The sequence below is a fragment of the Cronobacter sp. HA18003 genome (assembly GCF_011605905.1).
GTDB classification, from domain to species: Bacteria; Pseudomonadota; Gammaproteobacteria; order Enterobacterales; family Enterobacteriaceae; genus Cronobacter; species Cronobacter sakazakii.
This window is the reverse complement of sequence record NZ_JAANQO010000027.1, coordinates 1-55827: the sequence shown is the minus strand read 5'-3', so window position 1 is coordinate 55827 and position 55827 is coordinate 1. Positions and strand designations below refer to the sequence as shown.

General features: G+C 57.4%; 58 protein-coding genes (1 of these 58 only partly in view). 34 read left to right on the top strand and 24 right to left on the bottom strand.

Annotated elements, in window-relative coordinates; genetic code table 11:
* The 3 genes from hslR to G6041_RS19765 form a co-directional block, all read right to left on the bottom strand.
* A protein-coding gene (gene hslR / locus G6041_RS19775; protein ID WP_004385531.1) for a ribosome-associated heat shock protein Hsp15 crosses the window boundary here: on the bottom strand, positions 1-204 show its 5' portion. Its footprint begins 198 nt before the window's first position; 204 of the gene's 402 nt are visible here — the first part of the coding sequence; the start codon lies at positions 202-204; its stop codon lies off the left edge, out of view.
* Positions 204-884, bottom strand: coding sequence for a GMP/IMP nucleotidase (gene yrfG / locus G6041_RS19770; protein ID WP_004385532.1), 681 nt, complete (start codon positions 882-884; stop codon positions 204-206). The genes hslR and yrfG overlap by 1 nt, the downstream gene beginning before the upstream one ends.
* Positions 885-946: 62 nt before the next feature.
* On the bottom strand, positions 947-3085 hold the full coding sequence (locus G6041_RS19765) for an intracellular growth attenuator family protein (protein WP_007871608.1): 2139 nt from the start codon (positions 3083-3085) through the stop codon (positions 947-949).
* Between the two features lie 336 nt (positions 3086-3421).
* Between G6041_RS19765 and nudE the strand changes: the two genes are divergently transcribed.
* Positions 3422-3982: an ADP compounds hydrolase NudE gene (gene nudE / locus G6041_RS19760; RefSeq protein ID WP_029039083.1), complete on the top strand. Its 561-nt coding sequence runs from the start codon at positions 3422-3424 to the stop codon at positions 3980-3982.
* Positions 3983-4069: 87 nt separating this feature from the next.
* On the opposite strand, the gene mrcA is transcribed toward nudE, so the two are convergent.
* Complete coding sequence (gene mrcA, locus G6041_RS19755) at positions 4070-6622, bottom strand: peptidoglycan glycosyltransferase/peptidoglycan DD-transpeptidase MrcA (protein WP_012126389.1); 2553 nt, start codon at positions 6620-6622, stop codon at positions 4070-4072.
* A 119-nt stretch (positions 6623-6741) separates the two neighbouring features.
* On the opposite strand from mrcA, the gene G6041_RS19750 reads away from it, so the two are divergent.
* From G6041_RS19750 to trpS, 12 genes are all read left to right on the top strand, one after another.
* On the top strand, positions 6742-7524 hold the full coding sequence (locus G6041_RS19750) for a hypothetical protein (protein ID WP_012126390.1): 783 nt from the start codon (positions 6742-6744) through the stop codon (positions 7522-7524).
* Positions 7521-8075, top strand: a complete 555-nt coding sequence (locus G6041_RS19745) for a PilN domain-containing protein (protein ID WP_029464284.1) — start codon at positions 7521-7523, stop codon at positions 8073-8075. Before G6041_RS19750 ends, G6041_RS19745 begins: the two co-directional genes overlap by 4 nt.
* Entirely contained in the window at positions 8059-8535 is a 477-nt protein-coding gene (locus G6041_RS19740; protein ID WP_012126392.1) for a HofO family protein, read from the top strand. The genes G6041_RS19745 and G6041_RS19740 overlap by 17 nt, the downstream gene beginning before the upstream one ends.
* Positions 8536-8554: 19 nt before the next feature.
* A complete protein-coding gene (locus G6041_RS19735; protein WP_041460672.1) occupies positions 8555-8935 on the top strand; it encodes a HofP DNA utilization family protein in 381 nt (126 codons plus the stop codon).
* Positions 8847-10097, top strand: a complete 1251-nt coding sequence (gene hofQ, locus G6041_RS19730; RefSeq protein WP_369834945.1) for a DNA uptake porin HofQ — start codon at positions 8847-8849, stop codon at positions 10095-10097. The genes G6041_RS19735 and hofQ overlap by 89 nt, the downstream gene beginning before the upstream one ends.
* Positions 10098-10391: 294 nt before the next feature.
* The gene (aroK, locus tag G6041_RS19725) at positions 10392-10913 is read left to right on the top strand and encodes a shikimate kinase AroK (RefSeq protein ID WP_004386573.1); all 522 of its coding nucleotides are present in this window, start codon (positions 10392-10394) and stop codon (positions 10911-10913) included.
* A 54-nt stretch (positions 10914-10967) separates the two neighbouring features.
* On the top strand, positions 10968-12056 hold the full coding sequence (gene aroB, locus G6041_RS19720; RefSeq protein ID WP_012126396.1) for a 3-dehydroquinate synthase: 1089 nt from the start codon (positions 10968-10970) through the stop codon (positions 12054-12056).
* A 90-nt stretch (positions 12057-12146) separates the two neighbouring features.
* Positions 12147-13460 (top strand): cell division protein DamX, encoded by a 1314-nt coding sequence (gene damX, locus G6041_RS19715; RefSeq protein ID WP_004386575.1) that lies wholly within the window; start codon positions 12147-12149, stop codon positions 13458-13460.
* A gap of 68 nt (positions 13461-13528) precedes the next feature.
* Positions 13529-14347, top strand: coding sequence for an adenine-specific DNA-methyltransferase (gene dam / locus G6041_RS19710; RefSeq protein WP_004386576.1), 819 nt, complete (start codon positions 13529-13531; stop codon positions 14345-14347).
* 44 nt (positions 14348-14391) lie between these two features.
* Entirely contained in the window at positions 14392-15069 is a 678-nt protein-coding gene (gene rpe / locus G6041_RS19705) for a ribulose-phosphate 3-epimerase (RefSeq protein WP_007753071.1), read from the top strand.
* Positions 15062-15820, top strand: coding sequence for a phosphoglycolate phosphatase (gene gph, locus G6041_RS19700; protein WP_012126400.1), 759 nt, complete (start codon positions 15062-15064; stop codon positions 15818-15820). The genes rpe and gph overlap by 8 nt, the downstream gene beginning before the upstream one ends.
* Positions 15813-16817, top strand: coding sequence for a tryptophan--tRNA ligase (gene trpS / locus G6041_RS19695; RefSeq protein WP_004386579.1), 1005 nt, complete (start codon positions 15813-15815; stop codon positions 16815-16817). Before gph ends, trpS begins: the two co-directional genes overlap by 8 nt.
* 84 nt (positions 16818-16901) lie before the next feature.
* On the opposite strand, the gene G6041_RS19690 is transcribed toward trpS, so the two are convergent.
* From G6041_RS19690 to tsgA, 10 genes are all read right to left on the bottom strand, one after another.
* Positions 16902-17072: a YhfL family protein gene (locus G6041_RS19690; protein WP_007775025.1), complete on the bottom strand. Its 171-nt coding sequence runs from the start codon at positions 17070-17072 to the stop codon at positions 16902-16904.
* A 152-nt stretch (positions 17073-17224) separates the two neighbouring features.
* Entirely contained in the window at positions 17225-17956 is a 732-nt protein-coding gene (locus G6041_RS19685) for a GntR family transcriptional regulator (protein WP_012126402.1), read from the bottom strand.
* Between the two features lie 101 nt (positions 17957-18057).
* On the bottom strand, positions 18058-18843 hold the full coding sequence (gene frlD / locus G6041_RS19680) for a fructoselysine 6-kinase (protein ID WP_012126403.1): 786 nt from the start codon (positions 18841-18843) through the stop codon (positions 18058-18060).
* On the bottom strand, positions 18840-19670 hold the full coding sequence (gene frlC, locus G6041_RS19675; protein WP_012126404.1) for a fructoselysine 3-epimerase: 831 nt from the start codon (positions 19668-19670) through the stop codon (positions 18840-18842). Before frlC ends, frlD begins: the two co-directional genes overlap by 4 nt.
* Positions 19671-19720: 50 nt before the next feature.
* Complete coding sequence (gene frlB, locus G6041_RS19670) at positions 19721-20743, bottom strand: fructoselysine 6-phosphate deglycase (protein WP_004386584.1); 1023 nt, start codon at positions 20741-20743, stop codon at positions 19721-19723.
* A 21-nt stretch (positions 20744-20764) separates the two neighbouring features.
* Positions 20765-22105: a fructoselysine/psicoselysine transporter FrlA gene (gene frlA / locus G6041_RS19665; protein WP_012126405.1), complete on the bottom strand. Its 1341-nt coding sequence runs from the start codon at positions 22103-22105 to the stop codon at positions 20765-20767.
* 284 nt (positions 22106-22389) lie between these two features.
* A complete protein-coding gene (gene cysG / locus G6041_RS19660) occupies positions 22390-23763 on the bottom strand; it encodes a siroheme synthase CysG (protein ID WP_012126406.1) in 1374 nt (457 codons plus the stop codon).
* 360 nt (positions 23764-24123) lie between these two features.
* Positions 24124-24450 (bottom strand): nitrite reductase small subunit NirD, encoded by a 327-nt coding sequence (gene nirD, locus G6041_RS19655; RefSeq protein ID WP_007775045.1) that lies wholly within the window; start codon positions 24448-24450, stop codon positions 24124-24126.
* Positions 24447-26993, bottom strand: coding sequence for a nitrite reductase large subunit NirB (nirB, locus tag G6041_RS19650; protein WP_166491680.1), 2547 nt, complete (start codon positions 26991-26993; stop codon positions 24447-24449). The genes nirD and nirB overlap by 4 nt, the downstream gene beginning before the upstream one ends.
* Before the next feature lie 314 nt (positions 26994-27307).
* The gene (gene tsgA, locus G6041_RS19645; protein ID WP_007871557.1) at positions 27308-28495 is read right to left on the bottom strand and encodes an MFS transporter TsgA; all 1188 of its coding nucleotides are present in this window, start codon (positions 28493-28495) and stop codon (positions 27308-27310) included.
* 275 nt (positions 28496-28770) lie between these two features.
* Here tsgA and ppiA point away from each other — a divergent pair, with 275 nt between their 5' ends.
* The 5 genes from ppiA (at position 28771) to argD (ending at position 32111) form a co-directional block, all read left to right on the top strand.
* Entirely contained in the window at positions 28771-29343 is a 573-nt protein-coding gene (ppiA, locus tag G6041_RS19640) for a peptidylprolyl isomerase A (RefSeq protein WP_004386589.1), read from the top strand.
* 104 nt (positions 29344-29447) lie between these two features.
* Positions 29448-29618, top strand: coding sequence for a YhfG family protein (locus tag G6041_RS19635; RefSeq protein WP_004386590.1), 171 nt, complete (start codon positions 29448-29450; stop codon positions 29616-29618).
* Positions 29608-30210: a putative adenosine monophosphate-protein transferase Fic gene (locus G6041_RS19630; RefSeq protein WP_004386591.1), complete on the top strand. Its 603-nt coding sequence runs from the start codon at positions 29608-29610 to the stop codon at positions 30208-30210. The genes G6041_RS19635 and G6041_RS19630 overlap by 11 nt, the downstream gene beginning before the upstream one ends.
* A gap of 30 nt (positions 30211-30240) precedes the next feature.
* Complete coding sequence (locus G6041_RS19625; RefSeq protein ID WP_012126407.1) at positions 30241-30804, top strand: aminodeoxychorismate synthase component II; 564 nt, start codon at positions 30241-30243, stop codon at positions 30802-30804.
* 86 nt (positions 30805-30890) lie between these two features.
* On the top strand, positions 30891-32111 hold the full coding sequence (gene argD, locus G6041_RS19620) for a bifunctional acetylornithine/succinyldiaminopimelate transaminase (RefSeq protein WP_041460757.1): 1221 nt from the start codon (positions 30891-30893) through the stop codon (positions 32109-32111).
* On the opposite strand, the gene G6041_RS19615 is transcribed toward argD, so the two are convergent.
* Both G6041_RS19615 and crp read right to left on the bottom strand, forming a co-directional pair.
* Positions 32112-34196, bottom strand: a complete 2085-nt coding sequence (locus G6041_RS19615; RefSeq protein ID WP_012126409.1) for a YccS/YhfK family putative transporter — start codon at positions 34194-34196, stop codon at positions 32112-32114.
* A 62-nt stretch (positions 34197-34258) separates the two neighbouring features.
* Positions 34259-34891: a cAMP-activated global transcriptional regulator CRP gene (gene crp, locus G6041_RS19610; RefSeq protein ID WP_000242758.1), complete on the bottom strand. Its 633-nt coding sequence runs from the start codon at positions 34889-34891 to the stop codon at positions 34259-34261.
* Between the two features lie 310 nt (positions 34892-35201).
* Between crp and G6041_RS19605 the strand changes: the two genes are divergently transcribed.
* Complete coding sequence (locus tag G6041_RS19605) at positions 35202-35609, top strand: OsmC family protein (protein ID WP_004386596.1); 408 nt, start codon at positions 35202-35204, stop codon at positions 35607-35609.
* 44 nt (positions 35610-35653) lie between these two features.
* Here the strand turns inward: G6041_RS19605 and G6041_RS19600 are convergent, their stop codons facing one another.
* From G6041_RS19600 to G6041_RS19585, 4 genes are all read right to left on the bottom strand, one after another.
* Positions 35654-36523: a phosphoribulokinase gene (locus G6041_RS19600; RefSeq protein ID WP_004386597.1), complete on the bottom strand. Its 870-nt coding sequence runs from the start codon at positions 36521-36523 to the stop codon at positions 35654-35656.
* A 48-nt stretch (positions 36524-36571) separates the two neighbouring features.
* Positions 36572-36790 carry a YheU family protein gene (locus G6041_RS19595; protein WP_004386598.1) on the bottom strand — a complete coding sequence of 73 codons (219 nt, stop codon included), beginning with the start codon at positions 36788-36790 and terminating at the stop codon, positions 36572-36574.
* Positions 36791-37807 carry a hydrolase gene (locus G6041_RS19590; protein ID WP_004386599.1) on the bottom strand — a complete coding sequence of 339 codons (1017 nt, stop codon included), beginning with the start codon at positions 37805-37807 and terminating at the stop codon, positions 36791-36793.
* A gap of 72 nt (positions 37808-37879) precedes the next feature.
* Positions 37880-38599 (bottom strand): NUDIX hydrolase, encoded by a 720-nt coding sequence (locus G6041_RS19585; protein WP_004386600.1) that lies wholly within the window; start codon positions 38597-38599, stop codon positions 37880-37882.
* Positions 38600-38795: 196 nt separating this feature from the next.
* Between G6041_RS19585 and prs the strand changes: the two genes are divergently transcribed.
* Entirely contained in the window at positions 38796-39653 is an 858-nt protein-coding gene (prs, locus tag G6041_RS19580) for a ribose-phosphate diphosphokinase (RefSeq protein WP_007702556.1), read from the top strand.
* An 11-nt stretch (positions 39654-39664) separates the two neighbouring features.
* A complete protein-coding gene (locus tag G6041_RS19575; RefSeq protein ID WP_004386602.1) occupies positions 39665-41155 on the top strand; it encodes a nicotinate phosphoribosyltransferase in 1491 nt (496 codons plus the stop codon).
* Between the two features lie 77 nt (positions 41156-41232).
* On the opposite strand, the gene G6041_RS19570 is transcribed toward G6041_RS19575, so the two are convergent.
* From G6041_RS19570 to G6041_RS19560, 3 genes are all read right to left on the bottom strand, one after another.
* Positions 41233-42207, bottom strand: coding sequence for a 5-bromo-4-chloroindolyl phosphate hydrolysis family protein (locus tag G6041_RS19570; RefSeq protein ID WP_041460673.1), 975 nt, complete (start codon positions 42205-42207; stop codon positions 41233-41235).
* A 54-nt stretch (positions 42208-42261) separates the two neighbouring features.
* Complete coding sequence (locus G6041_RS19565) at positions 42262-43383, bottom strand: toxic anion resistance protein (RefSeq protein WP_012126414.1); 1122 nt, start codon at positions 43381-43383, stop codon at positions 42262-42264.
* Positions 43384-43738: 355 nt separating this feature from the next.
* Entirely contained in the window at positions 43739-45649 is a 1911-nt protein-coding gene (locus G6041_RS19560) for an ABC transporter ATP-binding protein (RefSeq protein ID WP_012126415.1), read from the bottom strand.
* Between the two features lie 126 nt (positions 45650-45775).
* Between G6041_RS19560 and kefG the strand changes: the two genes are divergently transcribed.
* The 4 genes from kefG (at position 45776) to slyD (ending at position 49023) form a co-directional block, all read left to right on the top strand.
* Positions 45776-46327, top strand: a complete 552-nt coding sequence (kefG, locus tag G6041_RS19555; protein WP_004386606.1) for a glutathione-regulated potassium-efflux system ancillary protein KefG — start codon at positions 45776-45778, stop codon at positions 46325-46327.
* Entirely contained in the window at positions 46327-48132 is a 1806-nt protein-coding gene (gene kefB / locus G6041_RS19550; protein ID WP_007899710.1) for a glutathione-regulated potassium-efflux system protein KefB, read from the top strand. Before kefG ends, kefB begins: the two co-directional genes overlap by 1 nt.
* Before the next feature lie 11 nt (positions 48133-48143).
* Positions 48144-48344: a YheV family putative zinc ribbon protein gene (locus G6041_RS19545; protein ID WP_004386608.1), complete on the top strand. Its 201-nt coding sequence runs from the start codon at positions 48144-48146 to the stop codon at positions 48342-48344.
* Positions 48345-48438: 94 nt separating this feature from the next.
* Positions 48439-49023, top strand: coding sequence for a peptidylprolyl isomerase (gene slyD, locus G6041_RS19540; protein WP_004386609.1), 585 nt, complete (start codon positions 48439-48441; stop codon positions 49021-49023).
* 55 nt (positions 49024-49078) lie between these two features.
* On the opposite strand, the gene G6041_RS19535 is transcribed toward slyD, so the two are convergent.
* A complete protein-coding gene (locus G6041_RS19535; protein WP_007778724.1) occupies positions 49079-49297 on the bottom strand; it encodes a SlyX family protein in 219 nt (72 codons plus the stop codon).
* A gap of 212 nt (positions 49298-49509) precedes the next feature.
* On the opposite strand from G6041_RS19535, the gene fkpA reads away from it, so the two are divergent.
* From fkpA to G6041_RS19490, 9 genes are all read left to right on the top strand, one after another.
* Positions 49510-50337 carry an FKBP-type peptidyl-prolyl cis-trans isomerase gene (fkpA, locus tag G6041_RS19530; protein ID WP_004386611.1) on the top strand — a complete coding sequence of 276 codons (828 nt, stop codon included), beginning with the start codon at positions 49510-49512 and terminating at the stop codon, positions 50335-50337.
* A 174-nt stretch (positions 50338-50511) separates the two neighbouring features.
* Complete coding sequence (locus G6041_RS19525) at positions 50512-51234, top strand: helix-turn-helix transcriptional regulator (RefSeq protein WP_004386612.1); 723 nt, start codon at positions 50512-50514, stop codon at positions 51232-51234.
* Positions 51234-51620, top strand: a complete 387-nt coding sequence (tusD, locus tag G6041_RS19520) for a sulfurtransferase complex subunit TusD (RefSeq protein ID WP_007899709.1) — start codon at positions 51234-51236, stop codon at positions 51618-51620. Before G6041_RS19525 ends, tusD begins: the two co-directional genes overlap by 1 nt.
* A complete protein-coding gene (gene tusC, locus G6041_RS19515; RefSeq protein ID WP_012126417.1) occupies positions 51620-51979 on the top strand; it encodes a sulfurtransferase complex subunit TusC in 360 nt (119 codons plus the stop codon). The genes tusD and tusC overlap by 1 nt, the downstream gene beginning before the upstream one ends.
* An 8-nt stretch (positions 51980-51987) precedes the next feature.
* A complete protein-coding gene (gene tusB, locus G6041_RS19510) occupies positions 51988-52275 on the top strand; it encodes a sulfurtransferase complex subunit TusB (RefSeq protein WP_012126418.1) in 288 nt (95 codons plus the stop codon).
* A gap of 126 nt (positions 52276-52401) precedes the next feature.
* Positions 52402-52776 carry a 30S ribosomal protein S12 gene (rpsL, locus tag G6041_RS19505; RefSeq protein WP_000246815.1) on the top strand — a complete coding sequence of 125 codons (375 nt, stop codon included), beginning with the start codon at positions 52402-52404 and terminating at the stop codon, positions 52774-52776.
* Positions 52777-52872: 96 nt separating this feature from the next.
* Entirely contained in the window at positions 52873-53343 is a 471-nt protein-coding gene (gene rpsG / locus G6041_RS19500) for a 30S ribosomal protein S7 (RefSeq protein WP_001138042.1), read from the top strand.
* A 94-nt stretch (positions 53344-53437) separates the two neighbouring features.
* The gene (gene fusA, locus G6041_RS19495) at positions 53438-55552 is read left to right on the top strand and encodes an elongation factor G (protein ID WP_004386616.1); all 2115 of its coding nucleotides are present in this window, start codon (positions 53438-53440) and stop codon (positions 55550-55552) included.
* 67 nt (positions 55553-55619) lie between these two features.
* Positions 55620-55827: GTP-binding protein (locus tag G6041_RS19490; protein ID WP_021242225.1), on the top strand; the 208-nt coding region annotated here is incomplete at its 3' end.

Below are 55827 nucleotides of genomic sequence, written 5' to 3'. Positions count from 1 at the left end.
TACCACCAGCGTGCGTTCATCGTTTCCCTGGCGCAGCGTTAATACCGCGTTCGGTTCGATAATTTTACTCGGTCTGGTCCGTTGCCCGTTGTAGTGCACCTTGCCGCCTTCGATCATCTCGCGGGCCAGCGTGCGGGTTTTATAGAAGCGCGCCGCCCAGAGCCATTTGTCCAGGCGAACCCCTTCGGTGGATTTCTCTTTCATCACGACTCCTCGGTTTGCAGCGAGGGGATCAGACGCCGGTAATCGCCAAGCGCCGGGTGGCGCTGATAGCTTTTATCCGCAACGCCTGAATCGGGATTGGTGACGCCAAGGCAGTAGCGAATACCAAACCGCGCGGCGGCATCGAGAATCGGCTCGCTGTCGTCGATAAACAGCGTGCGCGACTTATCAAGGCCGGTGTGCCGGGCAACGGCCTGCCATAACCGCTGATCCTCTTTTGGATAACCAAATGTGTGGGTGGAAAGTAATAAATCAAGGTGCTGAGCAAGCCCGGTATGCTCAAGCTTGACCGCCAGATTATGCGGATGCGCGTTGGTCAGCAAAATACGTCGCTTGCCGCAGGCTTTCAGCGCGTCGAGAAACGGCACGGTATCTTCACGTATCAACGCGCGCGGCCCTTGCTCGGTCGTCATGGCGCAGATATCGAGCCCCAGGCGCTCGCTCCAGTAATCCAGACAGTACCAGTTTAGCGTATGCTGCACGGCGTGATATTCGGCGCGGATATGATTGTGGGCGTCATCCAGCGAGATGCCGCGCTGCTGGCTTAGCGTTTCGGGCACCAGCTTCTGCCAGAAGAAGGTGTCGAACGCCAGATCCAGCAGCGTGCCATCCATATCCAGCAGAACGGTATCAACGTCCTGCCAGGCGATATCAATAGTCATGGGAACTCCCGCCTGAGGAAAAAGGGGCGACAGGTTACCATAAACCTGTCGCCGCCGGATTATCAGAACAGGGGGCGAATATCCGCGGAAGGGACCAGTTGCGGGTTGAAGCAGTTTTCGTAGTAGCGCTGAATTTCTTCGATACGGGTGCGGCTGCGCTGCCAGCGGCGCAGCGCGACGACGCCGTTATACAGCGCACAGATGAGCATCACCAGCATCAGGAGTGTGGTGCCGAAATAGCGCCACAGCCCGGCGCTGTCAGGGATACTGCTGAGCGTCACATGCTGGGTGCCGTTGGCGTCGGTGCGCAGGCTGGTAACGACGCCTTCCGCATGGAATGGCGTCTGCATCAGCATACCCGCCAGCCGCTGGAACTCTTTCCACTGCTCCTGCGGCGGCAAATCATACAGCGACGTCGGCGGCAGTGGCTGGTTCACCATATCTTTGCCTTCATCGCTGATAATCATAAAGCCGCCCGGTGGCGGGCTGTTGAGCGACTGCGCGGCGCGGCTGGTTTCACGTACGAAGAACGGCGCGGTGGAAGCAATCACCAGATTATCGAGCGATTCAGCGCTGACCGGGCGCAGCAGGACGTTAATGCCGTCGAGCTTGCCTTCGCTGGCGCGTTTCACGAGCGACGGCCAGTCTTTGGTGTTGCCAAGGTTCACCAGCGCGTTTTTCAGCCTGACGCACTCTTCTTCGCCGGTACACAGCGCTTCGGTTTTCAGCACGATCTCCGCGAAATCATCGAGCAGCACCATGCCCGATTTCTGAATCGCCGACGCCAGCTGCGGGTTGATTTTGGTGTCGCCTTCCTGCGGATGCAGCTGGCGGTTTACTGCTTCTGCCAGCGCCGTAGCTTTGGTCACCGTGTCGGATTCCGGCAGAGGCAACGGGCTTGCGTTATTCCAGAGAATTTGCGAGCAGTCGAACGGCATAAACGGGTAATTCTGGCGGGTGGTATAGCGCCCCGGCAGATGAATATTACACATGCCTGTGCCGTTAATCCGCAGCGTATCACCAACGCGCAGGCCAGCTTCTTCAAGCTTCGCCACGCTGGTCGCTTCGACCGTTTGTGCGCCTTTAAGCCAGGAGATAGTCAGCTTAAACGGCATATCGAGCGGCACCCAGATAGTCAGCAGCAGCAATACCAGCAGCGCGCCTGCGCCGATCACTGCGCTGCGCAGCCAGTGCTGAAGCGGGAAATGTTTTACTTCGTCATGCAGCGACAGAAAACGGCCCTGGCGCACCACATGCCTGTCCATATAGATATCGATATCCGTTTTCTGGCCTAAATCATGCGCGATAAACGGCTGCCAGTGCGGCGGATAGATCAGGTCGATAATGCCGAGCGAAATATTATTAAGCTGTTCCTGGTTGGTTTCGCCAAACAGCCCCCAGCGTTTAGGCGTGCCGCGCAAACAATGGATTTCGCGCAGCGCTGTTTTCGCCGGCGGCGCATACAGCCCCCACAGGCCCGCGCCCAGCAGCAAAATGGCGCCGCCAGCCAGCCAGGGCAGCATCATCGGCGGCGTGACGAGGCAGAAGAAAAAGAGCACAAACGCGGCGCAGATCAGCAGCGCCTCGCGCAGTCCATCCGGACGCCCGAGCGCATGCTCCTCCTGCGTCTCCTGTCGGATATTCAGCAGCTCAATCTGTTCGCTCTCTTCGCCGCGAATGGACGCCAGGCCAGATGCCGGGCCTTCCAGCACGTAGCCGCGCGCTTCATGCACATGTTCCTGAATAGAATGGCCATTCAGAGAGATAACCAGCGGCAGCGTCGCGGTGCGGATAAGCTCGACGCTATTATCATCAGTGATGTATTGCTCGCAGAAGGGCGGCAGATGCACTTCTACCGAGTCCAGATAGTAACGCCATTTGTTCGGATCGTCAGACGAGAGGCCGTAGCGGGTAATAGCCCGACGGATGCAATAGACGGTGCTGCTTTGCGGCGTCAGCGTTAACCGGACTGGCGGCTTAATGGCGCCGGTCGGCGTCGGCGAATCCTGAAAACGCGAGAGCGTTTCCAGATAGCTTTCGATGGCGCTACGCTCTTCACTGCTGAGTTTACGGGTAGTGGCACCAGCAAAAACCTGGGCGGGTAAACGAGGATGACGGGGGCGAATTTTGCGCTTTATCCACCAGCCTGCAATGACGATGCAGGCCAGCATAGCAGCGACTAAAATCAACAAGGTGCTCATGCTTTCCCCATCAAATCACGGTACTCGATGCAAATGTAAACAAGTATTGCCTATGCAACATTAAGGCAGAACAATGAACAAAAATCGACAGGTATGGAGTCAATTTGAGTGAAATTATTTGAAGCATACCAGCGGTAAATCAATGTTAGCAAAGCGGGAAGCGTGGAAATATCAGCAAATTCTTATTTTAAATTCAACCTCTTGACATAAATGGGTATTTAGGTTTTACGTGCGCGTGAAGTTGCAGGAATGTAAATAAAAAACGATTCACATTGCCCGAACCGTGCGGTGTGTCGCACAATGAGCAAAGATATGGTTACCCGGTGGCCGGTTAATATGAATAAACCTCTGCAAAAACCCACTATTTTAAATATTGAAACGGTCGCCCGTTCGCGTCTTTTCAGCGTTGAGCAGGTAAGCCTCGCCTTCAGCAATGGCGAGCAGCGCGTTTATGAGCGTATGCGTCCTTCGGAGCGCGAGGCGGTGATGATCGTGCCCATTATTGACGATCATCTGATCTTAATCCGTGAATATGCTGTCGGCACCGAATCCTACGAGCTGGGCTTTTCCAAAGGGCTTATCGATCCGGGTGAAAATATTTACGAAGCGGCCAACCGCGAATTAAAAGAGGAAGTCGGCTTTGGTGCGAACCAACTGACATTCCTGAAAAAACTCACTATGGCGCCGTCTTATTTCTCCAGCAAAATGAATATTCTGGTGGCGGAAGATCTCTATCCGGAAACGCTGCAGGGCGACGAGCCGGAGCCGCTGATTCAGGAGCGCTGGCCGCTCGCGCATATGATGGATCTGCTGGAAGATCCGGATTTCAGCGAGGCCCGCAACGTCAGCGCGCTGTTCCTGGTGCGCGAATGGCTGAAGATGCACGGCAGGCTGTAATCGCCTTACAAAAAACGCCCGGCAAAGGGCGTTTTCATCTGCGTGATACCTAAAAAAACGCCCCATGACGGGGCGTTTGTTGTTTTATCAGAACAGCTCGTGGGTTTCCCCGTTATCGATAATCGTCGTGCCGACTTCATGCACCGCCTGCTGGGTCGGCTGCGTGCCTTCGATAAAGTACTCTTCACGGCTGTTGCCGCCATTCGCCAGCTGACCGGTACTGCGGTCGATATTGACCGTCACGATGCCCGGCGGCGGCGTTAACGGCTCTTCCGGCACGCCTTCCAGCGCGGCCTTCATATACGCATCCCACGCAGGCTGCGCGCTTTTCGCACCGCCCTCATAGCCGGAGATCTGGTCTTTAATCGCACCCGAGGCCGTGGTGCGGCCGAGATCGCGGCGGTGATCGTCAAAGCCTATCCACACAGACGTCACCACGCCCGGACCATAACCGGAGAACCAGGCGTCTTTCGAGCTGTTGGTCGTACCGGTTTTACCGCCGATATCGCGACGTTTGAGATCGCGTCCGGCGCGCCAGCCTGTTCCCTGCCAGCCCGGCTCGCCGAAGATATTGCTGTTCAGCGCGCTTTTAATCAAAAACGACAGCGGCGTGCTGATGACGTGCGGCGCATACTGCGGTGCCGGGCTCTGCGCCACCAGATCGCGGTTCGCCTGCTCAAGCTGCGGCATTGGCACCGGCGCGTTCTGCTGTTCTGCGGAGGTGGCGACGTTTTCCACGTCTTTGTTTTCCAGCACGTTTGATTTCGGCGTTTCGCCGTAAATCACCGGGATATCGCAATCCGGGCAGGCGATTTTCGGCTTCGCTTCAAACAGCGTTTCGCCCTGAACATTGGTGATTTTGCTGATAAACCACGGGTCTACCAGGAAGCCGCCGTTCGCCATTACCGCATAGCCGCGCGCGACCTGTAACGGCGTGAAGGACGCGGAGCCGAGCGCCAGCGATTCGGTATGCACGATATTCTGCGCCGGGAAGCCGAAACGCTGGAGATATTCCGCCGCGTAATCGACGCCCATCGCGCGCATGGCGCGAACCATCACCACGTTTTTCGACTGACCAAGCCCCTGGCGCAAACGAATCGGCCCGGCATATTCCGGCGGAGAGTTCTTCGGACGCCAGTCAGAGCCCGCACCGGCATCCCAGCGCGAAATCGGCACGTCGTTCAGAATGCTCGCGAGCGTCAGGCCCTTGTCCATCGCCGCCGTATACAGGAACGGCTTAATGTTCGAGCCGACCTGGCGCAGCGCCTGGGTCGCACGGTTGAACTTGCTCTGGTTGAAATCAAAGCCGCCCACCAGCGCCAGTATCGAACCATCTTTCGGGTTGATGGAAACCAGCGCCGAGTTGACGTCCGGCACCTGCGCGAGCCACCAGCTGTCATCGACCTTACGCACCCAAATCTGCTGGCCTGCCTGCAACACGTCGGTGACGCGGCGCGGCGTCGGGCCTTGTGCGGTATCGGAGCGGTAAGGGCGCGCCCAGCGCACACCGTCCATCTTTAGCGACACCGAGGAGTTATCGGCAAGCAACGCCGTCGCTTCGTCAGGATTTGCCGAGGTGACCACCGCAGGCAGCAGCGGCCCGTAGGTCGGCAGGTTTTTCAGCGAGTCGGTGATTTTCTTGCTGTCCCACGCCATCTCGCCCACGCGCCACAGCACATTAGACGGGCCGCGATAACCGTGGCGCATGTCGTAATCCATCACGTTGTCGCGCACCGCTTTCTGCGCGGCCTGCTGAATGCGGCGGGTAATGGTGGTGTAAACCTTATAACCATCCTCGTAGGCGTTTTCGCCGTAACGGCTGATCATCTCCTGACGCACCATTTCTGTCAGGTACGGCGCGGAAAACGCGATTTCCGGCGCGTGATAATTGGCGTTAATGGTTTCGCTGCGCGCCTCGTCATACTGCGACTGGCTGATATAGCCCTCGCTCAGCATACGTGAGAGCACGACGTTACGGCGCGCCGTGGCGCGCTCAAGCGAGTAGAGCGGGTTGAACGTTGACGGCGCTTTCGGCAGGCCGGCTATCACGGCGATTTCGCTTAAGGAGAGTTGATCCACCGTTTTGCCGAAATAGACCTGAGCAGCCGCGCCCACGCCGTAAGCGCGATAACCGAGATAAATCTTGTTCAGGTAAAGCTCAAGGATCTCATCTTTCGTCAGCAGTTGCTCAATACGCACCGCGAGAAAAGCCTCCTTGATTTTACGCATCAGGGTGCGTTCCGGGCTTAGAAAGAAGTTACGCGCCAGCTGCTGCGTAATGGTACTCGCGCCCTGTGAAGCGTGACCGGAGAAGAGCGCCACGCTCGCGGCACGGAAAATACCGATCGGATCGACGCCGTGGTGATCGTAGAAGCGGCTGTCTTCTGTGGCGATAAACGCTTTCACCATTTCCGGCGGGATCTGATTAAGCGTCAGCGGGATACGGCGCTTTTCGCCGTACTGCGCGATCAGCTCGCCGTCAGCGCTATAGATCTGCATAGGAATTTGCAGCCGCACATCTTTCAGCGTGGCGACGTCAGGTAACTGGGGCTCAATAAATTTATACAGGCCGTATATCGAGCCGGCTCCCAGCAGAATGCAAAAGACTGCAAGGAAGAATAAATACTTTACGAACTTCACCGAGGATTTCCCATTTAGTTTCTGTTGGGCAGTTTATAAACAACCGCGCGGTAGTATAAAGGCAAGCCTGAAGCATTGATATGGCATTTTCATTTTGCGCGACAGGGAGAACGTCAAAAATGATCGTCGGGAAATGGCAGATAGGCTTGCATATTCAATTAGATAGCATCGTTGCCGTGGCGCTGGTGCGAAAGCGAGGCGGCTGGCGACAGCAGCGCTGGTGGAGATTCCCGCTGGCCCCTCATCACGACGGCGAACCACGCCGCCAGGCGTTAATCGAGGCGCTGACGCCGTGGCGCGCGCAACTGCCGCGCTACTCTTCCATCCGGCTTGGGTTTCCGGCGCAGCGCACGTTACAGCGCGAACTTCCCAGGCCTGCGACCACGCTGTGTGAGCCAGAGTGCGAGGCCTGGCTTGGTGCCGTGGCCGCCCGTCAGCTCTCTTTGCCGCCCGACGCGCTGGCGTTTGATTATGCCGAACGCCAGGACGGCTATGCCGTAACTGCCGCGCGCGCTGCGGAAGTGGCAGAGCTGATGGCGTGCGCCCGCGCGCTGCGTTTTACGCCTGCCGCGCTGACGCCGGATGCGAGCGCGCTGGCCTGCCTCTTGCCCTATACCGCTGATGCCTGTCAGGCCATCGTGACGCAGACGGGCACGCAGTGGCTGTGGGCGATGCGCGATCGCTGGGGCGTCTGTGCAACGCCAGGCGTGGAAGGGCTGAGATCGCTCGGCGCGCAGCTTGGCATACAAGCACAGGAAATCGCGCTGTGCGGTGCATCCTGGCAAGAGGGTGACTGGCAGGCGTTTGATCCGTGGCAGGTTATCACCTGGCCCTGTCTGCCAAAGCCCGAAGACACCGGGTGCTTCGCCGTCGCGCTTGGTCTGGCGCTGGGAGCGGCGTGATGAGGCGGCATATTAATCTTCTGCCGTGGCGGCATGTCAGGCGGCGCACCCGGCTGATGCGCTGGGGCGGTTTTTTTCTTCTCGCAGCGCTGGTGGTTTTGCTCGCGGCTATGGCGGGCCACTACGTCATCAGGCACCAGCAGCGCGCGCTGCAGCAACAGCTTGATGCGTTGCTCATTACGTTGACGGAGCAGAAATCGCGGCTGCGAGAGGCACAGCGCGCCGCGGCGGAATATGAGGCATTACGCGCGCGCTGGCAACGTCGTGAAAGCGACCGCCAGGAGGTCGCGGCATGGCGGCAGCGTCTGTTGACGCTTGCCGATGCCTTGCCGGCATCGCTCTGGCTCACCACGCTGCGTTTTCATGATGACCGTCTCGAGCTCACCGGCAATGCGTATGAGCCCCAGGCGCTCAGCCTCTTTGAGGAAAACGTGCGAGCGCTTGCGCCTTTTACACGGGTGATGCCGGGGGAAACGCGCCGGGAGGCGGAGGGCTACTGGCACTTTTCGCTCTCATTGCAAAAGGAGTCTGCCGATGCGGCTTCTCATTGATCGCTGGCTTTCCGGCCCCTCATCGCGGCGTGCAGCGTGCGCTGGCGTCTGGATAGCGCTGCTGGTCGCGGCGGGTTACGCAGGGTTGACGCCTCTCACCAGGGACTTTCGCCAGTTGCAAGCGCAGCTTGAACAGCGCCGGGCTGAACTGCGAACGCTTAAGCAGCGGCAGGCTGCGCAATCAGGCGAGCGAGATGCTGTGGCAGCGCTCGCGGCACAACTTGCCATGAAGCCCTTTTCGCCGCTGGCGGTGGATCCCGGCCCCGAAGGGCATCTTATTCACTGGCAACCGCAAGGGGATACCGGCGAGCTGGAGCTGGCATTAGCCTGGCCGCATGTGCCTGATATTTTTGAGGCGCTCGCGCAAAGCGACATGCTGGCGCACGGTTTTACGCTGAGCAGAGAGGGCGACCAACGCCTGCGGCTCACGCTACAGCTGGAGCGCGCCCATGAGAAGTAGCGCGCTATGGATCTTACTGATGCTGGCGAGTTGCCCGGCCTGGGCTGCGCGAGACCCTTTTGCGCCACCGCAGGCGCGCTGTCAGCTGCATCAGGCCGATCTCTGGCGTTACGGCGGCATGGTGAAAAAGGGCGATTCGGTGCGGGTGCTGTTACAGACGCCGGAGAAAACGTGGCTGCGCGTCAGCCCAGGCGCGACGCTCCCGACCGGCTGGCAGCTTACCGGTGTTGAGGCCAATAAGGTGATGTTAAAGAGTGGCGACGGGTGTCGCCCTTCGGTTCTGGTATGGACACTTAAGGATACGCATCATGATAAGGAAATCCCTTCCTTTATTATTACTCGCGGCGACAACCGTTTTCGCCGCGCCCACGAGCCCGGGCGTCTCGCTGGTGGCGGATGAAACGCCGGTCGTCCAGTTATTACAGGCGCTGGCTGAAAGCGAGCAGTTAAACCTGGTGGTCGCGCCGGGTGTGGAGGGCGTCGTCTCTTTGCATTTGCAGGATGTGCCCTGGCAGCAGGCGTTCCAGATGGTGACGGAGAGCGCGCGGTTGCGCTGGCATAAAGAGCGCAACATTTTGCGCGTCTACCCTGAAAGCTGGGAGCAGCAAAATCAGGCACAGCGGGACGCCGCGCGCCAGCAGCAGGAACGGAATCTGCCGCTGGTAAACGACACCTTCACGCTGCGTTATGCCGAGGCTTCGGAGCTTGCCGCCGCGATGGCAGCGCTCGGCGATAAACTGATAACCCCGCGCGGTAGCGTCACGGTAGATAAGCGCACTAACCGCCTACTGGTATGTGATACCGCCAACGCGTTGCGTCAGGTACGGGAGTGGGTCGCGAAAATGGATATCCCGGTAGGTCAGGTGGAACTGGCCGCGCATATCGTCACCATTAACCAGCAGAGCCTGCGTGAGCTTGGTGTTAAGTGGAGTACCGCGGATGCCGACGGCCCCACGACGCTCTATCACCCGACGACCATTTCCGCGGATCTGGCAGTGGCGAATGCGACCACGCGGCTTGGTTTTAATATCGGGCGTATCGATGGGCGCATGCTGGAGTTTGAGCTTTCGGCGCTGGAGCAAAAACAGAAGGTGGAGATTATCGCGAGCCCCCGGCTGTTAGCGGCACATCAACAGCCAGCCAGCATCAAGCAGGGCAGTGAAATTCCGTATCAGGTGTCGAGCGGCGAAAGCGGGGCGACCTCAGTGGAGTTCAAAGAAGCGGTGCTGGGGATGGAGGTAACGCCCACCATTGGGCAGGACGGGCGTATCAAGCTTAAGCTGCGCATCAGCCAGAATATGCCGGGCCAGGCGCTACAGCAGGCCGATGGTGAAGTGTTAGCGATTGATAAACAAGAAATCGAAACGCAGGTTGAGGTCAAAGACGGCGAAACGCTGGCGCTTGGTGGAATTTTCCAGCAAAAAAATAAAGCGGGGAATGAACAGGTGCCGGTTTTGGGAAATATTCCGCTCTTCGGGAGTCTTTTTCGCCACGACGGTAAAGATAACGAAAAACGTGAACTGGTGGTGTTTATTACGCCGCGCATCATCAGCGGGGCCTGAGTTCACAGGAGTTTTTAGCCATTATCGTCGCCGGATGTTTGACGCAGGGGTGGAATTAGCATACAAGGAGTACCGATTTGAGAGTCGGTCAAAGGCGGTGCATCCGTTGTTGTTTTTTCACTCCTGTGCGTCAGACGCGGTGATTTATTCGGTTGCCAAACTACCTTGAGTGTTGAGATAATTTTTGATCTGACTCTCGCACTATCGCTTAAGAGGTTTCAGTTCATTTCCCGCAGCTCAGGGTTATTGCACGCGGGTTTATCATCAACGAATTGTCTTAGTAGTACCGAAAAAATGGCAGAGAAACGCAATATCTTTCTGGTTGGGCCTATGGGTGCTGGCAAAAGCACTATTGGGCGTCAGTTAGCACAACAGCTCAACATGGAATTTTACGACTCCGATCAGGAGATCGAAAAACGTACCGGAGCTGATGTCGGCTGGGTCTTCGATGTAGAAGGCGAAGAAGGTTTCCGCGATCGCGAAGAAAAAGTCATCAATGAACTGACGGAAAAGCAGGGTATTGTACTGGCGACCGGCGGTGGCTCTGTCAAATCCCGCGAAACCCGCAATCGTCTCTCCGCGCGTGGTGTGGTGGTCTATCTGGAAACCACTATCGAAAAGCAGCTTGCCCGTACTCAGCGTGATAAAAAACGCCCGCTGTTGCAGGTTGACACGCCTCCGCGTGAAGTGCTCGAAGCGCTCGCCAACGAACGTAATCCGCTGTATGAAGAGATTGCCGACGTCACCATCCGTACTGACGATCAGAGCGCAAAAGTCGTGGCTAACCAGATTATCCATATGCTGGAAAACAACTAATTCCGGCGAATCCTTACTCACCTGCGGGTAAAGCACAGAAGGTTACTGAACGTCATGGAGAGGTTAACGGTTACTCTCGGGGAACGTAGTTACCCTATCACCATCGCAGCCGGATTGTTCAACGATCCGGCTTCCTTTTGGCCTTTGCGTGCAGGTGATCAAACCATGCTGGTCACCAATGAAACGCTGGCACCGCTGTGGCTGGATAAAGTCCGCTCCGCGCTGGAACAGGCGGGCGTGAAGGTTGACCAGGTGATTTTGCCCGACGGCGAGCAGTATAAAAGCCTGGCGGTACTGGAAACCGTGTTCAGCGCGCTGCTGGAAAAACCGCATGGCCGCGATACCACGCTTATCGCGCTGGGCGGCGGCGTTATCGGCGATCTCACCGGCTTTGCCGCGGCGTGCTATCAGCGCGGCGTGCGCTTCATCCAGGTGCCGACCACGTTGCTTTCGCAGGTCGATTCCTCCGTTGGCGGCAAAACCGCCGTTAACCATCCGCTTGGCAAAAACATGATAGGCGCCTTCTGGCAGCCCGCCTCCGTGGTGGTCGATCTCGACTGTCTGCAAACCCTGCCTGCGCGTGAGCTGGCCTCCGGGCTCGCGGAAGTCATCAAATACGGCATCATCCTTGACCGCGATTTTTTCCTCTGGCTGGAGGAGAATATCGACGCGCTGCTGGCACTCGATGGCGCGGCGATGGCGTACTGCATCCGCCGCTGTTGCGAGATCAAAGCCGATGTCGTCGCGGCGGACGAGCGCGAAAGCGGTATGCGCGCCTTGTTGAACCTGGGCCATACTTTTGGTCACGCGATCGAAGCGGAAATGGGTTACGGCAACTGGCTGCATGGCGAAGCGGTCGCCGCAGGCATGGTGATGGCGGCGCGTGCCGCAGAGCGTCTCGGCCAGTTTGAGACGCAGGATGTCGAGCGCATTATCGCGCTGCTCAAGCGCGCGGGACTGCCGGTCACCGGCCCTGAAACCATGCCGCCGCAGGCGTATCTGCCGCACATGATGCGTGATAAAAAAGTTCTGGCTGGCGAGCTGCGCTTAGTGCTGCCGCTGGCTATCGGGAAGAGTGAAGTGCGCGGCGGAGTGCCGCACGATCTGGTTTTAAGCGCGATTGCTGATTGTCAGCAGGCGTGAATGAAAAGTACTGTTCGCCAGTCAATGGCGTTTTTACTATCGGGCAATAGCGTGGCGCAGGCTGCAATGAGCCTTCGAGTGGGGTGTTAAATGGATGAATTCAAACCAGAAGACGAGCTGAAACCCGATCCCAGCGATCGTCGTCCTGGTCGTTCTCGTAAATCTGCTGAGTTCGATAACGAACCGCAAATCAACATTGATGACGTTGATCTTGATGCGGACGATCGTCGTCCGGCGCGAGCGCGTCGCGAGCAGACGCAAGAGACTTACGAAGCGGATGAATCGCTGGCGGATGATGAAGAAGTCCAGGAGCGTCGTCCGCGCAAGCGTAAAAAAGCGCCCCCGAAAGGGCCCATTTCTCGCCAGCATCTGATGATGGCGCTCGGTATTTTTGTTCTGGTGCTGCTGATTATCGGCATCGGTTCGGCGCTGAAAGGCCCGGATACCACGAAAACCGACGATGCGCAGGCGCAAAACGCCGAGAAGAATATCGATCTCTCCGGTAACGCAGGCAGCGCGTCAGATCAGGCCAACGGTGCGCAGCCGCAGCCGGGCAACACCTCTGCCGCAAATCAGAACAGCGCTAACGCGCCGCAGGATATCTCTCTGCCGCCGGTTTCCTCAACGCCGACTCAGGCGGAATCCCCGTCTGCGCCGCAAGGCCAGCAGCGTGTCGAAGTTCCGGGCGATCTGAACAATGCGCTGACGCAGCAGCAGGGCCAGATTGATAACGCCGTGGCAGGCTCTACGCTTCCCACCGAGCCTGCAACTGTCGCGCCGGTGAACGGCAACGCCGCAGCCGCTCAGCCGTCGCGCGACACCGCGCAAAGCGAGAAACCTGCGCGTCATAACGCCGCTACCACCACGCGTCCTGAGCGTAAGCAGATGGTGATTGAGTCTGAGCCGCGTAAAACGCAGACTACCCAGAGCAAACCGCAGCAGACACCGGCGAAAACCGCCACCACGGAGCAGAAACCGGCCAGCACGCCGAAACGCAGCGAGCCTGCGACCGGCACCGCCTCCGCACCGGTGAAAGCGCCAGCGACCACCGCCACGCAAGCGCCGAAGAGTACGCCTGCCGCGAGCCAGCCTTCCGCCCCTGCGGGCGGCGCGAGCGCGGGTAATGTCGGTGCGCTGAAATCCGCGCCGGGCAGCCACTACACGCTTCAGTTGAGCAGTTCGTCGAACTACAACAACCTGAACGCGTGGGCGAAGAAAGAGAATCTCAAAAACTACGTGGTCTATCAGACGACCCGTAACGGTCAGCCGTGGTATGTGCTGGTAAGCGGCGTGTATGGCTCGAAAGATGAGGCGAAACGCGCGGTTTCTTCGCTGCCAGCCGACGTGCAGGCGAAAAACCCGTGGGCTAAGCCGATTCACCAGGTCCAGGCCGATCTGAAGTAATGAGTAAAGCGCAGTATGCTGTCGGAGCCTCCTCCACAGCGTGGGAAGGTATGAGTTAATCAGGCAGCATGAAAAAATATCGCGCTTTTCTTAAATGGGCAGGGGGGAAATACCCCCTGCTCGATGATATCAAACGTCACCTCCCTGAAGGGGAGTGTCTTATCGAGCCTTTCGTTGGCGCCGGGTCGGTTTTTCTCAACACCGACTATTCGCGCTATGTGTTATCAGACATCAACAGCGATCTGATAAGCCTCTACACCACGGTTAAAGATAAAACTGACGATTACGTCAGCGAAGCGCGTCTGCTGTTTACCGCCGAGCATAATCAGGCCGAGGTGTATTATCAGTTGCGTGAAGAGTTTAACCAGAGCCGGGACGAGTTCCGCCGCGCGCTGCTCTTTTTGTATCTTAACCGCCACGGTTACAACGGGCTGTGCCGCTATAATCTGCGCGGCGAGTTCAACGTGCCGTTTGGTCGTTACAAAAAGCCCTATTTCCCGGAGACGGAGCTGTACCATTTTGCGGAGCGCGCCCAGAACGCGCTATTTATCTGCGAATCCTACGACGCCAGCATGGCGCGGGCGCAGCAGGAAAACAGCGCGGTGGTCTATTGCGACCCGCCTTACGCGCCGCTTTCCGCTACTGCGAATTTTACGGCTTACCACACGAACAGCTTTAATCTGGAACAGCAGCGGCATCTGGCGCAGCTTGCGGAAGGGCTGCAAAGCCAGCGCATTCCGGTGCTCATTTCCAACCACGATACCGAGCTGACCCGCCAGTGGTATCAGCAGGCGAAGCTGCATAAGGTGCGGGTACGACGCAGCATCAGCAGCAATGGCGGCACGCGCAGAAAGGTGGACGAACTGCTGGCGCTCTACGAGGCCTGAGCCGGTTCCGTCCGCCATACACACAAGACTTAATGGAGAAGCGGATGAAACAGTATTTGATTGCCCCCTCGATTCTGTCGGCCGACTTTGCCCGGCTGGGTGAAGACACCGCACGGGTGCTGGCCGCCGGTGCCGACGTCGTCCATTTCGATGTTATGGATAACCACTATGTGCCAAACCTCACCATCGGGCCGATGGTGCTGAAGGCGCTGCGCGATTACGGTATTACCGCGCCCATCGACGTGCATCTGATGGTAAAACCGGTGGATCGCCTGATCCCCGATTTCGCCGACGCGGGTGCCAGCATCATTACGTTCCACCCGGAAGCCTCCGAGCATATCGACCGTTCGCTGCAACTGATCAAAGAACACGGCTGCAAAGCGGGCCTGGTTTTTAACCCGGCGACGCCGCTGAGCTATCTCGATTACGTGATGGATAAACTGGACGTGATTCTGCTGATGTCGGTCAACCCCGGCTTCGGCGGTCAGTCATTTATCCCGCAGACGCTGGAGAAGCTTAAAGAAGTGCGCCAGCGCATCGACGCCTCAGGGCGCGACATCCGCCTGGAAGTAGACGGCGGCGTGAAGGTCAGCAATATCGGCGCTATCGCCGCGGCGGGTGCCGATATGTTTGTCGCGGGGTCGGCCATTTTCAACGAGCCGGATTATCAGAAAGTCATCAACGATATGCGTAGCGAGCTGGCAAAGGTTTCTCATGGATAAGCTGCAAAAAATCCGCGCTGTCGCTTTCGATCTCGACGGTACGCTGGTAGACAGCGCGCCGGGCCTGACCTGGGCGGTGGACAACGCGCTCTATGCGCTGGAACTGCCGACCGCGGGCGACGCGCGCGTCATTACCTGGATTGGCAACGGTGCCGATGTGCTTATCGAGCGCGCGCTGACCTGGGCGCGTCAGGAGAAAGCCGCGCTTCGCGCCGCCGCGGGTAAACCTGCGCAAACCGACGACATCCCGGAAGAAGAGCAGCGCCGCATGATGCGCCGTCTGTTTGACCGCTATTATGGCGAGGCCGTCGAGGCGGGCAGCGCGCTGTTCCCGGATGTGGCCGAGACGCTAGACGCGCTGCGCCGTCATGGTCTCGTGCTCGGGCTGGTCACCAATAAGCCGACGCCGTTTGTGGCCCCGATGCTGGAATCGCTCGGTATCGCAGACCATTTCAGCATTATTATTGGCGGCGATGATGTGCAGAATAAAAAACCGCACCCGGAGCCGCTTCTGAAAGTTATGGACGCGTTGCAGGTGACAGCGCAGGAGTTGCTCTTTGTCGGCGATTCACGCAATGATATTCAGGCGGCGCAGGCCGCTGGCTGCGCAAGCGTCGGCCTGAGCTATGGCTATAACTACGGTGAAGCGATAACGTTAAGCCACCCGGATTTCGTCTTTGACCATTTCCGCGACTTACTGCCCGCGTTCGGGCTCCCCCACAGTGACAATCAGGAATTGAAAAATGAGTAAGCCCATCGTTTTTAGTGGCGCACAGCCATCCGGAGAACTGACCATCGGTAACTACATGGGTGCGCTGCGTCAGTGGGTTAACATGCAGGACGACTACCACTGCATCTACTGCATCGTGGATCAGCATGCCATCACTGTGCGTCAGGACCCGGCCGCGCTGCGCAAAGCCACGCTGGATACGCTGGCGCTCTACCTCGCCTGCGGCATCGACCCGAAAAAGAGCACCATCTTCGTGCAGTCTCACGTGCCGGAGCACGCGCAGCTGGGCTGGGCGCTGAACTGCTACACCTATTTCGGCGAACTGAGCCGCATGACGCAGTTCAAAGATAAATCCGCGCGCTATGCGGAAAACATCAACGCCGGTCTGTTTGATTACCCGGTGCTGATGGCGGCGGATATCCTGCTGTACCAGACCAATCTGGTGCCGGTGGGCGAAGATCAGAAACAGCACCTGGAGCTGAGCCGCGATATCGCGCAGCGCTTTAATGCCATCTACGGCGACATTTTCCGTGTGCCGGAGCCGTTCATCCCGAAATCGGGCGCGCGCGTGATGTCACTGCTGGAGCCGACCAAAAAGATGTCCAAGTCGGATGACAACCGCAATAACGTCATCGGCCTGCTGGAAGATCCGAAATCCGTTGTGAAGAAAATCAAACGCGCGGTGACCGATTCCGACGAGCCGCCGGTGGTGCGCTACGATGTGGCGAACAAAGCGGGCGTCTCTAACCTGCTCGATATCCTCTCCGCCGTGACCGGCCAGAGCATCCCGGAGCTGGAGCAGCATTTCGAAGGCAAAATGTATGGTCATCTGAAAGGCGAAGTGGCGGATGCCGTCTCCGGTATGCTCACCGAGCTTCAGGAGCGCTATCACCGCTACCGCAACGACGAAGCCTTCCTGCAAAGCGTGATGAAAGAAGGGGCCGAGAAAGCCCGCGCGCACGCTGGCGAAACGCTGAAGAAAGTGTATGAAGCCATCGGGTTTGTGGCGCAGCCGTAATAAAAAACCGGGTCAGCCCGGTTTTGCGTGTCACAGTGAAACCACCTCTCAGGAGGTGGTTTTTTATTGCTCAGCGCAGGCGTATTACTGGTCCGCTGCCGGGCCGCAGCCGCCGATCATTTTCGAAATAGAAATCGCCGGGTGAAGCAGATAGTCATAGCTGCAGGTTTTGTTTTTATTTTCGACATGGCCGGTACAAGCGGTCAGTGAGGAGAGTACGGCGGCCAGCATCGCGAGTTTAATGACGTGTTTCATTATGCATCCCTATAGATAAAGTGTCCTAAATAGCTGATATGAATGTTTTTATGACGATTCATAACGGGACGACTTTATGCGGTTTCAGGCAGGGGAAGTCAACGTCAGTAACAGGACTTGCACAACAGGAAAAACCGCGCGGGCGCGGGTGTTCAGCGCCGCTGGTTGTCGATGGTCAGCGTGACGCGATTAGCGCGGCAGAACAACTCGGAATAGTGCACGGGTTTCTGGTGCTGGTCGTAGGCGATTTTGCTGATGCGAAACAGCGGCTCGCCCAGTTCGCATTTCAGCCACTGCGCTTCGGCTTTGGTGGCGGTGAAAATATCGATGGTCTTTTTATCGCTCACCACCTGCGTATTGAAGCGTTCCTGAAACAGCTGATAGGTTGACGCGCCGGCGCTGTAGAACGCGTCAAACTGCGGATAGCGGGAGAGCGGGATCCACGAGGCGTCGATAAACAGCGGTTCGCCATCGAGATACATCACCCGGCGCAGCAGGAACATCTCGCTGCCGCCCGGAATATTCAGGCGTTCGCAGAACGGATCGGCGCTGACGCGTGTCTGTTCAATCACTTCTTCTTTAGTGGGCTTGCCCTGCGATACGCCGAAATCGGTAAAGCCGCTCACAGTCAGCAGGGCATTTTCCACTTTCTTGCTCTGCACGAACGTGCCTTTACCCTGCCAGCGGATCAGAACGCCATCTTTCACCAGATCGCTAATCGCCTTGCGAATGGTAATGCGGCTGACGTTATAGAGCGTACACAACTCGCTTTCAGTAGGGATCTGCTGGCCGGCCTGATAAACACCTTGCCCGATGTCATCAAGCAGACGCTGTCGGACGGTGGCGTAAAGGAGTTGATGAGAGTAGCGCTCCGTAGCTGGCATGTATCGACCCTGAAGTTGTAGAAAACGTGCGGATGATTATAAGAGCGTTTATTGAGGAGTGACAGGGCGTTGGCGTGAGTTGCGTCACGCCAACGCAGACCTTACCAGGCACCGTGATAGCCAAGCGTTCTCGCCGCGCACTGCGTACCCTGTTTCATGGCATCGATGAGCGGCAGCCCGGCGGCGACAGCGCACAGGAAACCGGCGATGTACGAATCTCCGGCTCCCATCGTATCCACCACCTCAACCTGCTCCGGCGGCATGCGCCAGAACTGCGTGCCATCCCACGCCAGACTGCCGTTCTCGCCGAGCGTGGCGATGGCGACGCCCGCGCCGCACTCCACCACCGTTTGCAGACGGTCGCGCAGCCAGGGCGTCTCGTCATGCGCGGAGGCAAACGCATAATCCAGATGCTCCGGCAGCGTGCGCCACAGCGGGCTTTCCCATTTGTCGGCAAAATCAAATGACAGCGTCTTCCCGGCAGCGTGAAGCGCCGGAAAAGCAGCGTCGGCATGGCCCCAGATGGCGGAGTGAATCATATCGAACCCTGTGAGCCAGCGCAGATCCTCATCGCTCACCGTAAAGCCCGCCATCACGCCTTCGGTGTAGTCGCCAAGAATGCGGTCATTGTTGCGAAGCTCCACCTGGGTCTGCGCCGTGACGCCCGGTCTGGTATGCAGGTGTGAGATATCGACACCGTGGCGCGCCAGATCCTGTTTCAGCATGTCGCCATAGTCGTCATCGCCGGCCCAACTGACGCAGGCGGGCCGCATTCCGTAGCGGGTGCTGTACACCGCCACGTTTACCGCGTTGCCGCCGGAGAACGCTTTGCCAAGCTGCGGGTAGATATCCACGCAGTTATCACCGACTGTCGCCAGTGTTTTCATAGCGCCTCCTGTGGCTGCAGGTCGCGAAAGCGCGCCAGCGCCTGGCGAGCGTAAAGCCGCGGCTCATTCATATACATCGTCACCATCTCGATAGTGCAATAGCCGTCGTAGCCGCGATCGATAATGTCGCGCATCAGCTCGCGCAGCGGCATTTTGCCTTCGCCGGGGATGTAGTGGCTGTCGCTCGCGCCGTCGCTGTCGACGATATGCAGATGGCGCAGCTTATCGCCGAGCTTGTCGAAGTAACTCATCACCGGCTCCCCCTGCACAAACGGCGCGCAGATATCAACCATGCTGTAGAGGCGCGGCGACGGCACCAGCGAGAGCGCCCGCAGCACGTCGTTCGCGTTGCACACGACGTTGGATTCATACGGCGTGAGCGGCTCCAGCAGCAGATCGATGCCGATCTCTTCGGCGAATTCGCACAGCTCGCGCAGGTTATCGGCGAGGCGCTGCCAGATGGCATCAGGCCCGGTGAGGTAGCCCGCGTGGGCCGCGGAAATCAGCGTAAAGCCTGCGTCCATCTCTTTGGCCATTTCCATGGCGAGTTTGATCATGTCGAGGCTTTCGCGGCGCATCCGCTCGTCGCCCAGCATCATGTTATAGGGATACCCGTTGGTTTCCGGCGTGTAGCCGATGATCGGCATCTGATAAACGCGGGAAAGCTCTTTTACCTGACGAATGCCGCCTGCGTTGAGATCCGGCGCAAACGCGTGCGGCCTGCCGCCCCACAGCTCCAGCCCGTCATAACCCAGTTCGTGCGCGTCGCGAAAGGCGTGCTCCAGCGGCAGCCGCTGATGCCCGCAGGTAAACATACCCGTTTTCATAACCCTTCTCCTTGCATCAATATCCGGCCCCCGCAGGGGCCGGGCGGGGATTAATATTCAACAATGCCGCCGTAGTAACGACGGTCGTCCGGGTTGTGGTCTTTGTAGATGGAGAGGTAGTAGCAGAGCCACTCCATCGGCACGAACATCAGGAACGGCGCGAGCCACGGGTGCAGCCCCTGGGAAATCTCCGCGTAGTCGATGACGATGACGTTATCGGTACGCTCGCGTACAAAGCGGATCGCGCGCTCGGTGGTGTGGCGGCTCTCATCGTTGCCAAGCAGGAACAGGAACGGCACGCCCGGCTCGACAATCTCCAGCGGCCCGTGGCGGAATTCGCCGCTCTCAATCACCGAGCCATGCGTCCAGGTAAACTCCATCAGCGTCACGATCCCCTCTTTGTAGCCGAGCGGGCGCAGCGGGCCTGCGGAAACGGTGTAGATCATCGGCCACTGCGACGCCTGCTCGCCGAGCTGGCGGCCTTTGTCTTCCCAGGTGCGCACCAGATGGCCCAGCGCCTGCGGCAGCTTGCGCAAGTCGTTTTTGATTTTGCCGATCTCCGCGTGCGGCGCCTGACGGGTGATCATCTCCAGCACCACGCTGTAGCAGAGCAGCAGATGAATTTCCCAGATGCAGTCAGCTTCATACGCCACCACGTGTTCAGCGGCCTGCACGATCGGGCTGTCCGGGCGCTTGGTGAACGCGGCGGTCAGTGCGCCGCAGGCCGCACCCAGCTCCAGCGCCTTAATGACTTCTTCGGTTTTGCCGTAGTCGGAGACGCCAATCACCGCGCACTTCGCATCAAGGCGGTGCGGCGTGTTGTCGCAAAACTCCCAGCCGGAAAGCGCGTAAACCTGAAGGCTTGAGTAACGATCCGCCAGGTGCTTCGCCGTCTGTGCCGCGTTTAGTGGCGAGCCGCAGGCGACGAAATAGATGCGGTCAATACCGCGCTGGATCATCTCATCCACGATGGCGTGTACGCGCGGCACATCCTTTTCCAGAATTTTTTCTACCTCCTGAACCATATTTTCGGTAACCAGGAAATCCACGGTGCTTTTATCGATATTCAACATGAAACAACTCTCCAGACAGGGTTAAGAAACATGAGCCAGACGGCGGTTGCGCTTTTCCCAGAAGGCGTAAGCGGGCAGGCCGGTGGCGATAACAATCAGGGCGCAGATAAGGCCGGGAACCGGTGCCCACACGAAGGTGGAGGCGACCAGAATCAGGCTTGAGGCGATGGCGGCGAAGGTCATGAGGCCGAAGGCCGGGGTGCGCCACAGCGGTTGGTAATCCTCACGCTTGCGACACCAGATGATGGAGCCGAAGGTGAGCGTGTTTTTAAAGCACATCACCAGGGTGAAATAGCCGAGCAGGCTGGTGAGGTCTGACACGAAGATGAAGAAGATGCCCAGCGCGCACTGCAAAATGATGGAGACATCCGGCGTGTTGTATTTCGGGTGCACGTGGCCGAAGCATTTGAAGAACAGGTTGTCTTTCGCCATCGCGTATTCGAGACGCGGCTGATACATCACGCAGCTGGAGAGCGAACCTAAAATAACGATCATGGCGGTAATGGCGACAAATACGCCCGCCACGCTGCCAAGCGCCGGAATGTAAGTCAGCGCGTCGGAAATCGGCGTTTCAGAGGCGGCGAGTTTGTCGAACGGCATCAGCCCGGAGATAACCAGCGCCAGCAGCGAGTAGAGCACCAGCACCAGCAGGCAGGAGCCAATCAGCGCCCGCGGCATGGTTTTGCCAGGGTTTTTGATTTCGCCGGTCATGTAGCAGATGGACGCCATGCCGGTGTAGGACCAGCTGGTAGCCGAGATCCCCGCCAGCAGCGCCATGATGCCCGCCGCCGCGCTGGTGGTGGCATTGGTGGCCGGCGCTGTGAAGTTATCGCCCTTCAGCCAGAAGACGCCGATGCCAATCACAATCGCGAAAGGAATGATTTTGGCGATGGTAATCAGCGTCTGGAACGTCGCGCCGCCTTCCACCGAGCGCAGGTGCAGCAGCATAAACGCGAGGATAAGCGCGGTTGCGACGAGCTTGCCGGTAAGCGGATCGAGCGGCACCAGAAACCCGAAGTTACTGACAATGGCGAGCGCCATGATGGAGAGCGACGGCGCGTCGTTGGCCCAGAAGCTGGCCCAGCCGGAGAGGAACGCCAGCGGGCGGCTGCCGGCGTTTTTGAGATACACGTAATCAGCGCCGTTCTCGGGGTAAGCGGTAGAGAGCTCCGCGTAAACGCACATCTGCGGGATCACAATCAAACCACCAATGACAAACGCGAGCACCGTGAGCCACGGCGTGCCTGCTGCTTTCGCCACTTCACCAACCGAAACGAAAATACCGGAACCGACGGTCGTTCCGACGGAAATGGCCAGCACGGCCCAGAAGCCGAGCTTGCGTTGGAGTTCCTGGCCTTCCATATCGTTACCTTTTTAGTATTGAACAGGGTTGTAGGATTCAGAGCGCGTCGCCCGGATGAAGGCAGCAGGAGGCCGCACGACCCGTCAGATGGGGTCGCGGAATGCCGTCAGGCTGTTTTCATGATGAGATGACGCATAACGAATATAACAACACATAATGAATTGTGTTGGCGAGGCAGATCACAAAATCACCGCATGTTAGCGATATGTAATATATTTTAATGCTATGTCTTTGAAAGGTAAGGAAAGAAAGTTTCAGGCCAGCGAGGCTGGCCTGAGAGAGGTTATTTAGACGAGAACCAGTTGAGTTTATCGCGCAGCGCCACGACACGGCCGACAATAATCAGGCTCGGGCTTTCCACGCGTTGCGCCAGCGCGCCAAGCTCGGTGAGTACGCCTGCGACCACGCGCTGTTTGACGCTGGTGCCGTTTTCCACCAGCGCTACCGGCATCTGCGGATCCATGCCGTGTTCAATCAGTTTTTCCTGGATGGCGGCGGCCTGGTTTAACCCCATGTAGAACACCAGCGTCTGTTTTTCGGCGGCGAGATTATGCCAGTCAAACTCACCGCCGTTTTTCAGATGTCCGGTGATAAGCCGCACGCTCTGGGCGTAATCGCGGTGGGTCAGCGGCAGCCCGGCGTAGGCTGAACAGCCCGACGCCGCGGTGATGCCCGGTACCACAGAGAAAGGAATGCCCGCGTCGCAGAGCGTTTCCAGTTCTTCGCCGCCGCGCCCGAAGATAAACGGATCGCCGCCTTTCAGGCGCACCACGCGTTTGCCGCGCTGGGCTTCGCGCAGCAGGATCTGGTTTATCTCCTCCTGCGGCACGCAGTGATAGCCCGCGCGTTTGCCCACGAACACGCGATCGGCGTCGCGGCGCACCAGATTCATAATCTCATCGGAGACCAGACGGTCATAGACCACGATATCCGCCTGTTGGATCTGCTGAAGCCCTTTGAGCGTCAGCAGGCCCGGATCGCCAGGGCCCGCGCCCACCAGTACGACTTCGCCGCGATCGTCAAGCGGTTCACTCAGCAGCGTTTCGGTAATACGGGTGACGGCCTGTTCATCGTCATTGGCGAGCGACTGCGCGAGGCGGTCGTTAACGAAAAACTTCTCCCAGAAGCGGCGGCGTTCGCTCATGGAGGTGAAAGTTTGCTTCACGCGGCGGCGCAACTGTCCGGCATATCCCGCGACTTTACCGAGGTGTTGAGGCAGCAGCGCTTCGAGCTTTTCGCGCAACAGGCGTGCAAGCACGGGTGACGTGCCGCCAGAGGAGATGGCCACCATCAGCGGCGAGCGGTCGATAATCGAGGGCATGATGAAGCTCGCCTGTTTTGGCGCATCCACCACGTTGCAGAAGATACGGCGCGCTTCGGCGGCCTCGCTGACCTGATTATTTACCGCGTCATCGTCCGTGGCGGCGATAGCCAGCCAGCAGTCGTCGAGCAGGCTTGCGTTAAATTCGCCCTGCACCAGGCGCAGCATGCCCTGTTTTGCCCAGGCTTTAAACTGCGGCGCGAACGCGAGCGCGTTGACCGTAAGCGCTGCGCCTGCCTCCAGCAGCAGACGCGCCTTACGTTCTGCGACATCGCCGCCGCCGACCAGCAGGCAGGCGCGATGACGTAACTGACAAAATATCGGCAGGTGATCCACGGCGTATCCTTCTTCTCGGGCTTAATGAGCGGGTTGTGGGGCGGTGTGGGCGACAGGCTGCGGGCGCTTCGCTTTCAGGGAGCATATCAGTAACCCAAACTCGTGAACACGGCGTCAGAAGGCGTATTCGCGGGGATTACCCCCAACAGGTTATGCGCGGTACTCCTGAATATGGAAGGCTTCTGGCCCAATACGCTACCAACGCTCCCGGAATGTGAACGCTGGTAGCGTTTTCATAAGTAGCGCTTTTGGCTGACGTCCTTAAAACACCGTGGTGGATGCGCTGCGCTTATCCACCCTACGGAACTGACGCTCTTATATCGCGCAGGTGGATACACAGCGCGTATCCACCTGGGATATTTACGCCTTAACCTGTACCTGACCGTCTTTCACGCGCGCCTCAAAGTGCGCGACAGAACGGCTTTCATCTTCCATGCACAGCCCATCGCGTAGGCGGAAGCGCTGCTTTTTCAGCGGGCTTGCCACCCATAACTCGCCCTGATGTTCGGCGATGATGCCGCGAGAAAGAACGCTGGCCTCAAAAAATGGGTCGATATTGCTGATGGCGTACACCTCGTCGTTCGCGCGCGGGCGGAAAATCGCCACCTGGTGTTCGCCGACCAGCGCGCAAACGCCGGTCGCCGGAATGATCTCATCGAGCGAACAAATCGTGTTCCACTGACTCATACGGTTTCCTCCACGAAGGTGACAGGGATGCGTTCATACGGCGTGGCCGGGCGGTGCTGCTGGCGCTCCGGCACCACCTGCACGTTAGGGTCACGGCGATCGCTGTTCACGAAATGTTTAAAGCGGCCCTGCGCCTGCGGATCGTTGACCGTTTCGGTCCACTCGCAAATCACCGCCTCGCGCAGACGCGTCATTTCGGCTTCGAGCTGGCTGTTCAGGCCCAGCTTGTCGTCAATGATGACGCTTTTCAGGTAGTCGATGCCGCCTTCCATATTGTCCAGCCACGGCGCGGTACGGGTCAGTTTGTCTGCGGTGCGAATGTAGAACATCATGAAGCGGTCGAGATAGCGCACCAGCGTTTCTTTATCAAGATCCGCCGCCAGCAAATCCGCATGACGCGGTTTCATGCCGCCATTACCGCAGACATAGAGGTTCCAGCCTTTCTCAGTAGCGATAATGCCGACGTCTTTACCCTGCGCCTCGGCGCATTCACGCGTACAGCCGGAGACGCCGAATTTCATTTTGTGCGGCGTGCGGATGCCTTTGTAGCGGTTTTCCAGCTCAACGCCGAAGCCCACGCTGTCGCCGACGCCATAACGACACCAGGTGCTGCCGACACAGGTTTTCGCCATGCGCAAGGCTTTGGCGTAGGCGTGGCCGGTTTCGAAGCCTGCGGCAATCAGCTGACGCCAGATCTCCGGCAGGTCGTCTTTCTGCGCGCCGAACAGGCCGATGCGCTGAGAGCCGGTGATTTTGGTGTAGAGGTTAAATTCGCGGGCGATACGGCCCACTTCCATCAGCCCTTCCGGGGTGATCTCGCCGCCAGCCGAGCGCGGGATCACGGAGTAGGTGCCGTCTTTCTGGATATTCGCCAGGAAGTTGTCGTTAGTATCCTGAAGCGGCGTGTGCTGCGGCTTGAGAATGTATTCATTCCAGCAGGACGCCAGCAGCGAGCCGACGGTTGGCTTACAGACTTCACAGCCGTAGCCTTTGCCATATTTCGCCAGCAGCTCCTCGAACGATTTAATGCCTTCGACGCGAATGAGGTGATACAGCTCCTGGCGGGAGAACGCGAAGTGCTCACACAGGTTGTTGTTCACTTCGATGCCCTGTTTCGCCAGTTCAGCGTTCAGCACCTGAGTGACCAGAGGGATACAGCCGCCGCAGCCGGTACCGGCTTTGGTTTCAGCTTTCAGCGCCGCGACGGTATGACAACCTTTGTTAATGGCGGCGATAAGCGCGCCTTTGGTGACGTCAAAGCAGGAGCAAATCTGCGCGCTGTCCGGCAGTTTATCAACACCAATAGACGGCTTACCGCTGGCGGCGTGCGCCGGGAGGATCAGGGAATCCGGGTTTTCCGGCAGCTCGATGCCGTTCAGCACCAGTTGCAGCAGATTGCCGTAATCGCTGGTGTCGCCCACCAGCACCGCGCCGAGCAGCGTTTTGTTATCTTCACTGACGATAAGGCGTTTGTAGATCTCTTTGCTCTCGTCGAGGAACACATAGCTGCGTGATTTCGGCGTGCGGCCATGCGCGTCGCCGATGCCGCCGACGTCAACACCCAGCAGTTTCAGCTTGGCGCTGAGATCCGCGCCTTCAAACTGGTTGCCCCCGTTGCCGAGAATATGGTCAACCGCCACCTGCGCCATTTTGTAGCCCGGTGCGACGAGGCCATACACGCGGCTGTTCCAGCTGGCGCATTCGCCAATGGCGTAGATATCCGGGTCGGAGGTCTGGCACTGGCCGTTAATCACAATGCCGCCGCGCGGCGCGATGTCGAGATCGCACTGTTTCGCCAGTTTGTCGCGCGGGCGGATACCGGTGGAGAACACGATGAAATCCACTTCCAGCTCGCTGCCGTCGGCAAAGCGCATCGTTTTACGCGCTTCAGTGCCCTGCTGGACAATCTCCTGGGTGTTTTTGCTGGTGTGAACTCGCACGCCCATGCTTTCGATTTTACGGCGCAGCTGCTCGCCGCCCATCTGGTCAAGCTGTTCGGCCATCAGCATCGGCGCGAATTCAATCACGTGCGTTTCGACGCCCAGGTTTTTCAGCGCGCCCGCGGCTTCCAGACCGAGCAGACCGCCGCCAACCACCGCGCCGCGTTTGCTGCGACGCGCGCAGGCTTCAATCGCGTTCAGATCTTCGATGGTGCGGTAAACGAAGCAGTCCTGGGTGTCGGAGCCTTTAATCGGCGGGATCCACGGGTAGGAGCCGGTCGCCATGATCAGTTTGTCGTAGAAGACGGTGCGCCCGGCGCTGGAGTGGATCACTTTCTCCTGGCGATTAATGGTGATGGCGCGCTCGCCCACCAGGACTTTCACACCGTGCTTGTCGTAGTAGCCTTCACGGACCAGCGAAAGCTCTTCCGCGGTGTGATGGGAGAAATAAGAGGAGAGGTGCACGCGGTCATAGGCGATGCGCGGCTCCTCACAGAAGACGGTGATGTCGAACTGGCCTGGTTCGGCTTTATCGAGAAGGTCTTCGATAAAGCGGTGACCAACCATGCCGTTACCGATAATAGCGAGTCTGACTTTGCTCATTTTTGCCTCGATTTCTTTTCTATTACCGCCTACCTTAACGATTCAGCACCCTCGCTTATTGATGTAAATCAATTACATCTTTGTATACCCCTTAATGGTTATATTGTTGATTTTAGTGGTATTTCCTAAGTGCAGGAATTAACAGAGGTTTCGCGGGTGTCGGTTTTTTGTGCCGCAATGGCGCAAATTTTCGCCAGAAGTATTGATGGCGTGAAGGCGTTAAAGTGAGGCGGGAGAAGAGGGCAAACCGCAAAGCGTGAGGGAAACGAAAGAGGAAAAATGTCCCTTCCCGGCAGGGAAGGGACAGATAAGACTTAGTGCGCCGCTTCTGCCTTCGCGTGCTGGCGATGGCGGGTAACAAAGCCCAGCGCGAAGCACATCACGAACACCACAGCGTAAAGGCCGTTGGCGGTAAACAGCGCCGCCTGCGGGCCGTGATTCGCCACAATCGGGCCCGTCACGATAAAGGTCAGCATGGTGCCGACGGTGCCGCAGGTCAGGATAAAGTTAACCAGTTTCGGCGAGGAGACTTTGGTCTGCTGCGAGCCGAGCGTAATGATGGTGGTGTAAATCGCGCTGGAGAAGAAGCCCAGTGCCAGAATGAACCACGCCATATGCTCCGGCTTGCTGGTGATGAAAAAGTACATCAGCACCGTGGCGAGACCCGCCAGCACGGTCAGAATGCGCTGCAAATCAAAGAAGCGCAGCACGAAGCTGAAGACCCACATGCCGACCATGTAAGACATCCAGAAGTTGCTCACCAGCGTGCCGGCGTCGTTCAGGTTCATGCCGAGGCCTTTAGTGGCGTATTCCGGCACCCAGCCGATAAAGCCGAGCTGGCCCAGAATGTAGCAAAGCGCCGCGATGGAGAGGAACAGCACGCCCACGCCCCATTTCTCTTTCACGACCGGCTGGTTTTCCTTCACGGCGTGTTTGCCGAGCACCGGGAAATCGCAGCCGAACGTCAGGATGAAAATCGCGACATAAACCAGACCAATGCAGGCGTAGACCCAGTACCACTCGATGCTGCGCGCCAGCAGGAAGGCGGCGACCATCGGGAAGATCATCCCGGCCATGCTGAAGAAGGAGTCGGTAAACAGCAGGCGTGAGCCGCGCTGACGGCCTTCATACATATGGGTAATCAGGAACGTCCCGATCGACATCGTGATCCCGCTCACCAGGCCAAGCACAAACATCGCGGCGGAGAAGAGCGTCAGGCTCTGGCTGAACATCAGCGCCACCACGGCAAGCACCATTAACACGAAGCCAAAGCGCAGCTGGGTTTTCAGCGGCACGATTTCCATCAGCCAGGCGTTTAAAAAGATAGAGATCAAAATCCCGGCGTTCAGGAAAGTGAAGGTGTTACTCATGCTGGATACGGGCAGTTTGAAATATTCTGCGATATTTCCCATCACCATCCCGGTGACGATTACCAACGCGCCAGTAAGGGCGTAGGAAAAAAAGCTGATCCATGTGAGCTTAATACGATTGCTGTTAGTCATGACTGGCCTGTGAATAGAAGTGTAAAGCGCGTTGACGGCGCCGGGAACCCAGGCATTCTAGGTGGTATTGTGATCCAATAAAACATTCATTGATCACATGTCGTGTAAAACGACATGCTTTATATGACGGGGCTCACAGAATTTCACGCATCAGATCCGATGAGCGCTTTTTCGCTGCGCGCTGGTTCGTAAATCCAGGTAAATCGCTGGCACGTCATGCAATCGCTATTTAGAATCGACCCACTCGCTTATTTCTGCTTCGTAAGGAATTCTTCATGCTCAAATCCACTCTGGCGGCTGTTGCGGCTGTATTTGCTCTCTCTGCCCTGTCTCCTGCTGCGCTGGCGGCAAAAGGCGACCCGCACGTTCTGCTGACGACCTCTGCGGGAAATATTGAGCTGGAGCTGAACAGCCAGAAAGCGCCGGCGACCGTGAAAAACTTCGTTGATTACGTCAACAGCGGTTTTTATAACAACACGATTTTCCATCGCGTGATCCCAGGCTTTATGGTGCAGGGCGGCGGCTTTACTGCGGATATGCAGCAGAAGCCGACCAACGCGCCGGTGAAAAACGAAGCGGATAACGGCCTGCCAAACGCGCGCGGCACCATCGCGATGGCGCGCACCGCAGAGAAAGACAGCGCCACCAGCCAGTTCTTTATCAACGTGGCGGATAACGCGTTTCTGAACCACGGCCAGCGCGATTTCGGCTATGCCGTTTTCGGTAAAGTCGTGAAGGGTATGGATGTGGCGGACAAAATCGCCCAGGTTCAGACTCACGACGTCGGCCCGTACCAGAATGTACCGTCCAAACCTGTCGTTATCCTCTCCGCGAAAGTCCTGCCGTAATCTTCCTCACGCGGGCTTTGCGGCCCGCGTTGCTTCTCCTCCCGGCAAACCCGGCTGTTGCTGCTTATACTTGTGGCACACGGGGTTACGCTCAGGGAGGCAAAATGCCAAAGAAACTCACCGACAAACAAAAGTCCCGTCTCTGGGACGCGCAAAAGAATCAGAACTTCCAGGCCAGCAACCGGCTGGAAGGCATTGAGGTGCCTCTGGTGACCTTATCCCGCGAAGAAGCGCTGGCGCGCATTGAAGAGCTAAGGGGGCACTATGAGCGATAAATTCGGCGACGGGCGCGACCCTTATTTCTGGTCCGGCAGCGATGTGCTGCGCAACCGGCTGAACATTCATGCCGCGCAGGATCTGCAACATGCCGAGCGTGAACTGACCTCGCTGCGCGCGGCGACGCTGGAACTCGGCCCGGTACAGCGCGGGCTGCCGCACCTGTGCGCCATTCACCGCCAGCTTTTCCAGGATATCTACGACTGGGCGGGCGAACTGCGTGAAGTGGACATCTATCAGGGTGAAACCCGCTTTGCGCATTTCGAATATCTGGAGACAGAGGGCAACGCGCTGATGCAGGCGCTGGAAGATGAGGACTATCTCATTGGTCTGGAGCCCGAGGCGTTTGTCGCGCGCCTCGCGCACTACTACTGCGAAATCAACGTGCTGCATCCGTTCCGTATCGGTACGGGCCGCGCCCAGCGTATCTTCTTCGAACAGCTGGCGCTGCATGCGGGCTACAGCCTCGACTGGCGCGGCGTGGAGGTTGAGGCGTGGCGCGCCGCCAACCAGGCGGGAGCGATGGGCGATCTGGCACCGCTTGAGAAAATCTTCGCAAGCGTAGTGAGCGAAGCGCGGGAAAGCGAGTAAACTGGCGCGGTTCTTTTTTCCGGAGCCGCCATGTTACTGCTTATCGACAACTACGATTCTTTCACCTGGAACCTGTTTCAGTATTTCAGCGAGCTGGGCGCGGAGGTGGTGGTCAGGCGCAACGATGAACTGACGTGCGACGATATCGAGGCGCTCGCCCCGGCGCGCCTCGTGATCTCTCCCGGCCCCTGTACGCCGAATGAAGCTGGTATTTCACTGGCGGCGATCCGGCGTTTTGCCGGTCACCTGCCGATCCTCGGCGTTTGCCTCGGGCATCAGGCCATCGGACAGGCCTTCGGCGCGGCCGTGGTGCGCGCGGAAAAGGTCATGCACGGCAAGACCTCAGTGATTTCGCACACCAACAGCGGCGTGTTTGCGGGGCTCAACAACCCGCTGACCGTGACCCGCTATCACTCGCTGATTATCGACCGCGCCACGCTGCCCGCGGAGTTTGAGATAACCGCCTGGACGGACGCGGGCGAGATCATGGGCATTCGTCACCGCCACCTTGCGCTTGAAGGCGTGCAGTTCCACCCGGAAAGCATTCTCAGCGAGCAGGGCCATCAGCTACTGGCGAACTTTCTGGCGCGCTGAATTTTTATTGCCTTTTAGTGATTTTTTATTCATATTTTGTGCTTATCTTTTCATGTGCGATGGCACATTTACTGGATGGGCATGAAATGGCAACTGAAAAAACAGCAATTACGCGCGCCACCTTTGATAACGTGATCCTGCCGATTTATGCACCGGCTGAATTTATCCCGGTGAAAGGCAAAGGCAGCCGCGTGTGGGATCAGCAGGGCAAAGAGTATGTCGATTTCGCGGGCGGGATCGCGGTAACCGCGCTCGGCCACTGCCACCCGCGGCTGGTAGAGGCGCTGAAAGCGCAGGGCGAAACGCTCTGGCATACCAGCAACGTCTTTACCAACGAGCCTGCGCTGCGCCTGGGCCAGAAGCTGGTGGACGCCACCTTCGCCGAGCGCGTGGTGTTTATGAATTCCGGCACCGAAGCCAACGAAACCGCGTTCAAGCTCGCCCGCCACTACGCCATCACCCGCCACAGCCCATACAAAACCAAAATCATCGCGTTTTATAACGCCTTTCACGGACGTTCGCTGTTTACCGTCTCCGTGGGCGGCCAGGCGAAATACTCCGACGGTTTCGGCCCGAAACCGGCTGATATCATTCATGTGCCGTTTAACGATCTCGATGCGGTAAAAGCAGTGATGGACGACCACACCTGCGCGGTCGTGGTCGAGCCGGTGCAGGGTGAGGGCGGTGTGACCGCCGCGACGCCGGCCTTCCTGCGCGGCCTGCGCGAGCTGTGTGATGCGCATCAGGCGCTGCTGGTTTTCGATGAAGTGCAGTGCGGCATGGGCCGCAGCGGCAAGCTGTTTGCCTATATGCACTACGGCGTGACGCCCGACATCCTGACCAGCGCCAAAGCGCTCGGCGGCGGCTTCCCGGTTAGCGCGATGCTCACCACTCATGATATCGCCTCGGCGTTTCACGTCGGCTCGCACGGCTCCACTTACGGCGGTAACCCGCTCGCCTGCGCGGTGGCGGGCGAAGCGTTTGATATCATCAACACTCCGGAGGTGCTGGGCGGCGTAGCGCATAAACGCGAGCAGTTCGTACAGCATCTGGCGCAGATTGGCGAGCAGTACGGCTTATTCAGCGATATTCGCGGTATGGGCCTGCTGATCGGTGCCGAGCTGACGCCCGCCTTCCACGGACGCGCGCGCGATCTCCTCTACGCCGCGGCGGCGGAAGGCGTGATGGTGCTGAACGCCGGGCCGGACGTGTTGCGTCTTGCGCCGTCGCTGCTGGTGGAGCGCGCAGATATCGACGAAGGCATGGCCCGCTTTGCACGCGCCGTCGCGCGCGTGGTCAACGGCTAATCATGGTGACTGGCTCAGGCGTCGTCTGAGCCAGATCCCGTGATGCGGGCGCTGACGCCACGCCACGGAAGAGATGGTATGCATGGTGCGCAGGTGATCGAGAATGCGCAGCAGATGATGTTCCATCACGCCCGGCGCTCCTTCCGGCAAAACGTCTTCGCCCTCCAGTACCGCCTCGTTTTGCGTATCGCCCGGCGCGTCATGCTCAAGCCGCTGCTGGCAGCGCTGTAGCGCAATTTCACACGCCTGTAAGTAGCGCGCTGCGGTTTCTGGCGGCAGCGCGGTTTGCTCGCGCGCCATCGTCGTTATCGCGTTGATGTGCTCGACAATAAACTGGCTGTGTGTCACCCACAGGCGCATATCCTCCAGATAACGGCTGTTAAAGCCGGGCTCCTGCATAGCCTGATTGAGCGAGTTATAGAGCGCGTTATGCGCCTGGTTGACCTGCATACGCTGCCAGGCGAGCGGGCCGGGTTGCGGGTCGCCGCTCACGATCAGGCGCAGCGCCTCCTGGTCTGCCTCCAGCGCGTCATGCGCGTTCTGGCGCAGCAGGCCGCTTTGCCACTGGGGCCAGAGCCAGACCATGCCGCCGAACGCGATAAGACAGCCGGACAGGGTGTCTATCAGGCGCGCCACGATATACTGCTCGCCGTTGAGCGTCAGGATTTGCAGTGAATAGACCGCCGTGACGGTAAAGCCAATCATCGCCCAGCCGTAGTGCCGCCGGATTATCAGATAACTGATTAACGTCACCAGCAGCATGCCGAGCAGGGTATAGCCCTGAGGCACTTTCAGGTGCAGCGTGATGCCTGCGATAATCAGCCCCGCCAGCGTGCCGCCCGCCCGGTGCAGGATGCGCACGCGCGTCGCGCCATAGCCGTTTTGGGTGACGAACAGCACCGTCATCAGGATCCAGTACGGCTTCGGCAGCTGGAACGCGCTCCCTAACAACCCCGCCGCCGCCAGCATTACGCCCAGACGCGCGGCGGTGCGCAGCGCGGCGGATTTCAGCGACAAATAGCTTTTCAGCGCCCGCAGCAGCGGCAGGCGGCGCTTACCGCTGTCCATCAGGTCACGGGCGTAGAGCGGGCGCTGGGTGCGCAGGACACGTGCGATGCGGCTGAAATGGTATTCGCAGAACTGGCCAACCGGGTTATCCGGGTGCTGGCGGGCGATTTTCGCCAGCGCCTCGACCTGCTTATCCATTGAGAAGCGGTGCGAATAGCGGTGGTAGAGAATGTCGTCAGAGAGCGTGCGCAGCCGCGTGGCGACGGTCTGCGCCGTCCAGCGCAACACCGCTTCGGCGTGGCTGCGCTCCACCAGTTTTTGCACTTCGCCGGGCTGATGCAGCGACACCGAGATGTGCTCCTGGAGATCCAGCGCCACCTGAAACGTGCGCAGCAGGCGCTTATAACCGTTCTGCTTAGTGGCGGAAAGCATTTGCAACTGCTGATAGCACTGGCTTATCTGATCCACCACTTTTTGCTGATGCACCAGCAGCGGCGGCAGCGCCTGTTCCGGCTCAGTGTGGCGCGTCAGCAGGCTGTATTTGGCTTCGCAGTAGTCGGCGAGGCTTTTATAAATCAGGCTTAACGATTCACGCAGCGGCTGCTCGCGCCACAGCCAGAACCAGAAACCGTTAAACGCGCCATACCAGAGCGTGCCGAGTACATAGAGCAGCATAGGCTGCCAGATGGGCATATTGCCGGCGAGGCTTAACGTAAAGATCGCCGCGATGAGCGAGGCGGGCAACAGACGCGCATGCAGCGGGCTGATCTCCGCCGTCACGCCAAGCAGCAGCGCCAGCATCAGCAGAATGAGCGGCAGCGGCACAGACTGCAGCAGCAACAGCTGCACCGCCAGACTGCTCAGCGCAAACAGCGATGCGCCGATGATCAAGCGTTTAAAAAAGCGTTTGTGCGGGGTATCGAGACCGGCAATGTTGCAGCAGGCGGGAACGAGCGAGAACAGCAACCCTTGTTGAAGATGGCCCAGCATCAACCCGACCGCCACCGGCAGGCTTAAGATGAGCGTTTGCCGTAAAGCGTAATTAATTTCAGGGTGATAGATAAGACGACGCCACATAGGGGAGAAGTATAGATACAAAAACGGCGTGTTACCGAAGCGACACGCCGTTTTTTGATTTTTTAGCGGGTTCCGTAAACCACGATGGTTTTCCCGTGGGCGGAGATCAGGTTTTGATCTTCGAGCATTTTCAGAATGCGGCCAACGGTTTCGCGGGAGCAGCCGACGATCTGGCCGATTTCCTGACGCGTGATTTTGATCTGCATCCCGTCAGGATGGGTCATCGCGTCCGGCTGTTTCGCCAGATTCAGCAGGGTCTGCGCGATGCGGCCAGTCACGTCGAGGAAGGCGAGGTTGCCCACTTTCTCAGAGGTAACTTGCAGGCGGCGAGCCATCTGCGAGGAGAGACGCATCAGAATATCCGGGTTAACCTGGATCAACTGACGGAATTTTTTGTAGGAGATTTCAGCCACTTCACAGGCAGTTTTAGCGCGAACCCAGGCGCTGCGCTCCTGACCTTCCTCGAACAAACCCAGTTCGCCGATGAAGTCACCCTGATTCAGGTACGAGAGGATCATCTCCTTGCCCTCTTCATCTTTGATCAGCACTGCCACTGAGCCTTTAACGATGTAATACAGCGTCTCCGCTTTTTCACCCTGGTGAATCAGCGTGCTCTTAGATGGATACTTATGAATGTGGCAATGTGACAAGAACCATTCAAGAGTCGGGTCTGTTTGCGGTTTGCCAAGCACCATGCGCGGTTATCCTCTGTTTTAAACTGGCTCCAAAGACAGGGCGCGTAACCCCTGTCTGGCTTTGCATTCATCATCTTCCCGAGTCCTGGGAAGTTGGCTGTCCGTGGACGTCGCAGCCGATAAATTATCTTCTCCTCTGCATACATGCGTAACATCAATGTATCGCCGCTGCATCCAGACTGTTTTAGCATAGCTTTTCTCAGGTGTCTCCTGTTGTCTCGTTTCAGCTTGACGCAGGTCGCCCTTCCATTGCCTCTGACGTCGCGCGCGCGTAATCTGTCAGAAAAATGAATAGCCTGGAGTGATTAACATGCATGCACGAGTGAAATGGGTGGAAGGGTTAACCTTCCTGGGCGAGTCCGCCTCCGGGCATCAGATCCTGATGGACGGCAACTCTGGCGACAAAGCGCCGAGCCCGATGGAAATGGTTTTGATGGCCGCGGGCGGCTGCAGCGCGATTGATGTTGTCTCTATTCTGCAAAAAGGCCGTCACGACGTGACCGACTGCGAAGTGAAGCTGACGTCAGAGCGTCGCGAAGAAGCGCCGCGTCTGTTTACGCATATCAATCTGCATTTTGTGGTGACAGGCAAAGCCCTGAAAGACGCGGCAGTGTCGCGCGCGGTGGATCTGTCGGCAGAGAAGTATTGCTCGGTAGCGCTGATGCTCGGTAAAGGGGTCAACATCACCCATTCGTATGAAGTGATTGAAGCGTCATGAGATGACGGACGGCCCGGCAGGCGCAGCGCCACCGGGCATCGCCGTCACGCTATCTGTTTTCCTTCCATCAGCCGCTGCACCAGCGGCAGCATAATAAGTTCCATCGCGAGCCCCATCTTCCCGCCCGGCACCACCAGCGTATTGATATGTGAGATAAACGAGCCCTGCAGCATCGCCAAAAGCCACGGATAATCGATGTTATCCAGATTGCGGAAGTGAATGACCACGAAGCTTTCATCAAGCGACGGAATGCCTTTCGCGGCGAACGGATTGGAGGTGTCCACCGTCGGCACGCGCTGGAAGTTAATATGGGTGCGTGAGAACTGCGGCGTGATGTAGTTAATGTAATCTTCCATTGAGCGCACCACGGAATCCATCACCGCCTCGCGCGAGTGGCCGCGCTCGCTGGTATCGCGGATGAGCTTCTGTATCCACTCCAGGTTGACGATAGGCACCACGCCCACCAGCAGATCGACATGCTTCGCCACGTCATGCTGCGGCGTCACCACGCCACCGTGCAGCCCTTCGTAAAACAGCACGTCCGTCGGCTCCGGCAGCGGCTGCCACGGCGTAAACGTGCCGGGCACCTGATTCCACGGCACCGCTTCGTCATAGGTGTGCAGATATTTACGCGACTGTCCTTTGCCGGTCAGCCCGTACTCCACAAAGGTTTGCTCCAGCAGGCCGAAATCGTTCGCCTCCGGGCCGAAGTAACTGATATGGCGGCCAAGATCGCGCGCTTTGCGAATAGCCATGTCCATTTCCGGGCGTGTGTAGCGGTGAAAGCTGTCGCCTTCCACTTCGGCGGCACGGAGATTCAGCTGGGCGAAAATTTTACGAAACGCGAGGCTGGTGGTGGTGGTTCCCGCGCCGCTGGAGCCTGTGACGGCGATAACCGGATGTTTGGCAGACATAGCGAGACAACTCCCTGAAGCGGCGGGGCAAGGCTCCGCCTGGCAACGTTAACCGCGAAACTGCGAACGCGGCATGATATTGACCGTTTCGTGCAGCTCAGACCACACCAGAACGGCTTCGCCACTTTGCAACTGACGCCGCACGTCGGCGACCTTTTGCTCAAGCGAGCGTTCATGTTCACCATAATCGGTGCCTTCGCGCAAGACGAAGGCTTCAATCAGGCGCTCCAGGGTGTCGGGCGCGATCTCTTGCCAGGGAATGATCATTTATCGGTCCAGATACGGGGTTAACCAGTCAGGAATGCGCTGTTCCAGCCACATTTTGGGCTGACGCAGCGTGCCGCCGACAAAGCCCACGTGACCGCCATGCTCTGTCAGTTGATATTCAATATTAGCAGGCAGCGTGGTGGTGTCGGGGATCACGTGATGATCCATAAACGGGTCGTCTTTGGCGTGGATAATCAGCGTCGGACGGGTGATGCTGGCGAGACGCGGCATCGCGCTGCACTGGCGATAGTAATCGACGGCATCGCTAAAACCGTGAATTTTCGACGTAATCAAATCATCGAAATCGCGGATGCGGCGCAGGCGCTTAAGCTGGGCGAGCTCAATCGGCAGCGTGCCGGGCCAGGCCTTCAGCTTGCGGGTGGCGTTGGCTTTCAGCAGGTTCAGCAGATAGAACTGATAAAAGCGTGAAAAGCCTTTTTCCATATGGTTGCAGCAGTGTTCGAGCATAAACGGCGCGGACACAATCACGCCTGCCGTCAGCGGGAAGCTGGCGTCAATCTCCGCCATCAGGCAGCCGAGCATATTGCCGCCGAGCGAATAGCCCACCGCCGCCGTCGGCACGGTGCCGTAGCGCTCATCCAGCCAGCGCAGGAAAAAGGTGCCGTCTTCGGTTTCGCCCGAATGATAGATGCGCCCCAGTTTGTTTGGCACGCCGCTACAGCCGCGAAAGTGCATCACCACGCCGAGCCAGCCGCGCGCTTTCGCCGCATGGATAAGTCCGTGGGCGTAAGGACTGTGCAGGCTGCCTTCCAGACCGTGAAACACCACCAGACGCGGTTTATGACGCGCCTGGTCAGGGTTTTCGCTAAACGCCAGGTCAACAAAATCGCCGTCCGGCAGATCCAGACGCTGCCAGTGCGGCTCAAACTGCAAACGGCGGCGCAGCACGCGCGGCAGCATGGTTTGCAGGTGTGGATTGCTGACTCCCGGCATTGGCTGAAAGTGTGAGGAATCGGTGTTCAGTGCAGGAAGTTCTGCGGGAGTAATGTCGGCCATAGCTGATGTCTTTTATTAGTTCGCTAATTACTATACCGGTTGTGATTCATTTTGTTGATGCTTTGGTGCGGATCACTCGGCCAGTAAATTGCGCGAGAACAGGTGAATATCGGCATCCGGCTTGCGTCGCCAGAGCCTGGCCTTACGCGCGCCGGTGGCGACGCTCTCGCCGGTCTCTTCAAACATGCCGGACGCCTCAAAGCGCCGGATCAGGCTTTTACGCTGGATGGGCTGGCCGAGAATAATCTCCGTCGCCTCCTGAAGCTGGCTCAGCGTAAAACACTCCGGCAGACAGTAGACCGGCAGGAGTGAATACATTGTTTTCTGGCGCAGGCGGCGCAGCGCGGCCTCGATAATCGTCTGGTGATCGAACGCCAGCTCGATAGCGTCAAGCTCCGCCACCGGCACCCACTGCGCATCGCTGACGGAGGCGATATGCGGCTGGCAGTCGACCCAGGCGATAAGCGCAAACCAGGCGGTGGTGAGACTCCAGCCGCGCGGGTCACGATCCGGGCCGGAAAACGTCTCCAGTTGCTCAAGCCATGACGGGCGTACGCCGGTTTTTTCGGTCAGCTTACGCAGCGCCGTCGCGTGGGTGGAATCATCTTTCTGCATATCGATAAACCCGCCGGGCAGCGCCCAGCGGCCCTGCTGCGGCTGACGGGCGCGCTGTACCAGCAGCACGCAGAGCGCCTGATCGTGCAGGGTGAACAGCACGCTGTCGACGGTCACCAGCGGGGAAGGGAACCGCGCAGGGTCATAAGTTTCCAGATATTCCGCTTCAGTGGTCATGCGCCGCTCCGTTTAATTGTCTCAGAGACAAGTTTAACAGCCCTGAACGCCGGGACAAAGTAAACCTGTAATGTTTTAATTTTCAGCGACATGCTATTTTTTAGCCAGTGCGGCGAAAATTTCGCTTGCTAATTAGTGTCTCTTGGACAATATTAAATGTGTCGCAAGGACATAAACTAATTAACCGGGGGCGAAAATGATGCAGCCGCAACTGATGGTAGACGGACAAGAGATTGCAACACAGACCGGGCGTTTTCCTGACGGCGCCGTGTGGGCGAAAGTGACCGGCGAACTGCCGCGCGTCGCCTCGCTGATGCGCATTCGCGCCGCCGCCATGAAAACGATGGACGATTTCATGCTGCTGGCGCAGCTCACCGACGCGGTGCGCCAGCACTGTGACGTGCGCTTCAGCCATCTGGAACTGCCGTGGCTGCCGTATGCCCGCCAGGACAGGCACATGCAGCCGGGTGACAGCTTCGCGCTGAAAGTCTTCGCCCGCCAGCTGAACACCCTCGGTTTCGACAAAGTGATCGTACTCGACCCGCACAGCGAAGCCGCCGCCGCCGCGATTGAAAATCTGGTGGCTATCCCGCAGGAGCGTTGCCTGTTACAAAGCAAGACGCTGGAGCGTGCCCTGAAGGCCGGCGAGTTAATGCTGGTGGCACCTGATGCCGGGGCGCTTAAAAAAATCCATGCCGTCGCGCAGGCGGCGGGTGTTCATGAATTTGCCATTCTGACCAAACAGCGCAACGTCGCGACCGGCGAGCTGACCGGTTTTCGCCTGGTGGACGGCGACGTGAAAGGCAAAGCGGTGCTGATTGTGGACGATCTCTGCGATGCGGGCGGCACGTTTATCGGCTCAGCCCAGGTGCTGCGTGACGCCGGGGCAAGCAGCGTCAGTCTCTATGTCACCCACGGCGTGTTTTCTAAAGGCGTCGAAAACCTGCTGAATAACGGCATTGATAAGCTGTATACGACCACCTCCTTCGCGCCCGCTGAACTGGCGCAGGAACGGGTAGAAATGATTGATATCAATACAATTTATAACGCGTAAGGAGAAGGGCGATGAACATGAATCCGATTCTGGCTATTGATGGCTACAAAGTGTCGCACCGCGAGCAGTACCCGGCAGGCACCACTAAAGTCTATTCCAACTTTACGCCGCGCAGCGACCGTCATTTCCACTCTCCTGTCGCGGACGGTAAACTGGTGTTCTTCGGCCTGCAGGGATTCCTGCAATGGTTCCTGGTCGATCTGTTTAACGAGCAGTTCTTCGCGCGCCCTGAGGCGGAAGTGGTGGACGAGTATCAGGCGGTAATGGACAGCTATATCGGCAAGGGCGCTGTCAGCGCGGATCACATTCGCGCGCTGCATCAGCTCGGTTATCTGCCGCTGCATATCAAAGCGCTGGATGAAGGCAGCAAAGTGGCGATGAAAGTGCCGGTGCTGACTATTACCAATACCCTTCCGGAATTCTTCTGGCTGGTGAACTACCTGGAAACCGTGCTCTCGGCGGAGCTGTGGAAATCCTCCACCAACGCCACTATCGCGCATCACTACCGGACTATCTGCGAGCGCTGGGCAGAGAAAACTTGCTCTGACGTAAGCCACCTCGATTTTCAGTGCCACGATTTCTCGTTTCGCGGCATGTCCGGCCTTCAGGATACCGCGCAGGCGGGCTGCGGCCACCTGCTGAGCTTTAAAGGCACCGATAATATTCCGTCGATGCTCTACGCCCGCGATTACTACACCCAGGGCCAGGAGTGCTTTATTGCCGCGTCCATCCCGGCGACCGAGCACAGCGTGATGTGCATGGGTGAAAAAGAGAGCGAAATCGAGACGTTCCGCCGCCTGATTTGCGATCTCTACCCGAACGGCTTTGTCTCGATTGTCTCGGACACCTGGGATTACTGGCGCGTTATCACGGAATATACCCGTGAGCTGAAAACGCAGATTATGGCGCGTGAAGGCCGCGTGGTGTTCCGCCCGGACAGCGGCGACCCGGTGGAGATCCTCTGCGGCACCGGTGCCGATGACGACACGCGCGCCGACCGCACGCCGGAAGAGAAAGGCTCAGTGGAAGTGCTGTGGGAAATTTTCGGCGGCACCGTGAATGACAAAGGCTTCAAAGTGCTCGACCCGCATGTGGGGCTGATTTACGGCGATTCCATCACGCTTGAGCGCGCCGAAGAGATCCTGCGCCGTCTGGCGGCGAAAGGCTTCGCCAGCTCTAATGTGGTGTTTGGCGTCGGTTCGTTTACCTATCAGTACAACACCCGCGATACCTTTGGGTTTGCGATGAAAGCGACATACGGCGAAGTGAACGGCGTGGGCCGCATGATTTTCAAAGAGCCGAAAACCGACAGCGGACTGAAACGCTCAGCGCGCGGGCTGCTGCGCGTCGAGCGTGACGACAACGGCGACTATCAGCTGTTTGACGAACAGACGCTGGAACAGGAACAGCAGGGTGAACTTAAAACCCGTTTCCTGGATGGCAAACTTCACGGCGTGGAGCATCTGGAAACCCTGCGCCAGCGCCTGGCGGCGCAGCGTTAATCCAGCGCACCGGGCGTTCGCGCCCGTGTGGTATCCCTTCTGACGGCGCCTGCGTGTGCAGGCGCACACTCATTAAATTACACGTAACCGTCGGTTTTCAGCATTTTGTCGAGCGTGCTCATTTCAATAGCGAGTTCGGTCTTATCGTTTTCTAACAGGCGGGCATGATGCTGACTGAAGGCGGAATGCAGCGTTTTCAGCATGGCGGCGCTGCGGGCGTTAATTTCAGCGGCGTCGCTATTCTCCACTTGCTGCTCCACAAGACGATGGCTTTTCAGCGTAATCTCTCTTACCGCAGGCAAATAGCGCTGCAGGAATTTGGTTCCCGGCTCCACATCCTTAGGATCGGTTTCAATACAGTGCATGATCAGATGCGTGTAATTGATGATGCCGTCAATTTCCGTCTGCAGCTCCGGTGCCAGTCCTTGTAAAGAGACCAGATAATTGATCTCACGTTGAGGGTCGAATTCGGCAGACGACTTCTGTACTGCCTGAGGTTGCCCGACGACGGGCGAGGCCGTTTTCCCGAGGCGTTTATTTTTTAAGGTGGCGATGCGCTGGCGAAGGGCATTGTAAATCGGCGTCCAGCCCATCCCGATGGCGGCAAGGGCGACGGCGAAAATCAGATACCCTGGCGATAATGACTGCGTGCCAAAAGCCTCGAAATAAGCCTGACAGGCTATCCCACCAAGGACGAGATACCAGATATAGACTTTTTGAAAGGGCTTCAGGTTGCGCAGGATATAGGTCACCAGCGCCACGCTGCCTGCCCAGAAGGCGAAGCCGGCATTCGCCCCCGGCCAGAAAAGCCCCGCAAGCACACCGACGGTAAACGCCACGCGATCGTAAAACAGCGTGCGGGCAAGCAGGATAAACCCCATCCAGCACGAAACGGAAAGCGCGCTCCTGAAGGCATCGGAGGTGTCATGCGTTCTTGCTACGGCATCCGCCAGCTGTGTTGTCACGAAGCTTGAAGAAAATAGCAGAATAAACAGCTGGATAACGACACGCTTCCAGCGTTTGTTATGAAACGCGTCTAAAAAAGTAGCCATGCTTTTTCTCATCACATACGGGACGCGGCGACATCCGCGTCCGGCGGGAAAGATTTATGCCTGATGCGCAGTGCTGCTGGCGATATTTGACAGGCGCGTGCGCAGTTCGTCTTCCATCACAGAGAGCTCTTTTTCAACGCTCTGACGGCTTGCGCGGGCATTGCTGGCGATAGCGACAGACTCTTCAAGGGTCGTTAACAGGCGAGTATGGACATCGCGTAGCGTGTCGATATCCACGACAGAACGTTCCACTTCGCGAGCCGTTTCTATTGTGCCAGTCTGAAGCAACTCTGCGTTGCGGCGCAGCATGTCATTGGTGGTATCTGCGACATCTTTCTGCAGTTTTGTCGCCTGCCGCTGGGTATTCAGTGACAGCGCCAGCACCAGTTGGGTTTTCCACACCGGGATGGTGGTAAGCAGGCTGCTCTGGATTTTCTCCGCCAGCGACTGGCTGTTGCTCTGCATCAGGCGAATCTGTGGCGCGGTCTGGACGGCAATCGTGCGGGAGAGCATCAGATCATGCAGACGACGCTCAAAGCGTTGAATATTGGCGGCCAGGTCGCGCGCGGTCTGCATCTGCAGTGCATCACCAGACGCGCCTTGCTCCGCAAGCGGCAAATCGGTGTTTTGCAACTGAGCGATTTTTAGCTTGCCGGCGATAATATGCAGATTGATTTGCTGGTAATAGTCGCGATTGCGAATAAAAAGCTGCTCAAGCGTGGAAATATTACGCAGTAAATCGACCATCGCGTCTTCGAGCTTACCGGAGATGTTTTCCACCTGACGGGCCAGCGTTTGATAGGTTAATAGCGTGCGCTCAAGGCGATTAAAGAGTTTGCCGACCAGGGGCACGGAAGCCAAAAAGCCCGGTTTTTCGCTGAAAGCGGTTAAATCGACCTCTTTAACCTTACTCAGCAAGTCGGTCAGCTGTTCGCCCACGACGCCAGCATCCTTCGCCTGCACCTGTTCAAGCAGGGCATCGGAAAACCGGGAGATCTCACCCATGGTTTTCGCACCCCAGGAAAGCGACATCACGGGATCGGTAATGTCTATCTGGTTGACGAGCTTTTCGACTTCCTGCTGTTGTTCAGGGGTTAATACTTCCCCTGCAGGTAAAATATCTTGCATCGCCGCCGGCAGGGGCGACAGGTCAGTGACCGGGGTCGTATCTGTCATTAACGGTTTCCTTTTTATCGTCGCCACGGCGGCGGCAGTATTACCCCGACGCCTGGCAGGCAGAGGAGAGTCATCAGACAGAGCGACAGTTTTTATCGACGGGCTAAGGGATAACCGCGCTGCATAATACGCGTTGCCTGTGTGCAGAATGCCTGGAGAGTAAGCAAAGATGATCTTTGTTTCAACGGTTTTGAAAGGGTATTAATTGCCATATGCAATTGGCATATTTCTGAATGTGCGTCTCAGGGCGGTATAACGCGTAATCACAGATGGCCCGCTGCGCCGGGTTTACAGGTTTTGTCTGCGCCCGACGCAGCCTTTGCCACGCTGGCAGGCGGGCTGCCAGCGTGGGACGTTATGGCTGATTTAACATCTGCTCCAGCGATTCCTGCGCGTCAAGCCAGGCCATTTCGCACTCTTCCAGCGCGGCTTTGGTCTTCGCCTGCGTTTGCAGACACTCATTCATCTCCGCTTTGCGAGCCGGATCGTAAATGGCGCTGTCGGCGAGTTTCTCCTCGACGCTTGCAAGCGTGGCGTTGAGCTTTTCCATCTCTTTTTCCAGACGCGTTATCTCTTTACGCAGCGGCTGCGTCTGGGTGCGCAGTTCCGCCTCGCGGCGCTTCTGATCTTTACGCGCCTGCGCGCTGTTGCCGTTTTCTTTCTCGCGGCTGGCGTCGTCGCTCTGGCTCTCCTGCTTCTGCACGTCGCTGAGCCATTGCTGATAATCGTCCAGATCGCCGTCGAACGGTTCGACTTTGCCGTCGTGCACCAGATAGAGATCGTCGGTGGTGGAGCGGATCAGGTGGCGGTCGTGCGAGACCACGACCAGCGCGCCTTCGAATTCGATCAGCGCGTCGGTCAGCGCCTGGCGCATGTCGAGATCCAGGTGGTTGGTCGGTTCATCGAGCAGCAGCAGGTTAGGGCGCTGCCAGACGATCAGCGCCAGCACCAGACGCGCTTTCTCGCCGCCGGAGAACCGCTCGGTAACTTCCGTAACTTTATCGCCCTGGAAGCCGAAGCCGCCGAGATAGTCGCGCAGCTGCTGTTCGGTTTCACGCGGGGCGATGCGCGCCAGATGCTGCAACGGCGATTCGTCGGCGCGTAAAAACTCCAGCTGATGCTGCGCGAAGTAACCAAGCTTGATGCCTTTGGCAAGCCCAATGTCACCGCTGACTGGCGCAAGTTCGCCCGCCAGCAGTTTGATGAGCGTCGATTTGCCTGCGCCGTTGCGCCCCAGCAGACCGATGCGCGAGCCAGGCACCAGGTTGAGCTTGATGGAGTTAAGAATGATGCGCTCGCCATAACCGGCGCTGACCTTTTCCATTTTCAGCAGGGGATTAGGCAGGCTCTCCGGCGCGCGGAAGCTGAAGTGGAATGGGTTATCCACGTGGGCAGGCGCAATCAGCTCCATGCGCTCCAGCATTTTAATGCGGCTCTGCGCCTGCTTCGCCTTAGACGCTTTCGCTTTAAAGCGGTCGATAAAGCTTTGCAGATGCGCGACGCGTTGCTGCTGGCTTTCATACGTTGCCTGCTGCTGGGCAAGACGCGTGGCGCGCTGGCGCTCGAACGAGCTGTAGTTGCCGGTGTACTCGAACATATTTTGCTGTTCGATATGAATGATTTTGTCCACCACCGGATCCAGGAAATCACGGTCGTGCGAGATGAGAATCAGCGTGCCGTTATAGCTTTTCAGCCATTTCTCCAGCCAAATGACCGCGTCGAGATCGAGGTGGTTGGTCGGTTCGTCGAGCAGCAGCAGATCGGAGCGGCAAATCAGCGCCTGCGCGAGGTTAAGACGCATGCGCCAGCCGCCGGAGAAATCGCTCACCGGGCGCGTCAGCTGTTCATTGCTGAAGCCCAGCCCGTGCAGAAGACTCGCGGCGCGCGAGCGAATGGTCCACGCGTCGATGGCGTCCAGCTTGCCGTGCGCCGTGGCGATGGCGTGACCGTCGTTGCGCTCGGTGGCGTCGTTCAGTTCACGCTCAAAAGCGCGATATTCGCGGTCGCCGTCAATCACATACTCCATCGCGGGCTGCGCGAGCGCGGGCGTTTCCTGATTTACCCAGGCGAGCTGCCAGGTGCCGGGAAAGGTGAAACTCCCGCCGTCGGCGCTTATCTCGTTTTTCAGAAGCGACAGGAGCGTGGATTTGCCACAGCCGTTTTTGCCAACCAGGCCCACTTTCTGGCCCGGATTGATCGTGGCGGTGGCGTTGTCCAGCAGCACGCGGGTGCCGCGACGAATTTGTAACGAGGAGAAAACAATCATAAGGCGCCGTAGATTCAGACTATGTTAAATTGTCATTATATTCATGTAACGTGATGCTTTGGGCACCGCGTGGGGCCGCCATGGTAGCCCAAAATAGTAACAATGACGACGCCCTGGAGGGGAATGATGTCACAGACAGCGAAAGTTTTGCTGCTGTATGCCCATCCGGAATCTCAGGACTCGGTGGCCAACCGGGTTTTGCTTAAGCCGGCTCTGCAATTACCTAATGTCACGGTGCATGACCTCTATGCCCACTATCCCGATTTCTTTATTGATATCAGCCATGAGCAGGCGTTGCTGCGCGATCACGATGTGATTGTTTTTCAGTTCCCGCTTTATACCTATAGCTGTCCGGCGCTGCTAAAAGAGTGGTTCGACCGCGTGTTAAGCCGCGGTTTCGCGAGCGGCGTGGGCGGCAATCAGCTTGCCGGCAAATACTGGCGCTGCGTCATTACGACCGGCGAGCCGGAGACGGCCTATCGCCCGGACGGGTTTAACCGCTACGCCCTGAGCGACATCCTGCGGCCTTTCGAGCTGACCGCCGCCATGTGCCGTATGCACTGGATGACACCGCTGATTATTTACTGGGCGCGGCGTCAGTCGCTTTCCGAACTGGCGTCTCATGGCCGCGCGTATGAACGCTGGCTGGCGGACCCGTTAACGCCGGGAGGCTTTTGATGGAAGGTTCGGATCTGCTGCTGGCAGGCATTCTGTTTCTTTTCGCCGCGGTAGTGGCGGTGCCGATCGCGGCGCGCCTGGGGATCGGCGCGGTACTCGGCTACTTGCTGGCGGGAATAGCCATCGGCCCGTGGGGGCTTGGCTTTATCAGCGACGTCGACGAGATCCTGCACTTTTCAGAACTCGGCGTTGTGTTTCTGATGTTCCTGATAGGGCTTGAGCTGAACCCGTCAAAACTCTGGAAACTGCGGCGCTCTATTTTCGGCATTGGTGCAGCCCAGGTGTTGTTAAGCGCCGTGGTGCTGGCGGGGCTGCTGATGCTCACTGATTTCGCGTGGCAGGCAGCCGTGGTAGGCGGTATCGGCCTTGCGATGTCGTCCACCGCGATGGCATTGCAGCTGATGCGCGACAAAGGCATGAACCGCACCGAAGGCGGCCAGCTAGGATTCTCCGTGCTGCTGTTTCAGGATCTCGCGGTGATCCCGGCGCTGGCGATGGTGCCTCTGCTGGCGGGCAACGGTGATGAACACCCGGACTGGCTGAAAATCGGCATGAAAGTGCTCGCGTTCGCCGTCATGCTGGTGGGTGGACGTTATCTGCTGCGTCCGGTGTTTCGGTTTATTGCCGGTTCCGGCGTGCGCGAGGTGTTTACCGCCGCCGCGCTGCTGCTGGTGCTGGGCTCCGCGCTGTTTATGGATTTGCTTGGGCTTTCTATGGCGCTCGGCACGTTTATCGCGGGCATTCTGCTGGCCGAGAGCGAATACCGCCACGAACTGGAAATCGCCATCGAGCCGTTCAAAGGCCTGCTGCTGGGGCTGTTTTTTATCTCCGTCGGCATGGCGCTGAACCTGGGCGTTCTCTATACCCATATTCTGTGGGTCGTGATGAGCGTGGTGGTGCTGGTGAGCGTCAAAATGGCGGTGCTGTACGGTCTCGGGCGTTTTCAGGGGTTGCGGCGCACCGAGCGGCTGCCGTTCGCGGGCGTGCTGAGCCAGGGCGGAGAATTCGCGTTTGTGCTCTTCTCCAGCGCCTCGTCACAGAAACTTTTCCACAATGACCAGATGGCGCTGCTGCTGGTGACGGTAACGCTCTCGATGATGACCACGCCGCTGGTGATGAAAGGCATCGACCGGCTGCTGGCGCGCCACTTTAACGCACCGGATGAAGATGCCGAAATGCCCTACGTGGAAGATGATAAGCCGCAGGTGATTATCGTCGGCTTCGGGCGTTTCGGACAGGTGATTGGCCGCCTGCTGATGGCCAACAAAATGCGTATTACGGTGCTGGAGCGCGATATCAGCGCGGTCAACCTGATGCGAAAATATGGCTATAAGGTTTACTATGGCGACGCCACCGAGCTTGAGCTGTTGCGCGCCGCCGGGGCCGAATCCGCGCAGTCGATCGTCGTCACCTGCAACGACCCGGAAGATACGATGCGCATCGTGCATCTCTGCCAGCAGCACTTTCCGCAGATGGAGATCCTGGCGCGGGCGCGCGGGCGCGTTGAGGCGCATGAGCTTTTGCAGGCTGGCGTGAAGCAGTTTTCGCGCGAGACGTTCTCCAGCGCGCTGGAGCTTGGGCGTAAAACCCTGATTTCGCTAGGCATGCATCCGCATCAGGCGCAGCGCGCACAGCTCCATTTCCGCCGTCTTGATATGCGGATGCTGCGCGAACTGATGCCGGTGCATACCGATAACGCGCAAATCTCCCGCGTTCGCGAGGCGCGTCGCGAGCTGGAGGAGATTTTCCACCGCGAGATGCAGCAGGAACGACGCCAGCTCGACGGCTGGGACGAATTTGAATAGAAGGTGAACCTATGGCTGTGCGTAAACGTTTTATTGCCGGGGCCGTCTGCCCGAAATGCCAGGCGCAGGATTCTCTCGCCATGTGGCGTGAAAATCAGGTCGATATTGTCGAGTGCGTAAAGTGCGGGCATCAGATGCGCGAGGCGGACAAAGAAGTTCGCGAGAAGGTTCGCAAAGATGAGCAAGTCATAGGGATTTTTCATCCCGACTAGCGAGATGCCCCAGGTTTCTTTAAGCTAAAGGGTACACAGGCGTCGATTTGGGCTACAATCGGCGCCAGTCTTTTTTCCTCACTCAGGAGATATCATGAAAGTAGCAAAAGACTTGGTGGTCAGCCTGGCCTATCAGGTACGTACAGAAGACGGTGTATTGGTTGATGAGTCTCCGGTGAGTGCGCCGCTGGACTACCTGCATGGTCACGGCTCCCTGATTTCCGGCCTGGAAGCGGCGCTGGAAGGCCATGACGTTGGCGATAAATTCGATGTGAACGTAGGCGCTAACGACGCTTACGGCCAGTACGATGAAAACCTGGTACAGCGCGTACCGAAAGACGTCTTCATGGGCGTTGACGAGCTGCAGGTTGGCATGCGCTTCCTGGCGGAAACCGATCAGGGCCCGGTACCGGTAGAAATTACCGAAGTGGGCGACGACCATGTTGTGGTTGACGGCAACCACATGCTGGCGGGCCAGAACCTGAACTTCAACGTGGAAGTTGTTGCTATCCGCGAAGCGACCGAAGAAGAACTGGCTCACGGCCACGTTCACGGCGCGAACGGCCATCATCATGACCACGATCACGACCATGACGGTTGCTGCGGCGGTCACGGCCATAGCCACGACCACGAGCATGGTAAAGGTGGTTGCGGTAACGGCGGTTGCGGTTGCCACTAAGCCTGATAAAAAAGGGGCGCTCCGGCGCCCCTTTTTACTGCCCGCGATTTACCCGTCAGTAATGCGGCGGCGGTGTTTCTTCCGCCTGCGATGCGATCATTGACGGCTGCGAGGCTTTGATTTTCTCCACCATAATTTTGAGCTGTTCGCGCATCTTCGCGAGCTCCAGCTCATGCTTTGTGATGGCGGCGTTTAAGTCTTCAATAGTGGTTTCCTGAAACGCCAGCCGGCTCTCCAGTTCAGCGATACGGTGTTCAGTCGATTCGTTGTGCATGATGTTTCCCCCTTTGCGTCGCGATTCTACGCAACTTTTCCGGATTCTGCCGGGTTGCTTCAACAGAAAGAAACTTATTTAAACAAATTAAGTCTGAAATAACGCCCGAAACGGAAAAGTGGTTATGTTGATTTCCGCTGCGACGTTTTATAGTACGACTTTCGTTTTTAAGATAACCCTGGGGTGAGAGGCCCCAACCCTGGAGATAATGGATGAAATCACTGTTTAAAGTAACGCTGCTGGCGACCACGATGGCTGTGGCGTTCAACGCGCCTCTGACTTTTGCTGCGCCAGCCGCACAGCAGCAGACGCCTGCTGCCGCTGACAGCAAAGCCGCATTCCAGAACGACGATCAGAAATCGGCTTACGCGCTGGGTGCATCACTGGGCCGTTACATGGAAAACTCCCTGAAAGAGCAGGAAAAACTGGGCATCAAACTGGATAAAAACCAGCTGATCGCCGGTGTCCAGGATGCGTTTGCTGATAAGAGCAAACTCTCTGACCAGGAAATCGAGCAGACTCTGCAGGCTTTTGAAACTCGCGTGAAAGGCGCCGCTCAGGCGAAAGTCGAGAAAGACGCGACTGAAAACGAAGCGAAAGGCAAAGCCTTCCGTGACAAATTCGCCAAAGAGAAGGGCGTGAAGACCTCTTCTACCGGCCTGCTGTATAAAGTTGAGAAAGAAGGCACCGGCGCTGCGCCGAAAGAGAGCGACACCGTTGTGGTTAACTACAAAGGCACGCTTATCGACGGTCAGGAGTTCGATAACTCCTACAAGCGTGGCGAGCCGCTCTCTTTCCGTCTTGACGGTGTGATCCCGGGCTGGACCGAAGGCCTGAAAAACATTAAGAAAGGCGGCAAAATCAAGCTGGTCATCCCGCCTGAGCTGGCTTACGGCAAAAACGGCGTTCCGGGTATTCCGGCTAACTCCACCCTGGTGTTTGACGTAGAACTGCTGGATATCAATCCGGCGGCGAAAGCAGACGCCGCACCGAAGGCCGCCGCGGGCGATAAAGCCGACGACGCTGCCAAAGCGAAGTAACGCTTCGCAGACCGCCGCCTCCGGGCGGCGGTTTTTTTATCCGGGCCACGTATAATAAAAGCTGGCTAGTGTTGCGCCCGCTGTATTACTTTAGCGAGTTACGTAACAACTGAATGATGAGTCTGCCCAGACCTTGAGAGACGACAGGCTCGCTGTAAAGGGTGGTATGTTTTCATGTCCAATTCGCTATTAACCAATGAGGCCAGCGAACTCGATCTGCTGGATCAGCGTCCCTTCGAACAGACCGACTTTGATATTTTGCGTTCCTACGAAGCGGTCGTGGACGGGTTAGCGATGCTCATCGGCTCCCACTGTGAAATTGTGCTGCATTCCCTGCAGGATCTGAAATGCTCGGCTATCCGCATCGCTAACGGCGAACACACAGGACGCAAAATCGGCTCGCCGATTACCGATCTGGCACTGCGTATGCTGCACGATATGACCGGCGCTGACAGTAGCGTCTCAAAGTGCTATTTCACCCGCGCGAAAAGCGGCGTTCTGATGAAATCGGTGACTATCGCCATCCGTAACCGGGAACATCGTGTGATCGGTCTGCTGTGCATTAATATGAACCTGGATGTGCCGTTCTCCCAGATTATGAGCACCTTTGTACCGCCGGAAACGCAGGAAGTGCCGTCTTCCGTAAACTTTGCCTCGTCCGTGGAAGATCTTGTGACCCAGACGCTGGAGTTCACCATTGAAGAGGTGAACGCGGACCGCAATGTCTCGAACAACGCCAAGAACCGCCAGATTGTCCTTAACCTTTACGAGAAAGGCATTTTTGATATTAAAGACGCTATTAATCAGGTGGCCGACCGGCTGAATATCTCCAAACACACGGTTTATCTGTATATCCGTCAGTTTAAGAACGGTGATTTTCAGGGGCATGAACGTTAATGCGCTTTACCCTGATGGTTACCGGCCCGGCCTATGGCACGCAGCAGGCGAGCAGCGCCTTACAGTTTGCGAAAGCGTTGCTGGCGGAAGGGCACAGCCTTGAAAGCGTCTTTTTTTATCGGGAAGGGGTCTACAACGCGAATCAGTTCACGTCGCCCGCGAGTGACGAATTCGATCTGGTGCGCGCCTGGCAACAGCTTCACGACGAAAACGGCGTCGCGCTGCATATCTGCGTGGCGGCTGCGCTGCGTCGCGGCGTGACGGATGAAAATGAAGCGCGAGCGCAGGGGCTGCCTGGTGCGAACCTTCAGCCCGGCTTTCAACTGAGCGGCCTGGGCGCGCTGGCCGAAGCCGCGCTGACCTGCGACAGAGTGGTAGAGTTTTAATGAAACAGGTGGCTTTTGTCTTTACCCAGGCACCGCATGGCACCTCGGCGGGCCGCGAAGGGCTCGACGCGCTGCTGGCGATGTCTGCGTTAACGGAAGAAATTGGCGTCTTTTTTCTAAGTGACGGCGTTTTTCAGATTCTGCCAGGTCAGCATCCACAGGCGGTCCTGAGCCGCGACTATATCTCTACGTTTAAAGTTCTGCCGTTGTACGATATTGAGCGCTGCTATATTTGCCGGGAGTCGCTGCAGGAGCGCGGGCTTAGTGAAGAACACGCCTTTGTGATTGATGTCGAGGCGCTGGACGCCGCAGCGCTGCGCGAACGCCTCGATGATTACGACGTCGTGCTGACATTTTAAGGAACGCCATGTTGTATACGCTTTCTCGCTCGCCCTGGCAGGTGGATATTCACGCGCTGCTGCGCCTTGTGCGTTCGGGCGATGACATTCTTCTGATGCAAAACGGCGTGGTCGCCGCGCTTCACGACAGCCGCTATGTCGCCGTGCTGCTGGCGTCGCCCGCCCGGGTTGTCGCCTTAGAAAACGATGTGGAAGCTCGCGGCCTTGTCGCTCAAATTTCGAGCAGCATCGATACGATTAGCTATACTGAGTTCGTCAACCTTACCGTAAAACACGCAAGCCAGATGGCCTGGTAACGTGCAAACGCTGTATATTTCTTGACACCCTTAAAGCACAGCCCTAAAATTCCGCGTCCTCATATTATATGAGGGCGATTTATTACGTGTTTACGAAGCAAAAGCTATAAAACCAGGAGCTATTTAATGGCAACAGTTAACCAGCTGGTTCGCAAACCTCGCGCTCGCAAAGTTGCTAAGAGCAACGTGCCGGCGCTGGAAGCTTGCCCGCAAAAACGTGGTGTATGTACTCGTGTATATACTACCACTCCGAAAAAACCGAACTCCGCACTGCGTAAAGTATGCCGTGTTCGTCTGACTAACGGTTTTGAAGTGACTTCCTACATCGGTGGTGAAGGTCACAACCTGCAGGAGCACTCCGTGATCCTGATCCGTGGCGGTCGTGTTAAAGACCTCCCGGGTGTTCGTTACCACACCGTGCGTGGCGCGCTTGACTGCTCCGGCGTTAAAGACCGTAAGCAGGCTCGCTCCAAGTATGGCGTGAAGCGTCCTAAGGCTTAATGGTTCTCCGTTAAGTAAGGCCAAACGTTTTAACTTTAATGTCAAACTAAACTCGTAGAGTTTTGGACAATCCTGAATTAACAACGGAGTATTTCCATGCCACGTCGTCGCGTCATTGGTCAGCGTAAAATTCTGCCGGATCCGAAGTTCGGATCAGAACTGCTGGCTAAATTTGTCAATATCCTGATGGTAGATGGTAAAAAATCTACTGCAGAATCAATCGTATACAGCGCGCTGGAGACCCTGGCTCAGCGCTCTGGTAAATCTGAACTGGAAGCTTTCGAAGTCGCTCTCGAAAACGTGCGCCCGACTGTAGAAGTTAAGTCTCGCCGCGTTGGTGGTTCTACCTACCAGGTTCCGGTTGAAGTCCGTCCGGTTCGCCGCAATGCTCTGGCAATGCGTTGGATCGTTGAAGCTGCTCGTAAACGCGGTGATAAATCCATGGCTCTGCGCCTGGCGAACGAACTTTCTGATGCTGCAGACAACAAAGGTACTGCAGTTAAGAAACGTGAAGACGTTCACCGTATGGCAGAAGCCAACAAGGCGTTCGCACACTACCGCTGGTAATCCCTGCGGCATGTTAGTCACCAGACGGGCGCTTCAGGTAAGCCGCCCGCTCTGGGTAACTTATCCTGAACGCCTAAGGCAATAGAGGAATCAAATGGCTCGTACAACACCTATTGCACGCTACCGTAACATCGGTATCAGTGCGCACATCGACGCCGGTAAAACCACTACTACCGAACGTATTCTGTTCTACACCGGTGTAAACCACAAAATCGGTGAAGTTCATGACGGCGCCGCAACTATGGACTGGATGGAACAGGAGCAGGAGCGTGGTATTACCATTACCTCCGCTGCGACTACCGCATTCTGGTCTGGTATGGCTAAGCAGTATGAACCGCACCGTATCAACATCATCGACACCCCGGGGCACGTTGACTTCACCATCGAAGTAGAACGTTCCATGCGTGTCCTTGACGGTGCGGTAATGGTTTACTGCGCAGTTGGTGGTGTTCAGCCGCAGTCTGAAACCGTATGGCGTCAGGCTAACAAATACAAAGTTCCGCGTATTGCGTTCGTTAACAAAATGGACCGCATGGGTGCGAACTTCCTGAAAGTTGTTGGTCAGATCAAAACCCGTCTGGGCGCGAACCCGGTTCCGCTGCAGCTGGCGATTGGTGCTGAAGAAGGTTTCACCGGTGTTGTTGACCTGGTGAAAATGAAAGCCATCAACTGGAACGATGCAGACCAGGGCGTAACCTTCGAATACGAAGATATCCCGGCTGACATGCAGGACCTGGCTGACGAATGGCACCAGAACCTGATCGAGTCCGCAGCTGAAGCTTCTGAAGAGCTGATGGAGAAATACCTGGGTGGTGAAGAACTGACTGAAGAAGAGATCAAAAAAGCTCTGCGTCAGCGCGTTCTGAACAACGAAATCATCCTGGTAACCTGTGGTTCTGCGTTCAAAAACAAAGGCGTACAGGCGATGCTGGATGCGGTAATTGATTACCTGCCATCCCCGGTTGACGTACCTGCGATCAACGGTATCCTGGACGACGGTAAAGATACTCCGGCTGAGCGTCACGCTAGCGATGAAGAGCCGTTCTCTGCACTGGCGTTCAAAATCGCTACCGACCCGTTCGTTGGTAACCTGACGTTCTTCCGCGTGTACTCTGGTGTGGTTAACTCTGGTGATACCATCCTGAACTCCGTGAAATCCGCACGTGAGCGTTTCGGTCGTATCGTACAGATGCACGCTAACAAACGTGAAGAGATCAAAGAAGTTCGCGCAGGCGACATCGCGGCTGCTATCGGTCTGAAAGACGTGACTACTGGTGACACCCTGTGTAACCCGGATCACCCGATCATTCTGGAGCGCATGGAGTTCCCAGAGCCGGTAATCTCTATCGCGGTTGAACCGAAAACCAAAGCTGACCAGGAAAAAATGGGTCTGGCTCTGGGCCGTCTGGCTAAAGAAGACCCGTCTTTCCGCGTATGGACTGACGAAGAATCTAACCAGACCATCATCGCTGGTATGGGTGAGCTGCACCTCGACATCATCGTTGACCGTATGAAGCGTGAGTTCAACGTTGAAGCTAACGTAGGTAAACCTCAAGTTGCTTACCGCGAAGCGATTCGCAGCAAAGTTACCGACATCGAAGGTAAACACGCTAAGCAGTCTGGTGGTCGCGGTCAGTACGGTCACGTTGTGATCGACATGTACCCGCTGGAGCCGGGCTCTAACCCGAAAGGTTACGAGTTCATCAACGACATTAAAGGTGGTGTGATTCCTGGCGAATACATCCCGGCCGTTGATAAAGGCATCCAGGAGCAGCTGAAGTCTGGTCCGCTGGCAGGTTACCCGGTAGTAGACATCGGTATCCGTCTGCACTTCGGTTCTTACCACGACGTTGACTCCTCTGAACTGGCGTTTAAACTGGCAGCTTCTATCGCCTTTAAAGAAGGCTTTAAGAAAGCAAAACCAGTTCTGCTTGAGCCGATCATGAAGGTTGAAGTAGAAACTCCGGAAGAGAACACTGGTGACGTTATCGGTGACTTGAGCCGTCGTCGCGGTATGCTGCGTGGTCAGGAATCCGAAGTAACTGGCGTTAAGATCCACGCTGAAGTTCCGCTGTCTGAAATGTTCGGATATGCAACTCAGCTGCGTTCTCTGACCAAAGGTCGTGCATCATACACTATGGAATTCCTGAAGTATGATGATGCGCCGAACAACGTTGCTCAGGCCGTTATCGAAGCCCGTGGCAAATAAGCCTCAGGGTTAAAACCAAAGTCCCGTGCCCTCTCGGCGAGGGGGCACTATAGTAAGGAATATAGCCGTGTCTAAAGAAAAATTTGAACGTACAAAACCGCACGTCAACGTCGGTACTATCGGCCACGTTGACCATGGTAAAACTACCCTGACCGCTGCCATCACTACCGTTCTGGCGAAAACCTACGGTGGTTCTGCTCGTGCATTCGACCAGATCGATAACGCGCCGGAAGAAAAAGCTCGTGGTATCACCATCAACACCTCTCACGTTGAAT

Excerpts from the sequence above, each read along its gene's own strand:
- yrfG (WP_004385532.1), bottom strand. The coding sequence starts at position 884 with ATGACTATTGATATCGCCTGGCAGGACGTTGATACCGTTCTGCTGGAT.
- G6041_RS19765 (WP_007871608.1), bottom strand. The coding sequence starts at position 3,085 with ATGAGCACCTTGTTGATTTTAGTCGCTGCTATGCTGGCCTGCATCGTC.
- nudE (WP_029039083.1), top strand. The coding sequence starts at position 3,422 with ATGAATAAACCTCTGCAAAAACCCACTATTTTAAATATTGAAACGGTC.
- G6041_RS19750 (WP_012126390.1), top strand. The coding sequence starts at position 6,742 with ATGATCGTCGGGAAATGGCAGATAGGCTTGCATATTCAATTAGATAGC.
- G6041_RS19740 (WP_012126392.1), top strand. The coding sequence starts at position 8,059 with ATGCGGCTTCTCATTGATCGCTGGCTTTCCGGCCCCTCATCGCGGCGT.
- G6041_RS19735 (WP_041460672.1), top strand. The coding sequence starts at position 8,555 with ATGCTGGCGAGTTGCCCGGCCTGGGCTGCGCGAGACCCTTTTGCGCCA.
- aroK (WP_004386573.1), top strand. The coding sequence starts at position 10,392 with ATGGCAGAGAAACGCAATATCTTTCTGGTTGGGCCTATGGGTGCTGGC.
- aroB (WP_012126396.1), top strand. The coding sequence starts at position 10,968 with ATGGAGAGGTTAACGGTTACTCTCGGGGAACGTAGTTACCCTATCACC.
- damX (WP_004386575.1), top strand. The coding sequence starts at position 12,147 with ATGGATGAATTCAAACCAGAAGACGAGCTGAAACCCGATCCCAGCGAT.
- dam (WP_004386576.1), top strand. The coding sequence starts at position 13,529 with ATGAAAAAATATCGCGCTTTTCTTAAATGGGCAGGGGGGAAATACCCC.
- rpe (WP_007753071.1), top strand. The coding sequence starts at position 14,392 with ATGAAACAGTATTTGATTGCCCCCTCGATTCTGTCGGCCGACTTTGCC.
- gph (WP_012126400.1), top strand. The coding sequence starts at position 15,062 with ATGGATAAGCTGCAAAAAATCCGCGCTGTCGCTTTCGATCTCGACGGT.
- trpS (WP_004386579.1), top strand. The coding sequence starts at position 15,813 with ATGAGTAAGCCCATCGTTTTTAGTGGCGCACAGCCATCCGGAGAACTG.
- G6041_RS19690 (WP_007775025.1), bottom strand. The coding sequence starts at position 17,072 with ATGAAACACGTCATTAAACTCGCGATGCTGGCCGCCGTACTCTCCTCA.
- G6041_RS19685 (WP_012126402.1), bottom strand. The coding sequence starts at position 17,956 with ATGCCAGCTACGGAGCGCTACTCTCATCAACTCCTTTACGCCACCGTC.
- frlD (WP_012126403.1), bottom strand. The coding sequence starts at position 18,843 with ATGAAAACACTGGCGACAGTCGGTGATAACTGCGTGGATATCTACCCG.
- frlC (WP_012126404.1), bottom strand. The coding sequence starts at position 19,670 with ATGAAAACGGGTATGTTTACCTGCGGGCATCAGCGGCTGCCGCTGGAG.
- frlB (WP_004386584.1), bottom strand. The coding sequence starts at position 20,743 with ATGTTGAATATCGATAAAAGCACCGTGGATTTCCTGGTTACCGAAAAT.
- frlA (WP_012126405.1), bottom strand. The coding sequence starts at position 22,105 with ATGGAAGGCCAGGAACTCCAACGCAAGCTCGGCTTCTGGGCCGTGCTG.
- nirD (WP_007775045.1), bottom strand. The coding sequence starts at position 24,450 with ATGAGTCAGTGGAACACGATTTGTTCGCTCGATGAGATCATTCCGGCG.
- nirB (WP_166491680.1), bottom strand. The coding sequence starts at position 26,993 with ATGAGCAAAGTCAGACTCGCTATTATCGGTAACGGCATGGTTGGTCAC.
- tsgA (WP_007871557.1), bottom strand. The coding sequence starts at position 28,495 with ATGACTAACAGCAATCGTATTAAGCTCACATGGATCAGCTTTTTTTCC.
- ppiA (WP_004386589.1), top strand. The coding sequence starts at position 28,771 with ATGCTCAAATCCACTCTGGCGGCTGTTGCGGCTGTATTTGCTCTCTCT.
- G6041_RS19635 (WP_004386590.1), top strand. The coding sequence starts at position 29,448 with ATGCCAAAGAAACTCACCGACAAACAAAAGTCCCGTCTCTGGGACGCG.
- G6041_RS19630 (WP_004386591.1), top strand. The coding sequence starts at position 29,608 with ATGAGCGATAAATTCGGCGACGGGCGCGACCCTTATTTCTGGTCCGGC.
- G6041_RS19625 (WP_012126407.1), top strand. The coding sequence starts at position 30,241 with ATGTTACTGCTTATCGACAACTACGATTCTTTCACCTGGAACCTGTTT.
- argD (WP_041460757.1), top strand. The coding sequence starts at position 30,891 with ATGGCAACTGAAAAAACAGCAATTACGCGCGCCACCTTTGATAACGTG.
- G6041_RS19615 (WP_012126409.1), bottom strand. The coding sequence starts at position 34,196 with ATGTGGCGTCGTCTTATCTATCACCCTGAAATTAATTACGCTTTACGG.
- crp (WP_000242758.1), bottom strand. The coding sequence starts at position 34,891 with ATGGTGCTTGGCAAACCGCAAACAGACCCGACTCTTGAATGGTTCTTG.
- G6041_RS19605 (WP_004386596.1), top strand. The coding sequence starts at position 35,202 with ATGCATGCACGAGTGAAATGGGTGGAAGGGTTAACCTTCCTGGGCGAG.
- G6041_RS19600 (WP_004386597.1), bottom strand. The coding sequence starts at position 36,523 with ATGTCTGCCAAACATCCGGTTATCGCCGTCACAGGCTCCAGCGGCGCG.
- G6041_RS19595 (WP_004386598.1), bottom strand. The coding sequence starts at position 36,790 with ATGATCATTCCCTGGCAAGAGATCGCGCCCGACACCCTGGAGCGCCTG.
- G6041_RS19590 (WP_004386599.1), bottom strand. The coding sequence starts at position 37,807 with ATGGCCGACATTACTCCCGCAGAACTTCCTGCACTGAACACCGATTCC.
- G6041_RS19585 (WP_004386600.1), bottom strand. The coding sequence starts at position 38,599 with ATGACCACTGAAGCGGAATATCTGGAAACTTATGACCCTGCGCGGTTC.
- prs (WP_007702556.1), top strand. The coding sequence starts at position 38,796 with ATGATGCAGCCGCAACTGATGGTAGACGGACAAGAGATTGCAACACAG.
- G6041_RS19575 (WP_004386602.1), top strand. The coding sequence starts at position 39,665 with ATGAACATGAATCCGATTCTGGCTATTGATGGCTACAAAGTGTCGCAC.
- G6041_RS19570 (WP_041460673.1), bottom strand. The coding sequence starts at position 42,207 with ATGGCTACTTTTTTAGACGCGTTTCATAACAAACGCTGGAAGCGTGTC.
- G6041_RS19565 (WP_012126414.1), bottom strand. The coding sequence starts at position 43,383 with ATGACAGATACGACCCCGGTCACTGACCTGTCGCCCCTGCCGGCGGCG.
- G6041_RS19560 (WP_012126415.1), bottom strand. The coding sequence starts at position 45,649 with ATGATTGTTTTCTCCTCGTTACAAATTCGTCGCGGCACCCGCGTGCTG.
- kefG (WP_004386606.1), top strand. The coding sequence starts at position 45,776 with ATGTCACAGACAGCGAAAGTTTTGCTGCTGTATGCCCATCCGGAATCT.
- kefB (WP_007899710.1), top strand. The coding sequence starts at position 46,327 with ATGGAAGGTTCGGATCTGCTGCTGGCAGGCATTCTGTTTCTTTTCGCC.
- G6041_RS19545 (WP_004386608.1), top strand. The coding sequence starts at position 48,144 with ATGGCTGTGCGTAAACGTTTTATTGCCGGGGCCGTCTGCCCGAAATGC.
- slyD (WP_004386609.1), top strand. The coding sequence starts at position 48,439 with ATGAAAGTAGCAAAAGACTTGGTGGTCAGCCTGGCCTATCAGGTACGT.
- G6041_RS19535 (WP_007778724.1), bottom strand. The coding sequence starts at position 49,297 with ATGCACAACGAATCGACTGAACACCGTATCGCTGAACTGGAGAGCCGG.
- fkpA (WP_004386611.1), top strand. The coding sequence starts at position 49,510 with ATGAAATCACTGTTTAAAGTAACGCTGCTGGCGACCACGATGGCTGTG.
- G6041_RS19525 (WP_004386612.1), top strand. The coding sequence starts at position 50,512 with ATGTCCAATTCGCTATTAACCAATGAGGCCAGCGAACTCGATCTGCTG.
- tusD (WP_007899709.1), top strand. The coding sequence starts at position 51,234 with ATGCGCTTTACCCTGATGGTTACCGGCCCGGCCTATGGCACGCAGCAG.
- tusC (WP_012126417.1), top strand. The coding sequence starts at position 51,620 with ATGAAACAGGTGGCTTTTGTCTTTACCCAGGCACCGCATGGCACCTCG.
- tusB (WP_012126418.1), top strand. The coding sequence starts at position 51,988 with ATGTTGTATACGCTTTCTCGCTCGCCCTGGCAGGTGGATATTCACGCG.
- rpsL (WP_000246815.1), top strand. The coding sequence starts at position 52,402 with ATGGCAACAGTTAACCAGCTGGTTCGCAAACCTCGCGCTCGCAAAGTT.
- rpsG (WP_001138042.1), top strand. The coding sequence starts at position 52,873 with ATGCCACGTCGTCGCGTCATTGGTCAGCGTAAAATTCTGCCGGATCCG.
- fusA (WP_004386616.1), top strand. The coding sequence starts at position 53,438 with ATGGCTCGTACAACACCTATTGCACGCTACCGTAACATCGGTATCAGT.